Origin of the sequence: Pseudaquabacterium rugosum (genome assembly GCF_038066575.1) — a bacterium.
GTDB classification, from domain to species: domain Bacteria; phylum Pseudomonadota; class Gammaproteobacteria; order Burkholderiales; family Burkholderiaceae_C; genus Pseudaquabacterium; species Pseudaquabacterium rugosum.
The window spans coordinates 169,870-226,625 of the sequence record NZ_JBBUTF010000009.1 but is presented as its reverse complement, the minus strand read 5'-3'; the positions used below and the strand labels follow the sequence as shown (position 1 = coordinate 226,625).

The 56,756-nt window shown below is 73.4% G+C and carries 48 protein-coding genes (2 of these 48 only partly in view); 23 read left to right on the top strand and 25 right to left on the bottom strand.

Annotation, left to right across the window (positions count from 1 at the left end):
• Positions 1-1,154, top strand: the 3' portion of a protein-coding gene (locus tag AACH11_RS12260) for an FTR1 family iron permease (RefSeq protein WP_341374517.1). Its footprint begins 172 nt before the window's first position; 1,154 of the gene's 1,326 nt are visible here — the last part of the coding sequence; its start codon lies beyond the left edge, outside the window; the stop codon is at positions 1,152-1,154.
• Here the strand turns inward: AACH11_RS12260 and AACH11_RS12255 are convergent.
• The 3 genes from AACH11_RS12255 to AACH11_RS12245 form a co-directional block, all read right to left on the bottom strand.
• On the bottom strand, positions 1,114-3,033 hold the full coding sequence (locus tag AACH11_RS12255; RefSeq protein ID WP_341374516.1) for a TRAP transporter large permease subunit: 1,920 nt from the start codon (positions 3,031-3,033) through the stop codon (positions 1,114-1,116). The genes AACH11_RS12260 and AACH11_RS12255 overlap by 41 nt on opposite strands.
• A 67-nt stretch (positions 3,034-3,100) precedes the next feature.
• A complete protein-coding gene (locus AACH11_RS12250) occupies positions 3,101-4,114 on the bottom strand; it encodes a TRAP transporter substrate-binding protein (protein ID WP_341374515.1) in 1,014 nt (337 codons plus the stop codon).
• Positions 4,115-4,225: 111 nt separating this feature from the next.
• Positions 4,226-5,695, bottom strand: coding sequence for a mannitol dehydrogenase family protein (locus AACH11_RS12245; RefSeq protein WP_423228735.1), 1,470 nt, complete (start codon positions 5,693-5,695; stop codon positions 4,226-4,228).
• A 245-nt stretch (positions 5,696-5,940) separates the two neighbouring features.
• Between AACH11_RS12245 and AACH11_RS12240 the strand changes: the two genes are divergently transcribed.
• From AACH11_RS12240 to AACH11_RS12215, 6 genes are all read left to right on the top strand, one after another.
• Positions 5,941-6,669 carry a GntR family transcriptional regulator gene (locus AACH11_RS12240; protein ID WP_341374539.1) on the top strand — a complete coding sequence of 243 codons (729 nt, stop codon included), beginning with the start codon at positions 5,941-5,943 and terminating at the stop codon, positions 6,667-6,669.
• 16 nt (positions 6,670-6,685) lie between these two features.
• Entirely contained in the window at positions 6,686-7,894 is a 1,209-nt protein-coding gene (gene manD / locus AACH11_RS12235; protein ID WP_341374513.1) for a D-mannonate dehydratase ManD, read from the top strand.
• Between the two features lie 41 nt (positions 7,895-7,935).
• On the top strand, positions 7,936-8,970 hold the full coding sequence (locus AACH11_RS12230) for a Zn-dependent oxidoreductase (RefSeq protein ID WP_341374512.1): 1,035 nt from the start codon (positions 7,936-7,938) through the stop codon (positions 8,968-8,970).
• Between the two features lie 148 nt (positions 8,971-9,118).
• Positions 9,119-10,696 (top strand): methyl-accepting chemotaxis protein, encoded by a 1,578-nt coding sequence (locus tag AACH11_RS12225; RefSeq protein ID WP_341374511.1) that lies wholly within the window; start codon positions 9,119-9,121, stop codon positions 10,694-10,696.
• A gap of 431 nt (positions 10,697-11,127) precedes the next feature.
• The gene (locus AACH11_RS12220) at positions 11,128-12,906 is read left to right on the top strand and encodes a phage integrase family protein (protein WP_341374510.1); all 1,779 of its coding nucleotides are present in this window, start codon (positions 11,128-11,130) and stop codon (positions 12,904-12,906) included.
• Positions 12,907-13,149: 243 nt separating this feature from the next.
• Entirely contained in the window at positions 13,150-13,347 is a 198-nt protein-coding gene (locus tag AACH11_RS12215) for a hypothetical protein (protein WP_341374509.1), read from the top strand.
• 459 nt (positions 13,348-13,806) lie between these two features.
• On the opposite strand, the gene AACH11_RS12210 is transcribed toward AACH11_RS12215, so the two are convergent.
• The 3 genes from AACH11_RS12210 to AACH11_RS12200 form a co-directional block, all read right to left on the bottom strand.
• Positions 13,807-13,932, bottom strand: coding sequence for a hypothetical protein (locus AACH11_RS12210; RefSeq protein ID WP_341374508.1), 126 nt, complete (start codon positions 13,930-13,932; stop codon positions 13,807-13,809).
• Between the two features lie 829 nt (positions 13,933-14,761).
• Positions 14,762-16,078, bottom strand: a complete 1,317-nt coding sequence (locus tag AACH11_RS12205) for a ParB/RepB/Spo0J family partition protein (RefSeq protein ID WP_341374507.1) — start codon at positions 16,076-16,078, stop codon at positions 14,762-14,764.
• A complete protein-coding gene (locus tag AACH11_RS12200) occupies positions 16,075-17,346 on the bottom strand; it encodes an AAA family ATPase (RefSeq protein ID WP_341374506.1) in 1,272 nt (423 codons plus the stop codon). The genes AACH11_RS12205 and AACH11_RS12200 overlap by 4 nt, the downstream gene beginning before the upstream one ends.
• Before the next feature lie 774 nt (positions 17,347-18,120).
• Between AACH11_RS12200 and AACH11_RS12195 the strand changes: the two genes are divergently transcribed.
• The 3 genes from AACH11_RS12195 (at position 18,121) to AACH11_RS12185 (ending at position 23,492) form a co-directional block, all read left to right on the top strand.
• Entirely contained in the window at positions 18,121-19,638 is a 1,518-nt protein-coding gene (locus AACH11_RS12195) for a replication initiation protein (protein ID WP_341374505.1), read from the top strand.
• Between the two features lie 232 nt (positions 19,639-19,870).
• Positions 19,871-21,148 carry a diguanylate cyclase domain-containing protein gene (locus AACH11_RS12190; protein WP_341374504.1) on the top strand — a complete coding sequence of 426 codons (1,278 nt, stop codon included), beginning with the start codon at positions 19,871-19,873 and terminating at the stop codon, positions 21,146-21,148.
• Between the two features lie 133 nt (positions 21,149-21,281).
• Positions 21,282-23,492 carry a recombinase gene (locus AACH11_RS12185; protein ID WP_341374503.1) on the top strand — a complete coding sequence of 737 codons (2,211 nt, stop codon included), beginning with the start codon at positions 21,282-21,284 and terminating at the stop codon, positions 23,490-23,492.
• A 52-nt stretch (positions 23,493-23,544) separates the two neighbouring features.
• Here AACH11_RS12185 and AACH11_RS12180 read toward each other — a convergent pair whose 3' ends face one another.
• The 5 genes from AACH11_RS12180 to AACH11_RS12160 form a co-directional block, all read right to left on the bottom strand.
• Positions 23,545-23,775 (bottom strand): hypothetical protein, encoded by a 231-nt coding sequence (locus tag AACH11_RS12180; RefSeq protein ID WP_341374502.1) that lies wholly within the window; start codon positions 23,773-23,775, stop codon positions 23,545-23,547.
• A gap of 113 nt (positions 23,776-23,888) precedes the next feature.
• Positions 23,889-25,337 carry a CHASE3 domain-containing protein gene (locus tag AACH11_RS12175; protein WP_341374501.1) on the bottom strand — a complete coding sequence of 483 codons (1,449 nt, stop codon included), beginning with the start codon at positions 25,335-25,337 and terminating at the stop codon, positions 23,889-23,891.
• Positions 25,338-25,382: 45 nt separating this feature from the next.
• Complete coding sequence (locus AACH11_RS12170) at positions 25,383-25,799, bottom strand: response regulator (RefSeq protein WP_341374500.1); 417 nt, start codon at positions 25,797-25,799, stop codon at positions 25,383-25,385.
• 229 nt (positions 25,800-26,028) lie between these two features.
• Positions 26,029-26,355: a BON domain-containing protein gene (locus AACH11_RS12165; protein WP_341374499.1), complete on the bottom strand. Its 327-nt coding sequence runs from the start codon at positions 26,353-26,355 to the stop codon at positions 26,029-26,031.
• A 68-nt stretch (positions 26,356-26,423) separates the two neighbouring features.
• On the bottom strand, positions 26,424-27,011 hold the full coding sequence (locus AACH11_RS12160) for a ferritin-like domain-containing protein (protein WP_341374498.1): 588 nt from the start codon (positions 27,009-27,011) through the stop codon (positions 26,424-26,426).
• 322 nt (positions 27,012-27,333) lie between these two features.
• Between AACH11_RS12160 and AACH11_RS12155 the strand changes: the two genes are divergently transcribed.
• Entirely contained in the window at positions 27,334-28,569 is a 1,236-nt protein-coding gene (locus AACH11_RS12155) for a mechanosensitive ion channel family protein (protein ID WP_341374497.1), read from the top strand.
• Here AACH11_RS12155 and AACH11_RS12150 read toward each other — a convergent pair.
• On the bottom strand, positions 28,566-28,811 hold the full coding sequence (locus tag AACH11_RS12150; RefSeq protein WP_341374496.1) for a DUF2789 family protein: 246 nt from the start codon (positions 28,809-28,811) through the stop codon (positions 28,566-28,568). The two genes, AACH11_RS12155 and AACH11_RS12150, sit on opposite strands and share 4 nt — an antisense overlap.
• Positions 28,812-29,062: 251 nt before the next feature.
• On the opposite strand from AACH11_RS12150, the gene AACH11_RS12145 reads away from it, so the two are divergent.
• The gene (locus tag AACH11_RS12145; RefSeq protein ID WP_341374495.1) at positions 29,063-30,130 is read left to right on the top strand and encodes a GGDEF domain-containing protein; all 1,068 of its coding nucleotides are present in this window, start codon (positions 29,063-29,065) and stop codon (positions 30,128-30,130) included.
• A 32-nt stretch (positions 30,131-30,162) separates the two neighbouring features.
• Here AACH11_RS12145 and AACH11_RS12140 read toward each other — a convergent pair whose 3' ends face one another.
• Entirely contained in the window at positions 30,163-30,342 is a 180-nt protein-coding gene (locus AACH11_RS12140; RefSeq protein WP_341374494.1) for a CsbD family protein, read from the bottom strand.
• 437 nt (positions 30,343-30,779) lie between these two features.
• On the opposite strand from AACH11_RS12140, the gene AACH11_RS12135 reads away from it, so the two are divergent.
• The 3 genes from AACH11_RS12135 (at position 30,780) to AACH11_RS12125 (ending at position 33,060) form a co-directional block, all read left to right on the top strand.
• On the top strand, positions 30,780-31,553 hold the full coding sequence (locus AACH11_RS12135) for a phosphatase PAP2 family protein (RefSeq protein ID WP_341374493.1): 774 nt from the start codon (positions 30,780-30,782) through the stop codon (positions 31,551-31,553).
• Between the two features lie 94 nt (positions 31,554-31,647).
• Entirely contained in the window at positions 31,648-32,328 is a 681-nt protein-coding gene (locus AACH11_RS12130; protein WP_341374492.1) for an OmpA family protein, read from the top strand.
• A 153-nt stretch (positions 32,329-32,481) separates the two neighbouring features.
• The gene (locus tag AACH11_RS12125; protein WP_341374491.1) at positions 32,482-33,060 is read left to right on the top strand and encodes an outer membrane beta-barrel protein; all 579 of its coding nucleotides are present in this window, start codon (positions 32,482-32,484) and stop codon (positions 33,058-33,060) included.
• 148 nt (positions 33,061-33,208) lie between these two features.
• On the opposite strand, the gene AACH11_RS12120 is transcribed toward AACH11_RS12125, so the two are convergent.
• Positions 33,209-34,342: a zinc-binding metallopeptidase family protein gene (locus tag AACH11_RS12120; protein WP_341374490.1), complete on the bottom strand. Its 1,134-nt coding sequence runs from the start codon at positions 34,340-34,342 to the stop codon at positions 33,209-33,211.
• Positions 34,343-34,749: 407 nt separating this feature from the next.
• On the opposite strand from AACH11_RS12120, the gene AACH11_RS12115 reads away from it, so the two are divergent.
• From AACH11_RS12115 to AACH11_RS12100, 4 genes are all read left to right on the top strand, one after another.
• Positions 34,750-35,454 carry a hypothetical protein gene (locus tag AACH11_RS12115; RefSeq protein WP_341374489.1) on the top strand — a complete coding sequence of 235 codons (705 nt, stop codon included), beginning with the start codon at positions 34,750-34,752 and terminating at the stop codon, positions 35,452-35,454.
• A gap of 141 nt (positions 35,455-35,595) precedes the next feature.
• Complete coding sequence (locus AACH11_RS12110) at positions 35,596-38,874, top strand: hybrid sensor histidine kinase/response regulator (protein ID WP_341374488.1); 3,279 nt, start codon at positions 35,596-35,598, stop codon at positions 38,872-38,874.
• A gap of 10 nt (positions 38,875-38,884) precedes the next feature.
• Positions 38,885-39,766 carry a CheR family methyltransferase gene (locus tag AACH11_RS12105; RefSeq protein WP_341374487.1) on the top strand — a complete coding sequence of 294 codons (882 nt, stop codon included), beginning with the start codon at positions 38,885-38,887 and terminating at the stop codon, positions 39,764-39,766.
• A complete protein-coding gene (locus AACH11_RS12100; protein WP_341374486.1) occupies positions 39,763-40,935 on the top strand; it encodes an ATP-binding response regulator in 1,173 nt (390 codons plus the stop codon). Before AACH11_RS12105 ends, AACH11_RS12100 begins: the two co-directional genes overlap by 4 nt.
• 42 nt (positions 40,936-40,977) lie before the next feature.
• On the opposite strand, the gene AACH11_RS12095 is transcribed toward AACH11_RS12100, so the two are convergent.
• The 5 genes from AACH11_RS12095 to AACH11_RS12075 all read right to left on the bottom strand — a co-directional run bounded on the left by AACH11_RS12095 (position 40,978) and on the right by AACH11_RS12075 (position 43,698).
• Complete coding sequence (locus tag AACH11_RS12095; protein WP_341374485.1) at positions 40,978-41,724, bottom strand: PqiC family protein; 747 nt, start codon at positions 41,722-41,724, stop codon at positions 40,978-40,980.
• Positions 41,725-41,829: 105 nt separating this feature from the next.
• Positions 41,830-42,606 (bottom strand): hypothetical protein, encoded by a 777-nt coding sequence (locus AACH11_RS12090; protein ID WP_341374484.1) that lies wholly within the window; start codon positions 42,604-42,606, stop codon positions 41,830-41,832.
• The gene (locus AACH11_RS12085) at positions 42,603-42,989 is read right to left on the bottom strand and encodes a phage holin family protein (protein ID WP_341374483.1); all 387 of its coding nucleotides are present in this window, start codon (positions 42,987-42,989) and stop codon (positions 42,603-42,605) included. Before AACH11_RS12085 ends, AACH11_RS12090 begins: the two co-directional genes overlap by 4 nt.
• 74 nt (positions 42,990-43,063) lie before the next feature.
• The gene (locus tag AACH11_RS12080; protein ID WP_341374482.1) at positions 43,064-43,477 is read right to left on the bottom strand and encodes a hypothetical protein; all 414 of its coding nucleotides are present in this window, start codon (positions 43,475-43,477) and stop codon (positions 43,064-43,066) included.
• 56 nt (positions 43,478-43,533) lie between these two features.
• The gene (locus AACH11_RS12075; protein WP_341374481.1) at positions 43,534-43,698 is read right to left on the bottom strand and encodes a DUF1328 domain-containing protein; all 165 of its coding nucleotides are present in this window, start codon (positions 43,696-43,698) and stop codon (positions 43,534-43,536) included.
• 461 nt (positions 43,699-44,159) lie between these two features.
• Between AACH11_RS12075 and AACH11_RS12070 the strand changes: the two genes are divergently transcribed.
• A complete protein-coding gene (locus tag AACH11_RS12070) occupies positions 44,160-44,792 on the top strand; it encodes a response regulator (protein WP_341374480.1) in 633 nt (210 codons plus the stop codon).
• Here AACH11_RS12070 and AACH11_RS12065 read toward each other — a convergent pair.
• From AACH11_RS12065 to AACH11_RS12050, 4 genes are all read right to left on the bottom strand, one after another.
• Complete coding sequence (locus AACH11_RS12065; protein WP_341374479.1) at positions 44,755-46,899, bottom strand: AsmA family protein; 2,145 nt, start codon at positions 46,897-46,899, stop codon at positions 44,755-44,757. The genes AACH11_RS12070 and AACH11_RS12065 overlap by 38 nt on opposite strands.
• Before the next feature lie 2 nt (positions 46,900-46,901).
• A complete protein-coding gene (locus tag AACH11_RS12060; RefSeq protein ID WP_341374478.1) occupies positions 46,902-47,240 on the bottom strand; it encodes a BON domain-containing protein in 339 nt (112 codons plus the stop codon).
• A gap of 171 nt (positions 47,241-47,411) precedes the next feature.
• A complete protein-coding gene (locus AACH11_RS12055) occupies positions 47,412-48,899 on the bottom strand; it encodes a phospholipase D-like domain-containing protein (RefSeq protein WP_341374477.1) in 1,488 nt (495 codons plus the stop codon).
• A gap of 81 nt (positions 48,900-48,980) precedes the next feature.
• Positions 48,981-49,157, bottom strand: coding sequence for a DUF1328 family protein (locus AACH11_RS12050; protein ID WP_341374476.1), 177 nt, complete (start codon positions 49,155-49,157; stop codon positions 48,981-48,983).
• 310 nt (positions 49,158-49,467) lie between these two features.
• Here AACH11_RS12050 and AACH11_RS12045 point away from each other — a divergent pair, with 310 nt between their 5' ends.
• The 3 genes from AACH11_RS12045 to AACH11_RS12035 all read left to right on the top strand — a co-directional run bounded on the left by AACH11_RS12045 (position 49,468) and on the right by AACH11_RS12035 (position 53,434).
• Positions 49,468-50,619 carry a diacylglycerol/lipid kinase family protein gene (locus AACH11_RS12045; protein WP_341374475.1) on the top strand — a complete coding sequence of 384 codons (1,152 nt, stop codon included), beginning with the start codon at positions 49,468-49,470 and terminating at the stop codon, positions 50,617-50,619.
• Positions 50,616-51,698, top strand: coding sequence for a metallophosphoesterase family protein (locus tag AACH11_RS12040; protein WP_341374474.1), 1,083 nt, complete (start codon positions 50,616-50,618; stop codon positions 51,696-51,698). Before AACH11_RS12045 ends, AACH11_RS12040 begins: the two co-directional genes overlap by 4 nt.
• Before the next feature lie 371 nt (positions 51,699-52,069).
• Positions 52,070-53,434, top strand: a complete 1,365-nt coding sequence (locus tag AACH11_RS12035) for a sensor histidine kinase (protein ID WP_341374473.1) — start codon at positions 52,070-52,072, stop codon at positions 53,432-53,434.
• A 6-nt stretch (positions 53,435-53,440) separates the two neighbouring features.
• On the opposite strand, the gene AACH11_RS12030 is transcribed toward AACH11_RS12035, so the two are convergent.
• On the bottom strand, positions 53,441-54,448 hold the full coding sequence (locus tag AACH11_RS12030; RefSeq protein WP_341374472.1) for a YihY/virulence factor BrkB family protein: 1,008 nt from the start codon (positions 54,446-54,448) through the stop codon (positions 53,441-53,443).
• Positions 54,449-54,460: 12 nt separating this feature from the next.
• Positions 54,461-56,756 carry the 3' portion of an AI-2E family transporter gene (locus AACH11_RS12025; RefSeq protein WP_341374471.1) on the bottom strand. The gene runs 476 nt beyond the window's last position, so the window shows 2,296 of its 2,772 coding nt (coding positions 477-2,772); its start codon lies beyond the right edge, outside the window — the gene reads right to left on this strand; the stop codon is at positions 54,461-54,463.

Below are 56,756 nucleotides of genomic sequence, written 5' to 3'. Positions count from 1 at the left end.
GCGATGCGCTGGCCGCCGGCTACCGCGGCGCGGCGGGCGCCACACACCCGACGCCACACCCGACCGCCGACGCGACAGCCCCCATCCCGGCCCCGCTGGCCGAGGCCACGGCCAGCGGCTATTCCCGCCTGTACTTCGACATCTTCGAGGGCGAAGGGCTGGAGCTGAGCCTGGGCGGACGCGATCGCCGCCTGCTCGGGGCCATCGAACAGGGCTTCGCGCGCTGCATCCGCGCGGCCCTCGAGCGCCAGCCCGCCGCCGAGCTGCAGACCGTCTGGCGGGGCCTGCGCGACGATCTGCTGCGCGCCCGCGCCCCGCTGGCCAGCGCCCGGGCCCAGCAGGACCGCTCGGCCTTCTGGCCGGCACTGCTGATCGTGCTGCGGGAGGGGGCCGAGGCGCTGCTGGTGGTCACCGCCCTGGCCGCCTTCCTGAGGCGCAGCGGACAGCCGCACCGGTTGCCCTGGTTGTGGGGCGGTGTGGGCGCCGCGGTGGCGGCCAGTGCCGCGCTGGCCTGGGGTCTGGCCGGGGTGCTGGCCGCCGCCGGGCCATGGCGCGGCACGGCGCTCGGCCTGCTCGTCTGCCTGGCCGCGCTGATGCTGGGCCACATGGCCGCCTGGCTGGCCGCCCGGCGCAGCGCCGAGCGCTGGAACCAGACCCTGCGCGCCCACATGGCCGGCGCCCTCGACGGCACGCCCTGGCTGACGGCCGGCGTCGCCTTCATCGCCGTCTTCCGCGAAGGGGCGGAGACGCTGCTGTTCTTCCAGGCCCTGGCCGGATCGGCCCCCGGCCAGGGTCTGCCGCTGGCCGCCGGTGCCGGCGTGGCGGTGCTGGGCCTGATGCTGCTGTCGATCGGCCTGCAGCGGCTGGGCCTGCGACTGCCGCTGCACCTGTTCTTCAGCAGCACGGCAGTGCTGCTGCTGGGCCTGGCGCTGGTCTTCGCCGGTCAGGGCGCCTTGCTGATGCAACTGGCGGGCCGGCTGCCCCTGACCGACTGGCCCTGGGTGCCCGCCTGGCCCTGGCTGGGCCTGCACCCCAGCCGCGAGACGGTGCTGGCCCAGGCCGGCCTGCTGCTGCTGGTGCTCGCCGCCGTCTGGCGGGACCGCCGCGATCCACTCACAAGGCGACCGTCGACAACCACGGCACCGCCGCGATGACCACCACGCCGACCAGCAGCGCCGCGATGTAGGGCCAGATGGCGCCGATCACGTCATCGGGCTTGGCGTCGCCGATGCGACAGGCGATGTAGAAGCCCACGCCGATGGGCGGCATCATCAGGCCGACGTTCATCGCGGTGACGATGACCATCGAGTAGTGGATGTCGTTGATGCCCAGCTTCTTGGCGATCGGGAACATGATGGGCGCCAGCAGCAGCACCGCCGGCAGGCCTTCGAGCAGGCAGCCCAGGATCAGGAAGGCGACGATGGTCACGCCCATGAAGGCCACCCAGCCGCCGGGCAGCGTGGTCAGGAAGCCCGAGAGCTCCTGCACCACGCCGCTGCGGGTGATCGACCAGGCCATGGCCGCGGCCGTGCCCAGGATCAGCAGGATGGCGCCCGACAGCGCGGCGGTCTCGATCAGCATCGCCCACAGCCGCTTCCAGCCGATGCCGCCGTACAGCACCTGACCGACGACCAGCGCGTACAGCACGGCGATGGTCGACACCTCGGTGGCGGTGGCCACGCCGCCGCCCACCGCGCTGCGGATCAGGAAGGGCAACAGCAGGGCCGGTGCGGCCACCAGCAGCAGGCGGCCGACCACCGCCATCGGCGCGCGGCGGCTGCCGTCGCCCTGCTCGTGGCGGGCCTTGAAGCGGGCCAGCACCAGCAGCGCCAGCAGCAGCACCATGGCGATGACGAAGCCGCTCTGGAACAGGCCGGCGATCGACACCCCGGCCACCGAGCCCAGCACGATCAGCACGATGGACGGCGGCACGGTGTCGGCCATGGCCGCCCCGGTGGCCAGCAGCGCGATCATCTCCGGCGGCTTGTTGCCGCGGCGCTTCATCTCCGGGAACAGCGCCGGCGCCACGGTGGCCATGTCGCTGACCTTGGAGCCCGAGATGCCCGAGACGATGAACAGCGAGCCCAGCAGCACGTAGCTCATGCCGGCCTTCACGTGGCCGATCAGCGAGGCCAGGAAATCGACGATGGCCTTGCCCATGCCGGTGGCGTCCAGCACGCAGCCCAGCAGCACGAAGATCGGCACCGAGACCAGCACCAGATTGGCCATGCCCTCGTCCATGCGGCCGACCACCACCACCAGCGGCACGTCGGTGGACAGCCCCAGATAGCCGAGCACACCCAGGCCGAAGCAGAAGGCGATGGGCACGCCGGCGGCCAGGCACAGGCCGACGCCGCCGACCAGGAAGATCACCAGGTTGAGCAGGCCCAGCGTCATCAGCCAGGGCTTGAGCAGCAGGCCCGCCGCGGCCAGCGCGGCCATCAGCAGCAGCGCCGGCAGCAGGCGGCGCAGGCCGACGGTGCGCGCGGCATGGGCGGCCACCACCGCCAGCATCATCACCAGGCCGCTGAGGATGGCGGCCACGCGCACGGTGTTGGGCAGGCCCAGCGTCACGGTGGTGACGAACCACTCCTCGCGCGCCTGCTCCAGCGCCGGGCCGACCATCACGCCGAGGAAGCTCAGCACCGCCGCCAGCGCCAGCGCGTGCACCCGCGGCTGCCAGACCGGCGAGAGCTTCTCGACGAACAGCGTCAGCCGCAGGTGCTCGTTGCGGTGCATGGCCACGGCCGAGCCCAGCATGGCCAGCCAGATGAAGGCGATGGACACCACCTCGTCCACCCAGTCGATCGGCGCGTCCAGCACATAACGGCTGACCACGCCGGCCAGCAAGAGGCCGATGATGGCCACCATCAGCAGCGCGCAGACCGTCTCCAGCGGCCACATCAGGCGCTGCTGCAGGCGGGAGGCGACAGGCGCCGGGACAGCGGCCTGGGCGGCGGACTGCGGGGCATGGCCGGACAGGGATTCGGGCAGGCCCGGGGGCACGGCGCGGGGCGCGGCGGCGGAACTCATGGATGTCTTCCTGCGGATCGGTTCGGCGGCCCGCACGCGCACGACGCGCGGGCCGCGGGGCTCGGCTTCAGGCCAGGTCGCCGGCGTACTTCTCGAGCTTGTTCCAGACCTCCTCGCCGTACTTGCCCTTCCACTCGGCATAGAAGCCGGCACTGCGCAGCAGCGCGCGGAACGGTGCGGTGTCGGGGTGGACGAAGGTCAGGCCGGCCTTGGTCAGCGCGGCCTCGGCGTCCTTGTTCAGGCGGGCGATGTCCTCGCGCTGCTTCAGCGCGGCGGCGCCGAGGTGACGGGCCAGCGCGTCCTGCACCTCCTTGGGCAAGGACTGCAGCTTGCGCGCATTGCCGAAGATGAAGTGGCCGTCCCAGGTGTGGCCGGTCAGCGAGCAGGTCTTCTGCACCTCGTAGAGCTTGGCGCTCTGGATCAGGGCCAGCGGGTTCTCCTGGCCGTCGACGACCTTGGTCTGCAGCGCGGAATACAGCTCGCCGAAGGGAATGGCGGTCGGGGCGGCGCCCAGCGCCTTGAACATCGACAACCACATCGGGATGCCGGGCACGCGGATCTTGAAGCCCTTGAGATCGGCCGGGCTCTGCACCGGGCGGCCCGAGGTGGTGATGTTGCGGTAGCCGTTGTCCAGCACCTTGTCGAAGGCCTGCAGGCCGACCTTGGCCATCGCGGCGCGCACATGGGCGCCGAGCTCGCCGTCCATCGCGGCCCAGACGGTGGCGTAGTCCTTGAACGCGAAGGCCACGCCGTTGATGCCGGCGGTGGGCACCAGGGTCTGCAGATTGGTGCCGGCGGTCGACATCAGGTCGATGGCGCCCGAGCGGGTCTGCGAGATCATGTCCTGCTCGCTGCCGAGCTGGCTGGCGGGGTAGACCTGCAGATCGACGCGGCCGCCGGTCTCCTTCTTCAGCGCGTCCGCGGCTTCCTTGATGCGCAGGGCGCCGGGATGGTCGGCCGGAAAGGCGGTGCCGTACTTCAGCGTGACGGCCGCGCCCTGGGCTCGGACATTGAACAGCGGCAGCGCGCCGAGACCGGCGGCGGCGGACGTGGTGGCGAACTGGCGACGGGTCAGGCTCATGGTGGCTCCTGGGTTGGCCTCTGGGGGGCCGAGGGGGGATCGGTGGGGACGACCGTCGGCGGACGGCCGGCGGTGCGGAAAGTGGCGGGGTGGGGTGGGAAGCGGTGCGGCTCAGCCGGCCGGCGGCGAACCCGGTGCACCGGGCGCCTGCGGTGTCAGCAGCGCGCCCAGGCCGCCCGCGGCCAGCCGCTGCAGCGCGGCGGCCAGGCGCTGGCGCAGCCCGGCCGGCCAGTCGTCGGGGCCGAACACCGCGCCATGGGCCAGCGCGGCCGCGACTTGCGCCTCGGGCGTGGCGGCGGCGCGCAGCGCGGCCTGCAGCGGTGCGGCGCCGGGATCGGTGCGCTGCAGCGCCGCGCCGCGGGCATCGTGCGGGCAGACCAGGTAATGCAGCCAGGCCGCGAGCGCGGCCTCCAGCCGCGGCGCGGGGCGGCCGGCGGCCAGATGGTCGCGCAGCGCGCCCAGCCAGCGCACCGGCACCTTCTGCGTGCCGTCGCTGGCGATCTGGGCGGTGCGGTGCTGCAGCGCCGGGTTCTCGAAGCGGTGCAGCAGCGCGTCGCCATAGGCCGCGGCGTCGAAGCCGGCCGGCGCCTGCAGGCTGGTGCGCAGCTCCTCGTGCATCAGCGCGCGCACCCAGGGGCCCAGGCGCGCATCGGCCATCACGTCGGCCACCGTCGGCAGGCCGGCCAGCTGGCCGAGGTAGGCGATGGCCGAATGGCTGCCGTTGAGCATCCTCAGCTTGAGCGTCTGGTAGGGGCGCACGTCGGGCACCAGCAGGGCGCCGGCGCGCTCCCAGGCCGGACGGGGCGCGCGGAAGTCGTCCTCGATCACCCACTGGGTGTAGGGCTCGCAGACCAGGGCCGCCGCGTCGTCCAGGCCGATGGCCGCGGCGGCCTCGGCCCGCGTGGCCTCGGTGGCGGCCGGCACGATGCGGTCGACCATGCTGTCCGGGCAGGCGGCCAGCGCATCGATGTGGCGCGCCAGCGCCGGGTCCACCGCCTCGGCGTACTGCAGCAGCAGGCGGCGCAGCGTGCGGCCGTTGCCGGCCATGTTGTCGCAGCTCAGCAGGCTCAGCGGTGCATCGGGGCGGCGCAGGCGCAGGCCCTCGGCCAGCACGCCCAGCGTGCTGCGCGGCGTGCGCGGCTGGCGCAGGTCATGCGCGATGTCGGGATCGGTCTCGTCCAGCGTGCCGGTGGCCGGCTGCTGGCCGTAGCCCTTCTCGGTGACGGTCAGCGTGACGACGGTGATGGCCGGATCGCGCAGCGCATCGAGCACCGCCTGCGGCTGGCTGGGCGCATGCAGGGTGCGCGCGATGGCGCCGACGATGCGGCTGCGGCGCTGCTCACCATGGCGCTCGGTCACGCTGTAGAGGCCGTCCTGGGCCTGCAGCGCCTGCACCAGGGCCGGGTTGCGCAGCGCGACGGCGCAGATGCCCCAGCGGTGGTCGCCGCCGGCGATCACCGCCTCGGTGTAGAGCGCCTGGTGCGCGCGGTGGAAGGCGCCCAGGCCGAGGTGCAGGTGGCCGATGCGCAGATCCTGCGGCAGGGCGGCCGGGCGCTGCGCGGCAGCGGCGGCCTGCGCCAGCGTGGCGGTGCGAAGGCGGTCGGGGGTGGGAAGGCTCACCAGCGTCGGTCCGGGAGGTTGCAGGGCGGGCCGGCGGCCGACCGGGGCGCCCGGAATCGGGCGATCGGTGGCCTGCGGCGCTTATCTACCATGGCACCATGGCAGCGGACCGCACTCTAGCGGCCGATTTCCGCCCAATACCTAGAGAAAACCCGAGGCTTGCTGTCGAGTCTTGATCTATCTACCATGGCAGAACCGTGAAAACACTGGCCAAACCCATCGTCCAGCCGGATGCCGTGCTGAGTGCCGCCCTCGGCGGCTTCCAGCTCGATCCCGTGCTCTCCTACACCCAGCAGGTGCATGGCGCGCTGCGCGACGCCATCGTGCGCGGCCGCCTGCCGCCACGCACCGCGCTGTCCGAAGCCACCATCGCCACGCTGCTCGACGTCAGCCGCACCCCGGTGCGCGAGGCGCTGGTGCAGCTCGCCGACGAGCAGCTGGTGCACATCTACCGCAAGGTGGGCACCGTGGTGGCGCCGATCTCGCTGTCGCTGCTCGACGAGGGCCGCTTCGCCCGCAGCACGCTGGAATGCGCCAGCCATGTGCAGCTGGCGCAGACCATCACCCCGGCCCAGCTCGACGAGTTCGCGCAGATCGTCCAGCAGCAGCGCGACGCGGTGGCCCGCGGCGCGGTCGACGAGTTCTTCCGGCTCGACGAATGGATGCACCGCCGGCTGTTCGAGTTCGCCGGCCGCGCCCATGTCTGGCAGATGCTGCAGCCGATGAAGCGCCAGTTCGACCGCGTGCGCTGGCTGCTGCTCGACCAGGTGCACGACCACGCGCAGCTGGCCCTGGCCGAGCACGAACAGATCCTGGCCCAGATGGCCGCGCGCGACGTCGGCCGCCTGGGCGCCTCGGTGGCCGGCCACATCGACCGCGTCGGCCGCCACCTGCCCGAGGTGCGTGTGCGCGCACCCGACCATTTCACCGACTGAACCCGCGACCCGCCCCGTGAAGATCGAACGCCTGCAGACCCTCGTGACCTGTCCGGGTCGCAATTTCGTCACCGTCAAGATCACCACCGACCAGGGCGTCCACGGCCTGGGTGACGCCACGCTCAACGGCCGCGAGCTGGCCGTGGTGGCCTATCTGGAGGAGCACGTCTTCCCCTGCCTGGTCGGCAAGGACCCGCGCAACATCGAGGACATCTGGCAGTACCTCTACCGCGGGGCCTACTGGCGCCGCGGGCCGGTGACGATGACGGCCATCGCCGCCATCGACATGGCGCTGTGGGACATCCTGGGCAAGCTCGCCGGCATGCCGGTCTGGCGCCTGCTGGGCGGCAAGAGCCGCGCCGGCGTGATGGTCTACGGCCATGCCAACGGCCGCGACCATGCCGAGGCCGTCGAGGCCGTGCAGCAGCACCTGGAGCAGGGCTACAAGGCCATCCGCGTGCAGTCGGGCGTGCCGGGCATGGACAAGGTCTATGGCGTGGGCAAGACCCGCGGCTTCTACGAGCCGGCCCAGAAGGGCCTGCCGCCGGAGGAGGACTGGGACACCGCGCTCTACCTGCGCCACACGCCCGAGCTGTTCCGCAAGGTGCGCGAGGCCGTCGGCCCCGACGTCCACCTGCTGCACGACGCCCACCACCGGCTGACGCCGATCGAGGCCGCGCAGCTGTGCAAGTCGCTGGAGCCCTGGCGCCTGTTCTGGGTCGAGGACGCCACGCCGGCCGAGAACCAGGAGGCCTTCCGCCTGATCCGCCAGCACAGCACGACGCCGCTGGCCGTCGGCGAGATCTTCAACTCGATCTGGGACTGCAAGGACCTGATCCAGAACCAGCTGGTCGACTACATCCGCTCGACCATCGTGCATGCCGGCGGCATCACCCACCTGCGGCGCATCGCCGACTTCGCCGCGCTGCACCAGGTGCGCACCGGCTTCCACGGCGCGACCGACCTGTCGCCGGTGACGATGGCCGCGGCCGTCAACTTCGGGCTCTGGGTACCCAACTTCGGGATTCAGGAGCTGATGCCGCACAACGCGCTGACCGACGAGGTCTTCCCGCATGCCTACCGCTTCGAGGACGGCCATCTGGTGATGGACGAGGTGCCCGGCCTGGGCGTCGACATCGACGAGACCCTGGCCGCGAAGTACCCGTACGAACGCGCCTATCTGCCGGTGGCCCGCCTGCGCGACGGCACCCTGTGGAACTGGTGAGCGCCCCCGCCCTGCCCTTCAGCCCCCGACCGGACCCCGCCATGCTCAGCGTCGTCGTCTCCGAACCCCACCAGATCGCCGTGCGCGAGATGCCCCTGCCCGAGCCCGCCGCCGGCGAGGTGCGCGTGCGCGTGCGCTACGCGGGCATCTGCGGCTCGGACCTGCACATCTTCCACGGCCAGAACCCCTTCGTCGTCTACCCGCGCATCATCGGCCACGAGTTCGTCGGCCGCATCGAGAAGCTCGGCGCGGGCGTGGACCCGGCGCGCCTGGGCGAGCGGGTGACGGTCGATCCGGTGATCGCCTGCGGCCACTGCTATGCCTGCCGCGTCGGCCGCCACAACGTCTGCAACCAGCTGCGCGTGCTGGGCGTGCACCGCGACGGCGGCTTCAGCCAGTTCGTCTGCGCACCGGCGGCCAACGCCTACCGCATCCCCGACAGCCTGGGCGACGATGCGGCCTCGATCATCGAGCCCTTCGCCGTGGCCGCCAACGTCACCCACCGCACCGGCGTGCTGGCCGAGGACACGGCGCTGATCTATGGCGCCGGTCCGGTCGGCCTCAACGTGCTGCAGGTGCTCAAGAAGGTGTACGGCATCCGCGCCTTCATCACCGACTTCCTCGACGAGCGGCTGGCCCTGGCGCGCCAGTGCGGCGCGGGCGAGGACGAGGTCATCAACACCCGGCGCGAGCCGCTGGCCCAGGCCCTGGCCGCGCGCGGCCTGCAGGGCGGGCCGACGCTGATCTTCGACGCCGTCTGCCACCCGTCCATCCTGGAGGAGGCGGTGCGCCTGGCCGCGCCGGCCGCGCGCATCGGCATCCTGGGCTTCTCGGCCACGCCCTCGGCCATCCCGCAGCAGGAGCTGACGAAGAAGGAGCTGTCGCTGCACGCGTCGCGCCTGAACTGCGCGATGTTCCCGACGGTGCTGGACTGGATCGGACGCGGCCTGGTGGAGCCCGGGCGCATCATCACCCACACCCTCGACTTCCGCGACGTGGGCGATGCGCTGACGCTGGCCGAGAAGCATCCTCAGGAGAGCTGCAAGGTGCTGCTGGACTTCGGCCAGGACGGCTGATCCCGCGGCCATCCGGCACGTGAGGTGCCGGAACATCGGCCTCGGTCCTCAAGTCGACCGGCCGGACAGCCGAAGTCCGGCCACGGACGTGAGCTCACGTCCGTCGGGCGCGCCCTGCGCCCGTGTCGTCACTTGCCGTGCAGGACCGATGTCTACCCTTCCCTTGCGTTCCGGGCTGAGCCTGAGCCAGCGGCTGATCGCCGCCTTCGCCACCCTGCTGCTGATCCTGCTGGCGCTGACGGCGCTGGCCTGGCAGCGGCTCGACAGCATCGGCGGCCTGATGGCCGACATCACCGGCGTCGGCGCCCAGCGCAGCCAGGCGGTGCGCGAGATGGAGCGCAGCGCCCTGCGCTTCGGCACCGAGATGCTGAGCCTGGGCTCGGTGCCGCACGAGGAACTGGTGCCGCGGATGCAGGCGCTGCAGGCCCAGGCGGCGGCCTGGCAGGTGGCCATCGGCAAGGCCCGGCCACTGCTCGACGAGGCCGAGGCCCTCGCCCTGCTCAAGACCGGTGAGGAGGCCGCCAAGGCGACGGTGGCCGTGCTGGACGAGGCCCGCAAGCAGTCCGACGGCCGTGGCGAGGGCACGATCGCCTTCTGGCTGCGCACCACCGTCACCAACGACAACGCGAAGTGGGCCGGTTTGCACGCACGCTGGGCGGCATCGACGCTGCAGCTGTCGGCCTGGAACGAGGCCCGTGCCCAGACGCTGGTGCAGCGCGCGGGCTCGGTGGCCGCCTCGGCCGGCGGGGTGCTGCTGGGCGGCGCCGCGTTCGCGCTGGTGGTCGCGGGCCTGACGGGTTGGGCCATCACGCGCCAGATCCGCAGCGGGCTGGACGAGGCCTCGACGGCCGCGCGCCGGCTGGCCGAGCTCGATCTGAGCACCCCGCTGGCCAGCCGGCGCGGTGACGAGATCGGCGTCCTGCTGCAGACCCTGGAGACGCTGCGCGAGCGCCAGCACGAGCTGGCCGGCGGCGTGGTGCAGGCGGCGCAGACCATCCACCAGGCCAGCGCCGAGATCGCCCAGGGCAGCCAGGACATGAGCCACCGCACCGAGCAGGCGGCCGCCGCGCTGCAGCAGCTGACGCAGGACATGCGGACCCTGTCGGATTCGGTGAGCGGCACCAGCGGCTCGGCGGCCGAAGGCCATCGCCTGGCCGGCGAGGCCAACACGCTGGCCCAGCAGGGCGAGCAGACGGTGCAGCTGGCGGTGCAGACGATGACGGCCGTCGACGCGTCCTCGGGCCGCATCGGCGAGATCATCGGCCTGATCGACGGCATCGCCTTCCAGACCAACATCCTGGCGCTGAACGCGGCGGTGGAGGCCGCCCGCGCCGGCGAACAGGGCCGCGGCTTCGCGGTGGTGGCCGGCGAGGTGCGCGGCCTGGCCCGCCGCACCGCGGAGGCGGCACGCGAGGTCAAGCAGCTGATCGAGGCATCGCGCCAGACGGTGGCCGAGGGCTCGCAGCAGGTGCACCACGCCGGCACCTCGACCCAGCAGGTGCTGGCCTCGGTGCACGACGTGGCCCGCGTGATGGACACCATCTCGCACGGGGCGAGCGAGCAGCTGGGCCACATCGGCCATACCCGCGATGCGGTGGGCCAGCTCGACACCATGGTCCAGCACAACGCGGCGATGGCCGAGCAGACCGCCGCGGCCACCCAGGCCCTGACCGACCAGGCGCAACGCCTGAGCACGCTGGTCTCGCGCTTCAAGCTGACGGTCTGAGCGGGGCGGGGCGGGGCGGGGCGGCCCGGGCGGCACACGGGCCGCTGCGGGGCGTCGCCGTGAGGCGCCCTGTGGCCTGTGGCCGCACGCTGGACACGGCCGCCGGGCCCGTCGACGTGCGAACCCACGCGCTCCCCGTGTCCGACAAGTCCCCGCACCCGCCGCTTCCCGCCGCCCACCCGTATCCCGACGGCCATCTGAGTCGTCCATCGACCTGAAGGGTGCCTCACGAGGCCCGGCCGGGGCATTTTTCGGGTGTCACTTATCAAGGTATATGATTCGGCCCGACGAACCGCCCTGCCCCACGGCCTGGCGCGCGATTCGCCCGGCTGACAAGCACTTGCACCACGGTCAGGACAGGCCATCCGGCCCTGTGACCGCACGCTGGACACGGCCGCCGGGCCCATCGACGCGCAACCCCACGCGCCCCCGTGTCCGACGAGTCCCTGGCCCCACCACCCCCCCGCCGCACGCCCGCCTCCCGACGGCTGACGGCGCCGTCCAGCGCCAGGAACGCCCCCCGCGGGCTCAGCGCGGCACAGACCGCCTTCGTCCGCAGCTGGGCGGAAGGGCTGGATCTCGGCGCCGCCTGGCGCCGCTATCTGGCACCCGAAGGCCCGGTGGACGCACGGCAGGTGCGCAGCGAACTGCAGCGGCTGCTGGAGCAGCTGCGCACGGCCGCACGCGGCCTGGGCCGCCCGGACCTGGCCGTGCTGCTGCGCCGTGACCCGGACGCGATCGCCGAACGGGGCCCGGCCGTCCCCAGCCTGGAGACCTTCGCCGCCAGCCAGCCGCCCGACTTCTACAGCGAAGCCGAGCTGCAGGCCCTGTATGCCCAGATCCACGGCCGCCCGGACGCCCGCGATAGCGCCCGCCGCCGGCAGCGTCTGCGCGAGCGCCTGGTGGCCGCCGTGCAGACGCTGGAACGGGCCGCGCCGGCCCGCCCCCAGCCCACCGACAGCCCGCTGCGCTGGTTCGATGCCCCGCTCGCCGGGCGGTTGCTGGCCGCCGGTCTGAGCTCGCTGGCCGCGCTCCAGGCCTGGATCGGCCAACGCGGCCTGCACTGGCACCGGTCGCTGCAGCGCATCGGCCCCCGCACCGCCGCCCGCATCACCCACTGGTGGTGGACCCACCGCGACAGCCTGGGCGACCTGCCGCCCGAGGCCGGACTGACCCGTCAGGGGCCCCGCTCCGGCTCGCGCACGGACCGGACGCCGGGCAGCTCCGCCCCTGCACGCACCCCTCAGGCGCAGTGGATACAGGAAGACGGACCGGACGCCACCTGGATCGCCCGCTGGCTGCAGAACCACCAACCGGGCTCCCACACCTGGCGCGCCTATCGCCGAGAAGCCGAGCGCTGGCTGATGTGGGCACGGACCCAGCCTGCAGGCGGCCTGTCCGGCCTGACCGCAGCGGACTGCGCCCGCTATCTGGCCTTTCTGTCCGCCCCGCCGGCCGAGTGGACCGCCCCGCGCGGCACGCCCCGGTGGTCAGCCCACTGGCGCCCGCTGGAGGGCCCGCTCGGCCCCCGCTCGCTGCAGGCCGCCCAGGACATCCTGCGTGCCCTGTGCGCCTGGCTGCAGCGCGAAGGCCTGCGCACGGACAACCCCTGGGCCGACCTGGCCGCAGACGACGCGATCCCTGAGCGCGAAGCCCGGCCGACCGCGGCTGCCCGGCCACAAACCGGGCCGGATCCGATCGACCGCCCCACCCTGCTGGCCGACTGGGGCTGGGTCGAGGCCTGGATCGCGCAGCTGACAGAAGGAGAAGGCGCCGGGATGCAACGCCGGGCCGGACTGCTGCAGGCGGTGGCCACCACGGGACGCGGTCTTTCCACCGAGTCCGGCCTCCTCACGGCGAGGACCGAGACGGCCATGCCACCCCGGCCCGGGGCCGATCCTCGACCTCACACCGGCCTGCCCCACACCGGGGCCCCCAGCGGCCACCCGATCGGCGACGGCCCGTCGTGGCCGGGCACGGCCCGGTTGCGAGAGCTGCTGCGCGAGGCCTTCCAGGCCTGTGCCGACTGGGTTCGCCCACAGGATCCCGCTGCCGCACGGCGGCTGGCCCAGGCCGGTACCCGCTGGCTGCGCCGCGTCCATCTGCACCACCATCTGGCCATCGGCACCCCTCGCCAGCAGATCCAGCAGGCACAGGGCTGGCGGCATTGGCCCCGTGGCGCCCGTCGGCGTCAATGGGCGCTGGGCTGAGATCCAGCGGGCTGCAGGTGCAGGTGGGGCGGCCGTTGCATCGTCGTCGGGTCCTGCAGCGAGAGGTCCGGACGGTGGTGTTGGTGGGGTGCTTGTGGGGTGTTGAACGGTTCAACACCCCGCCACGGGAGATTCGCACGGCGTTGACGTGACTGCACGGCGGCTCGCAGTCGCTGGATCGGGTCGCGCGCGATCGGGGCCGCCCCTTGTGCGGACGGGCGACCGGATCGCTGGATCACGGTGGTGGACACCGGGGTCGCTCCGATGCGCCGGGGGCGTGAAGCCCAGGTCACGCTCGATCGTCCCGATCAATACCGAACCGCCGACCGCACCCCGCCGCGGCTCCTGCTCCTGCTCCTGCTCCTGCTCCTGCTCCTGCTCCTGCTCCTGCTCCTGCTCCTGCTCCTGCTCCTGCTCCTGCTCCTGACGGTAGACGGCTGAAAGCAAGGCGCCGAAGGCAGGTACAGGAGAGGAACTGGAGCGAGCTTCCTGGTGGTGGACGGGGACGGCTGGCGGTGGTTGACGGCGGGAGGCGATCAGTCCACGGGTCAGAACGCTGCAGATCCGGTGTGCCTCGGCACGGATCCAGGGGCTCCGGTACAACGCTGGCCAGTGAATTCTCTTGTCCAGACGACCTGCCGTTGCGAGGGGTGTTGAACCGTTCAACACCCTGGCAGAGCTGGAGGCGCCGTGGATGTGGTGCCAGCCGCGAGGCCCGGAATGGGCCCGGAGATTCGATCCAGGTCGAGGTGGATTCATGTCACGGTATCAGTGGGTGCGGGTGCAGGCAATGGCGATGGCGATGCCTTCAGCAGATCACCATCGTCCCAGCCAGGGCCGACGCTCTGCGCAGGTCTGCAGCACAGGGCTGGCACCTCCACCAGGGACCCCATTCCATGCTCAGCATTCCGCAGACACAGTTGCGGCCACCGCCACCGCCACCGCCACCGCCACCGCCACCGCCACCGCCACCGCCACCGCCACCGCCACCGCCACCGCCACCGCCACCGCCACCGCCACCGCCACCGCCACTGCTGCCGCTGCCGTTGCCGTTGCCGTTGCCGTTGCCGCCGACGGATCCGATCATCGGCGCACAGAATGCCCAACTGCCAGCAGACCCGTCGGGACAGGCCCTCGTCCGTGGCCCCTGCCCCGATCCGATCCACCCGCGACGTGACTTGACCGGACTGCCCGGATCCAATGGCGACCGAGCAGCTGTGGGATCCACGGAAGCCATTCGGTTCTGACACCTTCACAGACGGTCATCGGATCGAATCGCGTGTGGGCGACACACCCTCGTAGGCCTGGGCCTGGGACCCGCTGCCGCCCCATCGACCGACTTCCACACCTCCCGCGGGCCACGGCATCGCCAGACCGTCGACATCGCCCCACGACAACGGTGAGGGCTCAGCCGCGGGTAAGCGCATGGCGGGGGATGACGCCCACACCGGTCGCGACCGCGAAGCGCAATGGCCGACCATCGGCCGCGCGGGTGTTGAACCGTTCAACACCCCTCTGGCGGATCGTCCGAATCCTGACCCGACCCCGGGGCACCGGACACGATGCCGGTCTGCACGACCGGTCCGTGCACTTCGGAGGTGGTCCGTCCACGCAGCACGGCACGGCGCCGGGCTCAGACCTCCGCCCCGCCCGATGGCAATGATCCCTTCCCCCTCCAGGATCACCGACGAATGAAAAAGGGGAGCGTCGGACCATCCGATCGCTCCCCTGTGTCGTCGCCGTGATGCGCGCGACCTGCACGCTGATGGATGCCTGATGCCAGAGGCCGGATACCGAATCCCGACCCGCGGCCATGACGGGGCGCGATGCACGTCGCGCCCCCGGATCCGAACGCTCAGCGGTTGGCGCCGAGCGCGCCCTGCAACCACTCGATCAGCGCCTGCTCGCGTTCAGCGGTCAGGACACCCGCATCGAAGCGCAGCATCGCACGACCGCTTTCGTCGTGACCGAGCACCGCACCCCGGCCGGCCTTGCCGATGCGGATCTCGGGACGCGGCGCGCTGCGCACCGTGGCCAGCCCGCCCTGGTGCAACAGACCGTCGAGCACCTGACGTGCGGTCAGGGCGCCCTTCTGTGCCGACAGCTGCTTGGCCCGGGCGACCAGGCCTTCAGGATCACGCTGCAGCACGTCGCCCAGCGGCTGGGCCCAGCGGAACTGGACATCCAGCGGCGAGGGGAAGGCCGCGATGACGGCATCCGGCAGACGCGACAGCGCCAGGCTCTTGGAGACCAGCGCCAGATCGACACCGATGGCCTCGGCCAGCTTGCGCTGCGACGGGTACAGGCCGCTGTCGAGCGCGCGGCGGTACATCATCCCCTGCTCCCAGGCGCTCAGGTTCTTGCGGGCGCGGTTCTCGCGCTCCATCGCCTCGAACAGACCGCGATCGTCGACCTCGGAGATGATCGCCTGGACCGACAGCCCGAGATCCAGGCAGGCGCGGTGGCGCCGGTGGCCGTAGACCAGCTCGTAGTCGGCGTCGGCCGTGCCGGCGGGCAGGGCCCGCACGCAGATCGGCTGCACGTTGCCGCCGTTGGCGGCGATGTCGCTGCGCAGCTCCTCGAAGGCCTTGTCGGCCAGGCCATCGGCGTGGCGGTTGGCCCAGCGCGACGGACGGATGCGCCGCGGGTCGATGGCACGCACCGGCTGGGCGCCATCGAACTGGCGCAGCTTCTGCCGCAGGTCCTCGGCTTCCTTGACCGCGGCCGACTGCGAGGCCATGAACAAGGCCATCGATCCCGGCGCGGTCTTCGGACGCCCTTCGCCCAGCATCGCGCCGGCCTTCGTCCCGCCGGGCCCCAGCGCACCGGCCGACGCGGCCACCGCGGCGCCAGCGGCCGCGTCGGCCGATCCGGTGGCCGGCCCGCCCGCCGGCGACAGCGGGGCGCCGAGGCCGGGCGTGACACTGTCGGCCAGGCGGCCGGTGCTCACCGCAGCGTCGATCCCGCTGACGGCGGCGGCCCCGGCGAGGACCGCCGCCGCCACGCCGGTCGGCGCCACGGGCGCCGCCGCGGCGCCGCCCACCATCCCGGCACCCCGTGCGGCGCCGAGCCCGGTGCGGGCTGCGCCGGCCGGGCCTCCGGCGCTGTCGGTGCCGCGGGCCAGCGGCGGCAACTGGATCAGGCTCGCCTTGGCAGCCAGCTTCTTGCTCATCGACGTGCCTCCTTGGCCTTGTCAGCCGCCTTGCCCGGGCCTGCCGCCAGGCCTGTTGAACCGTTCAACACCACCCCCCCGGTCTGGCGCGCCCAGACGGCACGCACCGAGCCCTCGATCTGTCCGATGAAGCTGTCGTAGGCATCTCGGGCCCGCTTGAAGGTGCGGGCATTGCCGTCGTAGCGCGAGACGTCGTAGATGGTGCCGAACTCGGCGCTGGCCACCCCGGTGACCGCGGTCTTCGGGATCTCGACCGGCAGCACCTTCTCCGCATAGGTCTGGCCGATCCACTGGCGGATCACGGCGCTGGCCGCATCCGCGCTGTCCACCCGGGCGAGCAGGATGTGGATGAAGTCGAATTCCTTGTCGAGCCCGCGCTTGGTCAGCAGTTCACCGGCCAGATCGGAGAACAGGCTCCAGAACTGCGAGGCCGACGCGAAATCGAGGGCATTGGGCGGCAGCGGCATGATGATGCCGTCCGAGGCCATGAAGGCATTGATCGTCGTGTAGGACAGCGCCGGTGGCGTGTCGATGACGATCACGTCGTACTCGTCGCGCACGTCGTCGATGCCCAGGTCCAGCACGCGCCAGAACTCGAAGCCGGGCTCCTGCGTCTGGCGTGCCGGCAGCGCGAATTCGGCGCCGAACAGCACTGGCGCCGCCGCCACCAGATCGATGCCGTCCCAGTAGGTCGGGCGGATCGCGTAGCGGATCGAGGTCTCGCTGCCCATGGCCAGCGGCAGGATGGTGTCCTCTTCGCCGACCTCGGTGTCGGGCAGGATGCCGAACAGCGTGGTCAGCGAGCCCTGAGGATCGGTGTCGATCACCAGCACGCGGTGGCCCAGCAGCGACAGGCCCTGGGCCAGCGTCACCGCCGAGGTCGTCTTGGAGACGCCGCCCTTGAAGTTGCCGATGGAGATCGTGACGGCCTCGGCGCCAGCCGGCCGCAGGCGGTCCCGCCGGTACTCGCGGACCCATTGCCGGGTCTCCTGCAGGGTGAACTCGCGGCGGCTGCCGGCGGCATTCAGGCGGCCGGCCGGCAGATCGCCCTTGCTCAGACGGTGCGAAACCGAGCCTTTCTCGACGCCCAGCAGCGCGGCCAGCTGGCTCAGGCTGAAGCTGGGGGCGGATTTGCGCTGGGTCGGGGCCAGCATCGCCGATCGGATCTGCTCCATCATCGCCACGGCACGTTCGGCCTGGTCCGCGATGTCGGCCAGACTGATCCGCCGGGGCTGGGGCAGGGCGGTGGGGTTCATCTTGGTGTCCATGCCGGGATGTTAACGGCAGCCTTGACGAAAAACGCCAACCTGAGCGGTTTTCAGTCAAGGGCGCGAAGCGCTGGGGGTTGGGGTGAAAGTCTCAGGTCCGCGGGTTCAAGGAGTCTGAGTTCTTCAATCCCTTAAATACCTTTAAGCGCCGGATTCTTAAATGATGACAATGACTTGCCGTGTGGATGGTGAGTGGATGCGGGATCTCCCGGAGCTTGCGCAGGAAGGGACCGGAGCGCACACGGTAGCCAGTGGAGAACTTTCAGGAACGCAGATGAGGGGATGCGGGGGTTGTGGCCCTCCTGGAGGGGGCCACAGGTGAGGGTTTTCGGGAAGATCCGCCCCGAGGCCCGGTGATGGAGCCCGGGCAGGGGGGTGAACCGGCAAAAATGCGGGTGCATCCCCCCGTTTCCCGCTCGAAATGGGCTGTGGCAGCCCACCAGACCGGTGACCACCCCCCGGAACCGGCCTTCCCTGTGCCCCCATGGGGTGTCCGGGCGGTCGGATGTCACACCGGGAAGGCCGTCCGCGCCCCGTCGGGGGGGCTCCGGCCCGGTCATTCCTGAAAGTTCTCCGCTCTCACGGACCGGGTGGAGAACTTTCGGGAGGAGCCGCCGGACCCTGGATCCCGAAAGTTCTCCGCTGACCGACCGGCTGCGGACCCCGCTGGCCGGCGATCGGGGCCCAAAGGTGAGAAGAAACGGGAACGCAGGGGCCTGCGCCTTGACGCTTCCAAGGTGAGAGCGCGACTCACCGATGGCTTAACATGCTTCGATGGCGCGCAAGCTCTCACGTAATGCGGCGTCGTCGGTGGCCGACGACGTCGTCTCTCCTGTCCTGTCTCCGGTGCTGCCGGTGGCCGAAGCCGCGCCCGACGAGCGTCACCCGCTGCGCAAGGCCGTCAACACCCTGGCCATCGTCCCGAAGTCCGCCCGCATCACCACGCTCGGCCGCAAGAGCTACAACGTGCTGCTCTATCAGGCGCAGGAGCAGGGGCTGGAGAAGGACGTGTTCCGCGCGCCGCTGGATTCGGTGGTCAAGGGCCTGGAGTTCGACAGCAACGACCACGCCCTGATCAAGAAGCACCTGCGCGCGATGGTCTCGACCACCGTCGAATGGCAGTCGCCGACCACCGGCGAGGGCGCGAGCTGGAACGTCAGCGGCCTGCTGGCCCATGCCAAGCTCAGCAAGGAGCGCGGCCAGGTCTGGGTCGAGTGGTCGTATGCGGTCAACCTCAAGCAGGAACTGCTGGAGCCCACCGTCTTCGCCCGCCTGCGGCTGGAGGTCATCAGCCAGCTGCGCAGCCACCCGGCGGTGGTGCTCTACGAGATCTGCACCCGCTACCGCGATGTCGGCCGCACCGCGCGCCAGCCCTGGCGCTGGTGGCATCCGGTGCTCACCGGCAATCCGCCGTCCGAGCGCACGGCCAAGCTCGAATACCGCATCTTCAAGCGCGACACGCTCAAGCCGGCGATCGCCGAGGTCACGGCCATCACCGATCTGGACATCGAGCTGATCGAGCACAAGCAGGGCCGCAGCGTCGACGAGATCCAGTTCCGCATCGGCGCCAAGAAGCAGGCCTACGTGGCGCCCTCGCGCTCGGCGCAGCCGGTGGACATGGCGCTGGTGGCCCGCGGCCAGCAGCTGGGCGTGCCCGAGGAATCGATGGAGCCGCTGCTGCAGGAGCACGGCGATGACGCGATGCGCCGCGCGCTCGACACGCTGGAGCGCCGCCTGACCACCGCCTTCCCCGAGCCGCTGCGCGATCCGCTGCGCTATCTGCGCGCGCTGCTGGTCTCCGAGTCCGAGCGCCAGGCCCGCGCCAGCGAGAGTGCCGCCGAGGCGGCGCAGGCCGCGGCCGAGGCCCAGGCCCGTGCGGCGGCATCCGTCGGCCATCCGGCCGGCCCGAGCGGGAGCTATGCCGCGGCGGCCGGTGCGGCCGATCCGCTGGCCCAGGCCGTGCTGCGCGAGGCCACGGCCCGCCGCCGCGCCCGCTGGCAGCAGGAGTGGACGCGCCGCGCGCACGAGCGCTGCGCGGCCGCGATCGAGGCCTTGTCCTCCGACGCCCAGCGGGACCTGGAGCAGAGCCTGCTCGACGCGCTGCAGGGCCGCGCCGCCCATCCGTCCATCATCAAGCGCCTGGGTACCAGCGGCTGGCAGCACCCGATGGTGCGCCACGAGATGCTGCGCTTCTTCGGTGACGCCAGCTACGGCGAGGGCTGGGACCGGCCGAGCGCCGAGCAGCTGCTGGAGATCGCCGCCGAGATCGGCGAGGACGAGCCGGTGGCCTGACGGGGCGCCCCGACCGGCGCCGTGTCGGACGATTCCGACAGCCGTAGCCCGGTCCGGCCGACAGCGGCGCCGTGTCGCGCCCGGCACCATGGGGGACAGACGTCGCATCCTGGCGCGGCGGCGGGGGGCCTGCGGCCCATCCGCGCCGCGACCGGACGTGACCGTGGTGCGGATCCTGAGCGGCAAGGGTCCGTGGCACGCCACCGCCGCCCCGCCGACAAGGACGCCCGCCATGGGTCAGCTCGACACCAGCAGTGCACGCCTGAGCGGTCTGCTCGCCGACGCCGGCCCCGTGCCGCGCCTGTCGGTGCTGCTGATCGACAACGACCGCATCCGCGCCGAGGTGCTGTTGCGCCAGCTCGGGCCGATGGCCCGTTTCCGGCTGGCCTGCAGCGTCGGCGAGGCCGCGGCCGCCGATGCCCAGGAGCCCGCCGACCTGATCCTGGTCAGCGACGATCTGCCGCAGGCCTCGCTGCGGGCCTTCACCACGCTGTGGCGACGGGCCTCGGTGCATCCGGCCACGCCGGTGGTCGGCGTGGGCACCGGCACCAATCTGCTCGACGAGGTGTTCGCCCACCGCTGCGGGGTGCTGGCCTGGCTGCCGCGCGATGCGGGGGCGGATCTGCTGCGCGCCCGGCTGGCCATGATGCTGTCCTTGCTGCAGCGCCCGGGCGTGCCGTCCCGTCGCGATCCGGCCCCGCCGATCCAGGCGCCGTCCGTGGTGCCGCCGCAGGTCCGGCTCGTGCGGTCCGGGCCGGTGGCGCCTGCATTCCCGCCCGCATCCCCACCTGCGGCCCCACCTGCGGCCCCACCTGCGGCCCCACCTGTGGCCCCGCCGGCCGAGCGCCTGGCGGCCGCCACGCCCGGTGAGCCGGTCGATCCGCTGCCCTCCGACGCCCTGATCGGCCAGTTGCACCTTGAAGTGGCCCGGGCCCGCCGCGTGCAGCGGCCGATGGCCCTGCTGTGGGTGCGTGTCGACCATCTGGACCGCCATGCCGCGCAGCAGGGCACCGACGGTGCCCGCCATTGCCTGGACGCGCTGGCCGGACAACTGCGTGGCATCGCCCGCCGGGCCACGGACCTGCTGCTGCGCCACGGTGACGATGGCCACGTGCTGCTGCTGTCCGAGACCAGCGAGGCCGGCGCACGCGCGATGGCCCGCCGCATCGTGGCGGAGGCCGCGGGCGGGCTGATCCCGCGCCGGCCGCCGACCGCCCGGCCGCTGACGGTCAGCGTGGGCGTGGCCTGCTGGCAGCCGTCCGGGCCGGCCGATGACCGGGGCCTGGCGCTGTTGACCACGGCCACGCTGGCGCTGCGCCAGGCCCAGCGCCAGGGCCGCAACTGCAGCCGCGTGCTGGCCGTGCCCGGGCGGGCCGATGCCGCGCTGGAGCCGCAGGCACCGGTGCCGGTGCCGTCCGCAGCCCGGGCCGGCATCGCCGATGCCGGATGGCCGGTCCTGCCCGTCCTCGCGCCCCATCCCGCGCCGCTGCCGGGCGCCGCCCGGGTCTGAGCGCCGCCTGGCCGCCGCCCGCCGCGGCCCCTGCCCCCCGGTTCTCCACGCTGCGCGTGCCGTGTCGCACCGCAGGTGGCCAGGCCGTCCTGCCCTGGCGGCCGGACGGCACCTCATTTCTGGAGAGTTCTGCATGACGACACGAGACACCTGGAACCTGGCCGGACTGGTCGAGACCGCCCGGCCCGATGCGCCGCTGGCCGACTGCAACGTCTGGCTGCTGCAGCTGTGGCGCTGGCTGACCCATGGCGGTCCCCAGCGCGGTGAGCGCGGCACCCCGTATCCGGTGCTGCGCCTGCGCCATCTGCTGAACCTGCTGGACCGCCAGCCCGAGCTGCGCGAGCGCGTGGTGCGCCTGCTGCACCGGGTGTGGACCGACAACGACACGGCCGCGCTGTTCGCCGAACCGGGCTTCTCCGCCCACCGCGGCCTGGGCGCCGAACTGATGAGCCGCCTGCGCCTGCGCCTGCTGCCGCAGACACCCGAGACGCGGGACGCGGCCGTGCTCTACACCATGATGGTCGGCATGGAAGGCCAGCCGGGCTGGATGGCCGAGATGGACGACGTGCTGCTGGTGCGGCTGCAGCAGCTGTTCAGCCAGACGGCAGGCCTGGCGCAGGCGGCCCTGGTCGCCCCGACGATCGAGGATGTGCTGCCGCTGAGCGTGAACGATGGCCAGGCGCCACGCCGCGGCGAGGGCCGGCGGGGGGCGATGGCCGGGGCCGCCGGGGCCCGCACGCCGGCCGGTGCGGGCGCGCTCTGGCAGGCACCGATGCTGCAGGCGCTGTCCTGGCTGGCCGCGTCGATCCGGGCCGGCGCGATGAGCAGCGAGCTGCGTCTGCGCATGGCGCCGCTCGATGCGGGTGACGATCCCTTCGACCAGCTGCAGCGCGCGGTGCAGGACCATGTGGACGCGATGCGGTGCGCCCAGGCCCTGACCCAGACGCAGGCGCAGGCCGCCGGGCCGGCACGTGATCTGCCGGACGCGCCGGATGCGCGTCAGGCCGTGCTACCGCAGGCCAACTACCTGCGGGCCGTGCTGCAGCGGTGCCATGACCGTGCCGACACGGTGCGGGGGTCGCTCGGCGCACGCGGCGTCTCCGCCGGCCTGCTGTTCGACCTCGACCAGCTGCAGGCCCGCCTGGCCCGGCTGGAGTCCGTGCTCAACCTGCTGCTGGCGCAGCACCCGGCGCGTGAGTTCGTCGTGCTGCTGGACCAGCTCGGCCATGCCGTGCGCGAGCGACGTGGCCTGCGCAGCCTGCTGGCACAGCACCATGCGCTGCTCGCCCGCCGCATGGCCGAGCGCCATGCCCTCATCGGCGAGCACTATCTGGCGCGTGACCGGGCCGAGTACCAGGCGCTGATGCGTCAGGCCGCCGGTGGCGGGCTGGTGATCGCCGGCACCACCTTCGCCAAGTTCGGCCTGATGGCGCTGGGCATGAGTCCGTTCTGGGGTGGCGTGGCCGCGGGCCTGAACTATGCCCTCAGTTTTCTCGTCATCTTCCTGCTGCACTGGACCGTGGCGACCAAGCAGCCGGCGATGACCGCGCCCGCGCTGGCCGCCAGCCTGGGCCGGGTGCAGGCCGGCCGGGGCGAGGCCCGGGCCCAGGCGCAGGAGACCTTCGTGGACGAGATCGCCTTGCTGGTGCGCTCCCAGATGGCCGGCGTGATCGGCAATCTGGGCATGGTCATTCCGGTGGTGCTGGTGGTGCAGGCGCTGGCCTGGTGGGTGATGGGGCGGCCGTTGATCGACGAGGCCCATGCGCACGGTGTGCTGCACAGCCTGTCGCTGCTGGGCCCGACGCCCCTGTACGCGGCCTTCACCGGGGTGCTGCTGTTCGGCGGCGCGCTGGCCGCGGGCTGGGTGGAGAACGCCTTCAACTACCACCGGCTCGACAGCGCGCTGGCCCGTCACCCGGGCATCGTCGCGCGGCTCGGCAGTGCGCGGGCCCAGCGGTGGTCGGTCTGGTGGCGGCGCAACATCAACAACGTGGTCTCCAATCTGGTACTGGGTCTGATGCTGGGCCTGGTTCCGGTGCTGCTGAGCTTCTTCACGCTGCCGATCGAAGTGCGCCACGTCACGCTGTCGACCGGCCAGCTGGCCGCGGCCGTGGGCACGCTGGGCACCGCGGCGCTGGCGCAGCCGGCCTTCTGGTGGTGTGTGGCGGGCATCGTCGTCACGGGGGCCCTGAATCTGGTCGTCAGCTTCTCGCTGGCGCTGTGGATGGCCCTGCGGGCGCGGGGCATCGCCGTGCGCGAGAAGGACAGCCTGCGCCGCAGCCTGTGGCAGCGCCTGCGCCGGTCGCCCTCGACCTTCCTGTGGCCGCCCAGGCCGCTGTCCTGACGGGTCCGGCGCGGCCGGCTTCAGGCCGCCGTCGCCGCCGCCGTGCTCGTCGTCACGGGCGTGCGGGCAGCAGCGCCAGATCCTGACTGTGGGCGTTGAGCGGGAAGGCCAGCGTCATCAGATCGGCCGCCGGACCGGTCGACGACGGGGTGGCCGCCGCGACGGCGATGGCCGGCGCGGGATGCGGCGCCGGGCCGGGCTGCCAGGGCACCGCCAGCACGGCGGCGATGCAGACGGCGGCATAGACGGCGGTCGAATCGGCTGCGGGCAGGGCAGGGCGCATCGGGCTTCTCCTGATTCCGGTGGGGCTCATCGCATGACGTCCACTGTAGGAGGCCGATCACGGCCATCGTGCGGGCCGCCCGCGCATGCGGCTGTCGGACGATTCCGGCAGGCTCAGGCGTGGGGCGGTGCGCCCACCGGGCCATCTCCACCGGCCGCGCCGTCGTCGGGTGGCCCGGCCGGGTCCTGCGCACCGGCGTCGGTCTGCTGCGGCAGTCGGGCCGTCATCGTCGTGCCTGCCCCCGGCCGGCTGTCGATGTGCAGCGTGCCGCGCTCGGCCGCCACTCGGTAGCGCATGCCCAGCAGGCCGTGCGTGGCCCGTGGCAGCCGCGAGGGGTCGAAGCCGCAACCATCGTCGCGGATGCACACCTCGGCCTGCTCGCCATCGGCGCGCACCGACACCCGCACCGACCGGGCCTGCGCATGCTTGGCGATGTTGTTCAGCGATTCCTGCACCATGCGGTAGACCGTCAGCTCCGCACCGCGGCCCAGGCGCACCGGCGAGAAGTCCAGCGTCACCGGCAGGGCCATGCGTGCCGCGGCCTCGCTGCAGCAGATCTCGAGTGCGGGCTGCAGGCCGAGGTTCTCCAGCGTGCTGGGGCGCAGGTCCTCGATGATGCGGCGCTTGAGCGCGATGCCCGCGTTCAGCTGTTCGATCAGGTGGTTGAGCCGCGGCAGCAGCTGCGGCGCCTGCTGCTGCAGACCCGGCCGGATGCGCGCCACATCCAGCTTGGCCGCGGTCAGCAGTGCGCCGAGTTCGTCGTGCAGGTCGCGGGCGATGCGGGCGCGCTCGTCCTCGCGTGTGGTCTCCAGGTGGCGGGCCAGTTCGGTCAGCTCGGCGGTGCGGTCCACCACCTGGGTCTCCAGCGAATCCCGCTCCTGCTGCAGCTGTTGCTGCTGGGCCTCGCGCGCCAGGTCATAGCGCCGCGCCACGCGCAGGAACAGGGCCAGCGCCAGCAGGCTGGCCAGCACCAGGGCGGCCACGCCGGCACGGCCGAAGACGAAGGTGCGCTGGATGCCGTCCAGGCGTTCCCGGATGTGCAGGTTGAGCGACTGCAGCAGCGCGTCGGCGGCCTGCCGCGCCGCATCCATCTGGTCGCGACCGATGCCGGTCATCACCAGCTCGCGCGCACGCGCCGGCTCGCCACTGTCGTGCAGGCGCAGCACCTCGCGCGTCTCGGCCACGCGGGCCGCGGCGCAGTCGACCAGGGCCTGCCACTGGGGCAGCGCCTCTTCCAGATCGCCGGCCACCAGCCAGTCGCGCAGCGACCGTTCGTGCACCGGCAGGGCGGCCACGGCGGCCTCGTAGGGCAGCAGATAGTCGCGGTGCCCGGTCAGCAGGTAACCGCGCTGGCTGCTTTCCAGCGTGCTCAGCAGCTGCAGCACCTGCAGGGTCTCGATGCGGGCCCGGCCGACCTCGACCGTGTCCTCCAGCCGCACGCTGGACGAGCGGAATGCCCATTCACTGAAGCCGAGGGCGGCCACGGCCAGGCCGATGGACAGCGGCAGCGCCAGTGCGCTGCGCCGGAAGCGGTCGGACAGGAGATCGAGTCGGCGCAGCATGAGGCGGTCTTGGGGCCGTCGACCGGACGGGCCGTGGCGGGCGGTTCAGTGCGCGGGACGCTCGTCGTCCTGCAGGCGTTCGCAGTAGGCCAGCAGTTCCTCCAGCTCCGAGGACTTGTCGAAGACCGCGTCGGCCCCCAGCGCCGTGCAGCGGCGGCGCATGTCCAGCGTGGCGTAGTTGCTCAGCACGATCAGGCGCGGCTGCTGCATGCCCCGCGGCGCGTGGCGCAGCACCTCCAGACCGGAGCCGCTGCGCAGGAACAGGTCGACGACGGCGACATCGGCCTCGCCCGGATGGTTGCGCAGCCACTGCAGGGCGGCGCTCTCGTCCTCGGCATGGCCGACGACGCGGGCCCCCAGCAGTTCCTCCAGCGTGGCCTGCAGGTTCTGGCGGATGAGGGCGCTGTCCTCGATCAGGAAGCAGCGCAGCGGACGCTCGCGCCCGCTCATCGGGGGTTGCACCGCTTCAGGGGCGGGCGATCGGTCGGGGGCTGGAAACGGGCTGTGCGCGGCATGTCGAACAGGCCCGTCCCGCTGCGGCAGGCCCATGCTGCGGATTATGCGCAGCTCATCCGGGCAGGGTGTCGGAACGTGATGGGCCAGCATGTCAGCGCATTCCTACGGCCCGGGCGGTCGGTGCGCCGGGCCTGCTGTCGAGCGCGAGGGTCTCGCGGGGGGTGTCCGGCGGCGATCAGCTGCGGACCACGATCTCGTTGCGCACGGTCTTCACGCCCTTGACCTGGCGCGCGATCGATTCCGCCGAGCTGCGCTCGTCCGAGGACTTGGCGAAGCCCGAGAGCATGACTTCACCGTTGAGGGTCTCGACCTTGACCGAGGTCGCGTCCACGCTCTTGGCCTCGATGTAGCGCGCCTTGATGGCGCTGGTGATGGCCACGTCGTCGACGTACTCGCCGATGCTGGACTGGCCGCGGCTGACGGCGCAGCCCGGCAGGACGGTGAGCGCGGCCACGGCGGTGACGACGGCGGCCAGGGTGCGGGAGGCGGTGCGGGTGATCATGATGAATGCTCCGGTGGGACAGGTGTGCAGGATGGGCGGGTGAAGGCGGGGAGGTGAGGCGCAGGAGCTCAGTGCTCCAGCAGATCCTTCATCTCGTCGGCATGCTCTTCCTCGTCGGCCAGGATCTGTTCGAGCAGGCGGCGGGTGGTCGGATCCTTGTCGCCGATGAGCCCGATCATCTGGCGGTAGCTCTCGACGGCCACGCGTTCGGCGACCAGGTTGGCGCGCACCATGGCCTGGAGGTCGGCCGAGTCGTCGTAGTCGGCATGGCTGCGCTCGACCAGCGTGGACGGACAGAAGTCGGGCTCTCCGCCCAGTTGCACGATGCGTTCGGCCAGACGGTCGGCATGGCCGGCTTCCTCTCCGGCGTGCACCATGAACTCGTCGGCGATGGCCGGCGAGGCCAGACCGTGCGCGGTGAAGTGGTGGCGCTTGTAGCGCAGCACGCACACCAGCTCGGTGGCCAGCGCGCCGTTGAGCAGCCGCACGATGTCGTCACGCCAGGGGCCGAAGCCGGGCGTCACGGCCCCGTCGTCCAGCTGCTCGCGGGCCCGGGCCCGGGCCAGGGCCGCTTCATCGAGCGTCAGCGACGGTGCGGCAGCGTCCTCGTCAGGTGCCGGTGAGCGCTTGCGGGCAGGGGCGGTCTTGGTCAGCATCGGGTGTCCTCGGCGAAGTGGATGGGACCTGCGCGGGGCCGGGTGTCGGCGGGTTGCCGGGTCTGTGCGGGTCTGTGTGCGGTGACCGCTCTCGCGGCGCGGCAGGCATGGAATGCACTGTAGGCAGCGTGCCGGCCGCGGACCGTCGGATCGTCGCGCTGCAGGCTGTAGGACGACGCCGGAGCGCCTCGCGCGATGCGGCCGCACACGGTGCCGCGCGCGGTGCTTCGGGCGATGACGGCGCGGTCCTACAGGCCCTTCGGACCGGCCTGACAGACCGCCTGCATCCCGCACCGCACCATCGGCGCCAAAGGAGCACACGATGGACTGGACGATGAACGATCTGCCGCAATGGCTGCGCACCCAGGGGCCCACCTGGGCCTGGGCCTGGGGTTCCGGCCTGGGGGCCGGTGTCTTGCTGGCGCTGGCCCTGCGTGTCGTGCGACAGCAGGTCCTGGGCCGTCTGCAACGGCGCTCGGCGCACGGCCCGACGGTGCTCCACGACGTGGCGCTGGCGGCCGTGCGCGCCACCCGTGGCTGGGCGCTGACGCTGGGTGCGGCGGCCGTCGGTCTGCGCCTGGTGGCGGCCCAGGGCGCCTTGCCCGAGCGTCTGGCCGCGCAGGTCGATCCGGCGCTGCTCGTCGTCGTGGTGCTGCAGATCGGGCTCTGGCTGCAGGCCGGCCTGTCGGCCTGGCTGCAGCAGCGCCAGGCGGCCCGCGCGGCGCAGGATGACGTGCGGCTGCAGTCGCACATCGCCATCGTGGAGTTCGTCGCCCGCATCCTGATGTGGTCGTTGCTGCTGTTGCTGCTGCTGGACAACCTGGGCTTCAACATCACCGCGCTGGTGGCCTCGCTGGGCATCGGCGGCATCGCGGTGGCCCTGGCGGTGCAGAACATCCTGGGCGACCTGTTCGCCTCGCTGTCGATCGCCATCGACAAGCCCTTTCTGGTCGGCGATGCCATCCAGGTCGACGGCCTGAGCGGCACGGTGCGCCAGGTGGGCCTGAAGACCACCCGCATCCAGGCCACCAGCGGCGAGGAGCTGGTGATGTCCAACGCCGATCTGCTCAAGAGCCGCATCCGCAACTTCAAGCGCATGGACGAGCGGCGGGTGTCGTTCCGCTTCGGCGTCACCTACGACACGCCGGCCGACGTGCTGGCCGGCATCCCGGCCATCGTCCGGCGGCTGGTGGAGACGGCCGGCAAGGCCCGCTTCGACCGCTGCCATCTGGTCGAGCTGGGGGCCAGCAGCCTGGACTTCGAGGTGGTCTACCACGTGACCACGCCGTCCTACATGGACTACATGGATCTGCAGCAGACCCTCAACCTGGGCCTGCTGCGCGAGCTGCCGCCCTTGGGCGCGGCCTTCGCGTTTCCCACCCAGACGCTGAACGTGGCCGGTCCGCCGGCAGCGGCGCGGACGCTCACGACCACCCTGGCCACCGGCTCGGCGCCGACGGTGGCGCCGCCGGCCGGTCCTGCGGCCGGTCCTGCGGCCGGTGCCGGTGGCGGGCGGCCGACGGTCGAGCCGCCGCGCCCGCGGGTGGCCGCGGCCTAGGCCCGGCCGGAGCGTCGCAGCTGGACGCTCAAGGTGTCGATCAGGATGGTCCAGTCGCTGTCCTCGGCCTGCGACTGCTGGAGGAACTCGGCCTGTGCGGCCGACCAGAACGGGGCGGCCGCCAGGCGCTGGCCGGGTGGCAGGGGCCGGTGGGCCTCGATGAAGCGCTGTCGCTCCTGAGGGCTGCTGGACAGGCCGAGCTGATCGAACAGCTCGCGCATCGTGTGGTGGTGGGGATGCATGCGGGAACCTCCGTGGCAAGGCCAGCCGGATCGCGGCTGGATACCCGTCATCGTGCGGTGCATGACGGCGCGGGCCTGTCGTCCGCCGGCGCGCTCGTCCGTAGGCGGGGACCGACACGGCGTGTCTTCCGACAGACAGCAGCGCAACGCTCTGGCAGCCTGCCTGGACGCGCTCATCGACGATGGACGCCGTGCCGCGTGCCGCACGCCCTGTGCGCGCTCCCCTTCCTTCCTGCCGATCGGGTCCGACGATGCTCCAGTCCGCTTCGCCTCCGCTGGCCCTGCCCGTGCTGCCGCGGGTCACGCTCACGGGGGCCACCGGCACCCCGGTGGGCGCCGGGGTGGACGACCCTGGCCTGTCCGGCGCTGCGGGTGACGGCGTGGCGGCGCGGCGTCTGGCCCGGGTGCGCCGGCTGCTCGACGGCCTGGCCGACGTGGTGGTGCGCCACTGGCCCCGCCAGGTCATGGCCTGCGCGCAGACCGACCTGCTGCTGCACCTGGTCGATCCGCGCCAATGCGCCCGTGCGGCGAAGCACGTGCAGGACTGCCGGGCCGCGCTGGGCGAGGCGGCACCGCCGCAGATCGCCCTGCTGACCCAGCCGGACGGCCACGGCGCCACCGAGACCGCGCTGCTGCATGCGGGCTGCTGCGCGGCGCTGGCGCTGGATGCCTGTGATGCGGTGCTGCGGGCCCGGCTGGCCGCGCTGCTGCGCCTGGGCGGCCAGGCGGTGCGCTGGCGGGACGACGCCCGGACGGATGCGCTGACGGGGCTGGCCAACCGGCGCCTGTTCGATCTGACCCTGCAGCGCGAGTGCCAGCGCGCCTGTCGCCAGCAGCGGCCCTTGTCGCTGCTGCTGGTCGATGTCGACCATTTCAAGCGTTACAACGACAGTCACGGCCACGCGGCGGGGGATGCCTGCCTGCGCGAGATCGCGCGGGTCATCGGCCGGCTGGCCCAGCGGCCCACCGACTGCGCGGCCCGCCACGGGGGCGAGGAGTTCGCGCTGCTGCTGGCCGATACCGGTGCCGACGGCGCCTGGGTGGTCGCCCATCGGCTGCTGCGCGGCATCCGTGGCCTGCGCCTGGCCCACGGGGCACCGGGGGCGGGAGACCGCGTCAGTGTGTCGGTCGGGGTGGCCACGCTGGCCGATGCGCTGCAGCCGGTGGGGCCGGTCGCGCTGATGGAGGCCGCGGACGCCGCGCTGTACGCGGCCAAGCACCAGGGCCGTGACCGGGTCTGCCACGGCCCGGGGCCGGGCAGCCGGATCGGCGCGATGCCTCCGCTGCACGGCCTGATGCGCTGGGCCGGGTCGAACTGAGTCGAAACGAGGGGCCCGGCCCGGTGCCAGGCTCAGTCCTTGGCCTTGTTCACGGCGTCCTTGACGTCGCCGACCGCCTTCTGCACGCGGCCCTCGATCTGCTTCTTCACGCCTTCGCTGATCTGCGTGGGGCTGTCGATCAGCTCGCCGGCCTTCTGCTGGACCTTGCCGGCAACCTGCTTCAGCTCGCCCTTGATCTGGTCGGAGTTCATGGTCTGTCCTTTGACGTGAGCGGCGTGCGCCGCGGAGGGTGATGCCCGACACCGGCCGGCGAGCCGGACATCGGCCGCCGGTCGGGTCGGTCAGCGCATCTTGCGGTGGACGCGTCGATCCCGCGACAGGACAACGCAGCGGCATGGCGTGGGATGCGGCCTACAGGGGCTGCGCATCACCGGGCGGCGCCTCACAATGGAATCCATCGGCTGCGGCGCGGCCTCGTCCGCGCCCCTCGCTCGCCGCCTCCGCCCTCGATCCTGCCTCGATCCTGTCGTCGCTCTTCTCGTCGCTCCTCCAGCTTTTTCCCCTCATGTCCTTCGGCCGGTCTTCTGATCTTTCCCGCGTGCGGTCCCGCGCGTTCCGCGGTGTGGCGCGGTCCTGCGGTCCGCGGCGGATCGTTCCGCCCCGGCGCCGCGTCTGGCCGGCGCTGGCGGTGCTGTGGGCCGCCTGGTCGACGCTGGTTCTGGTCGGGCTGGCGCTGCGTCTGGCGGCGGCCGGCACCGGCGCGGATCCGCTGCCGCCGGGCCCCGGGCCGGCATCGGGCCCGGTGGCCGGGCCCTGGCTGTCGGCTCTGGCCACGATCGCCACCGGCATCGGCACGGCGATCGCCACAGGCATCGAACAGGGCGATGCGCGCTTCGCCCAGGCCCTGCAGGACAGCGTGCTGCTGCAGCCAGGGCCGCGCCACGCCCTGGCCATCGTCTCGCGTGCGGGGGACGGCCCGGTGATGACGCTGGTGTGCTGCGCCGCGGCCGTGCTGCTGTGGCGCATCGGCGCGCGGGGCTGGGCCTGGCGCCTGCCGCTGGCCGCGGCGGTGCATGGCGGGCTGATCCGCCTGTGCAAGGCCTGGGTGGACCGTCCACGGCCGGCCCATCAGGACGATGGTTGGGTCCTGGTCTCGGGCGCCAGCTTCCCGAGTGGGCACGCGGCCGGCGGGCTGTTCCTGTACGGTCTGTTCGCGCTGCTGACGGTGAGCCTGGCCGGCCGGGACCAGGGCCCGGAGGCGGCCACCGGACGCGGCCGTCTGCGTCCATGGCGCCGCAGCGTGGCCATCGCGTGGCTGGTGCTGGGGCTGTCCACGGGCCTGACGCGCCCGCTGCTGCAGCTGCACCATCCGAGTGACGTGGTGGCCGGCTGGCTGCTGGCCCTCGGCATGCTGGCCCTGGTCTGGTTGATGCGTCCGGTGGCCCGCTGTCCTACAGCCTGACGCGGGCTGTGACGATGGGCAGGCGCGCCGCTGCCGCGCAACATGAGGTCATCCGCCGCGGCAGGTCCTGTCGCATCACCTCATGGAGTCCGTCATGTCCGAGACCCTCGTTTCCTGCCGCCGAGAAGCCACCGCCACCACCTCTGCCACCGCCCCTGCCGCCCTCCGCGGCCGCACCGGCCTCGCGCACCGATCCTGGCGTGGCGCTGCGCTGGCCCTGTCCGCCGCCGCCCTGCTGACGACCGGTGCCGCACGGGCCCAGAGCCCGACGCCTGAAGCCCACGGCGTCCATGCCGAGCCGCCCGCCGTCGTGCAACAGGATCTGGCCTTGCTGGACAGCCTGATCGACGGCCGGCCGATGCGCATCGACGCGCAACCGGATCCGGCCATCCCGATCGTCGGGCCCGATCCGACGCCGCGGGCCTATGGCGTGACGCTGTCGGCCTCGCTGATCTTCCCGCACGGCAGCGATGAGCTGAGCGCCAGCATGCTGGCCCAGGTCGAGGATGCCGTCTACCTGATGCAGCAGCCCGACATGGCCGACTGGACCGTGCAGGTCGTCGGCCATGCCGACAGCACCGGTGCGGCGGCCCACAACGATGCGCTCTCCCTGCGCCGTGCCGAGGCGGCGCGGGCCTACATGGTGGCCCGCGGCATCCCGGCCGAACGCATCGTGGTGGTGGCCGGCGGTCAACGGGCCGACGATCCCGGGCTGCGCCCGTCGATCAGCCAGGCGCTGAACCGTCGCGTCGACCTGATCGTCCATCCGCGCTGAGGCGACGCGTCGCCTCATGTTCAGCGTCAGGACTGTCCTACGGGCGAAGGCGATCCATCCCACCTCCGGGAAGACCGGTCGTCCTACCCGCTGGAATCAGGCCCCGGCGCAGACTTCATCCCACCGAAACCCGTTGTCTTGAAAGGCACTTCGATGAACACCACGACCTTCTCCTCGCGTTCGCTGCGTGTCCTGCTGGCCGGCCTGGGCCTGGCGGGGGCCCTGGGCACGGCCCAGGCCTACGATGGCGTGAACGGCCGCTACTGGGGTCTGAGCTACGGCGGATCCGGTCTGTCCACCTCCCGTGATCCGGCCTTCCCCAACGACGCGTCGGGCCACGCACTGCAACTGCAGTTCGGCCAGAACGTCGACCGCCACTTCGCCACCGAGCTGGGCATCGGCCGCCTGGGCCAGTTCCAGCGCGGCGGCGGCGACACCACCGTGGATGGCCTGAGCTGGTCGGCCGTCGGCAAGCTGCCCTTCGACCGCATCACGCCCTACGTCAAGCTGGGCGCGGTCCTGGCCACCAGCAAGGCCGACACCTCGGCGCTGTCCACCCTGCCGTCGGGCCGCGAGACAGGACTGGGCCTGAGCGGCGGCGTCGGCGTCGCCTTCGACCTGGGCGAGCGCTCGCAGATCGTCGTCAGCTACGACCGCTACATGGTGCCGGTCGAGGGCCATGGCCGCGAGTCCCTCAACACCCGCACCATCGGCTGGCGCACCACCTACTGATCGCAACCACGGACCTGCGGGTCGCCGCAGCGGCGATCCGTCCCCCCGGCTCCTGTGCATCCAGCCCTGTCCTGGTGTCCCCGGCTGGCTGCTTGACGGGCGTGATGCAGCGGCATCACGCCCGCTTTTTCGTGGGCGACCGGCCTGCTCACCACGGCTCGGACCGAGGGGCGCCGCGGTCCACCAGCGCATGCACCACGCTGAGCTTCTCCAGCACGGTATCGGACAGCGTGAACGGGTAGGGATCGCGCAGGCCCACCGAGCGGTCCAGCGCGTTGACCAGGCGGGCCAGCGGCATCCAGCGTTCGACCAGCAGGGCCTGGAAATCCGGGCTGCCGGCGCCGCGCGGGGCGTCCGGCGCCTCGTCGGGCCGGCGGCGGAAATCGCGCTCGGTGCCGGCGTCGTCCATGCGCAGACCCCAGTGTCCGGCGGTCTCCAGGGTGTCCCGGATGAGCAGGTAGTGCGCGCAGGTCTCGGCCCAGTCCTCCCAGGGGTGGCTGGCGGCATAGGGGCTGATGTGGCGTCCGGCCCAGTCGGCAGGGGCGCCGTGGGTGTGGTGGTGCTGCAGGGCCTGGGCGTAGTCGTCGCGCTCGTCGCCGAAGTGGTGGCGGATCACGGCGGTGGCGTGGGCATCGGGTGCCAGGTCGCGCCATTGCAGCCAGTGGCTGAGCTCGTGGCGCAGATGGCCCTGCAGCGTGCGCCACGGTTCATCGAAGGCGACGCGGCGCCGCTCACGTTCGACGTCATCGGTCTCGGCGATGTTCAGCGTCACCAGGCCGTCGGCATGGCCGGTGAGCACCGCCTGCTGCGGTGTGCCGGCCAGCAGGTGGAAGCACAGCGGCGGGGCCGCGACGCGGCTGTCCGCGGTGGCCGGGCCGTCCCACGGCGAGCGTCCGAGCTGCTCCAGCGTGCGCAGCACACGGCGCTTGGCGCGCTCGATCCGGGCCCAGCGCCTGTCGTGGCCGTCGATGCGCTGGTCGGGCGCCAGGCCGGTCAGGCGACAGCTCAGGCAGCGGCCGGCGGGGTCGCCGTCCTGGTCGCGGGGCGCGATCAGCCAGTTGCAGGCCGGTGCGGCGCTGCGGTGGGCGCAGGGCCGCAGGCCGTCAGGCCCGTCCGGGGGCAGGGCGCTGCCGGCCCCGGGCCGTGCGGCGGGGTCGGCACACGGCTCGCCGCTCACCATCCGGTCGCGCCGCGGGTCGTAGCCGATGCTGCGCCCGCAGGCCAGGCAGTTCAGGTTGTGGAAGTGCAGCGTGGCGCCGCACAGGCAGGTCCAGGTTCTCATGGCGGTGCCGGGAGCTCGTCGGAGTGGAAGGGGTGGGTGACGCGGGGCGGGCCGTCCCGGTCCGCGCTGATCAGACTGCAGCGCCGGCCGGCCGGCTGTCGGCGATGCCCGCGTGGGCCTGTCGGACGGGCGCGCGCAGGCGCTGCGCTGTAGGGCTGGTCCGACAGGCAGGCCCGCCCCGGGCTGACAGGCCCGCGGCACCGCCTGCGCACAAGATGCGCGATCCGCGCGCTGGCCGGGGTCGACTTCGGCATCGGTCTCGACCTCGGTCTCGGCGCCGGCATCGACATCGCAGGCGGCGGTGGTAGGCTCGTCCGCCCCTGGGCCGACGGGCGTGCCCGCCGCCCCTGTGTTCGCCCGTCTGCATGCGCCTCGCCCCGTCGTCTCCACCCCCGCAGGACCTGACCATGAGCCCATCCGCCACCCGCAGCAGCGACGACGACCGGTGGCGCGCCTGGGCGGCCGACGGCGTGCGCCACCGCATCCTGCTGCGCGTGCTGCCGATCCAGCGCCATGACGTGCTGGGGCCGCTGTCGGTGCTGCGCATGGGGCTGGCCGTGCTCAAGCGGCGGGCTGCCGATGCGGCCAGCGATGCGGCGGATCTGCAGCGTCGCATCGGCGAGGCCGATGTGCAGGTGGGGGAGGCCGTGCGCATGGTCGCGGCCCTGCGGCAGTGGGATGCGGCGTCGGCCCGTCCGCAGGCCTGGGCCGAGCTGGCCGCGCAGGCGCTGCGGCTGGTGCAGACGGCGGCCTCGATGGGCGGTCACCGCGTCGAGCCACTGGAGGCCGCCGATCCGGGCCCTGGCCTGCGCCTGGACGAGGTCGAGGCGGCGCGGCTGCCCTATCTGCTGCTGGGGCTGTTGATGCATCTGCAGGACACGGCGCCCGGCCCCCGGCTGTGGCGGCCGCGTCTGCTGGCCGACGGCCTGCAGCTGGGGCTGGAGCCGCTGGCCGGCGCGGGCGGTGGCGACGGTGCGGCCCTGCCGGCGCTGCCGTCGGCGCAGATGATCGACGCCCAGGCCCTGGATCTGCTGCTGGTCGACAGCGGCTGGGTGCTGGCGCGGACGGACCGCGGCGCGCTGACCGAGGTGCGGCTGCAGCGGCCGGGCTGAGCCAGCCGGCCGGCCGGCTCGCGCCGTCGTCCTACAGGGATGTCGGTGCCTTCCTACAGGAGCGGGCGCCGAGGGCCTCGCAGAATGGGTCGTGAACCGAGCCTGCCCTGCCACCCTCCGCCCACCGGCCTGACGTCCTGCATGAGTGTCCTGACACCCGCATCGCTGGCCTATCCCCGTGACCGTTGGGTGCAGGGCGGCGTGCTGGCCACGCTGGGCCTGCTGCTGGTCGTCGACGTGATGACGCCGCTGGGCGTGGCCGTCTGGGCGCTCTACGTGGCGCCGCTGGTCGCCACGTTGTGGCAGCGCCGGATCGGCTTCGTCTGGCTGACGGTGCTGCTGTCGGCGCTGCTGATCGCCCTCGGCTATCTGTGGGGGCCGGTGCGCGCCGCGGCCATGGCCGAGCTGGCCCAGCTCAACCGTCTGCTGGGCGTGCTGCTGTTCGTCGGCCTGGGCGTCGTCGTCACCCAGGTGCTGCGCCAGCGCGATGTGCTGGCCCGCGAGCTCTGGCTGCAGGAGACCGAGGCCCGGCTCGCGCCGCTGGCGGCCGACAACCCCGGTGCGCTGCAGCTGCTGGAGCGGGTGCTGCAGACGCTGGCGCTGCGGCTCGATGCGCTGGCGGCCGCCAGCTATGTCGGGCAGGCCGATGGCTGGGCGCTGGCGGCCAGCCACGGGGCCGAGCGGGCGCAGCTGGCGCCCCACGTGCATGCCGGCGACGGCCTGCTGGGCCAGTGCGCGGAGGATGGCCGGATGCGCCTGATCAGCCCCGCACCCGAAGGCCACCTGAGCCTGCGCAGCGCACTCGGCCGCAGCCGCAGCCCGCATCTGCTGCTGCTGCCCTTGCGCGAGGGCGGGCACACCATCGGTCTGCTGGAGCTGGCCATCGTGCGGCCGCAGCTGCACCGCCCGACCGTCGAGCGCCTGGCCGCGCGCCTGGATGCCCTGCTGGGCCCCGCACTCGGCGCAGCGCGGGTGCGCGAGGAGCGCCAGCGCCTGCTGGAGGAAACCCAGCGCCAGACCGAGGAACTGAGGTGCCAGCAGGAGGCCCTGCGCCGCAGCAACGACGAGCTGGCCGCACAGGGCGATGCGCTGCGCCTGTCACAGGCCGAGCTGGAGCAGCAGCAGGCCGAGCTGGAGCGCGTGCACGGTGAGCTGGCCGCCCATGCGGCGCGGCTGGAGCAGCGCCAGATCGAGCTCATGGCCCAACGCACCGCCTTGCGCGAGCAGGCGCGTGCGCTGGCCACGGCCAGCCGCTACAAGTCGGAGTTCCTGGCCAACATGTCGCATGAGCTGCGCACGCCGCTCAACAGCTCGCTGATCCTCTCGCGTCTGCTGATCGATGACCGACACGGCCGGCTGGGCGACGAGGAACGGCGTTGGGCCCAGGCCATCCACGAGGCCAACAACGACCTGCTGCTGCTGATCAACGACATCCTGGACCTGTCGCGGATCGAGGCCGGTCATGCCGATCTGCAGGCCGAGGCGGTGTCGCTGGCACCGCTGCTGGAGCGCCTGCGCGGGCAGTTCCAGCCGCAGGCCGAGCAGCGCGGCCTGCGCCTGCTGATCGATGTCGAGGACGAGGCGCCGGCGGCCGTCGTCAGCGACGGCCTGCGCCTGCAGCAGGTGCTCCGCAACCTGCTGGCCAATGCGCTGAAGTTCACGGCGCGCGGTCAGGTCCGCTTGCGGGTGGCCGCCGGCCCGGCGGGCGGGGTGTGCTTCGACGTCATCGACACCGGCATGGGCATCGCCCCCGAGCAGCAGCAGCTGATCTTCGAGGCCTTCCGCCAGGCCGACGGCAGCACCAGCCGGGAGTTCGGCGGCACCGGCCTGGGGCTGACCATCTCGCGCGAGCTGGTGCAGCGCCTGGGCGGCCAGCTGACGCTGGTCAGCGTGCCCGGCCACGGCAGCACGTTCAGCGTCCGCCTGCCGGCGGTGATGCCCGAGCCGGCGGCGGCGGCCGCTGCGCCTTCTCCTCATCCACCCCAGCCGACCGCGCCCCCGTCCGCGATGCCGGTCGCACCGGGCCCGGCCCGTGCGATGGCGCTGCCGCGGCCATCGCACGACGATCCGGCGACCGACCTGGACGCTGACCTGAGCGGCCCGTGGTCACCGCATCGGCCGGCCGCCCCTGACGGCGCCGATGCGTCGGCCGGTACCGACATCGGCTGGCCCGGCCCCGGCCGTGATGCCAGCCGCCAGGGCGCACAGCCCCTGCGCGGCGGGCCGCAGGGCGCGCCCGCGGTGCTGGTGGTCGAGGACGACGCGGCCTTCGCCCTCGGCCTGGCCGCCCTGATCGAGGACGAGGGCCTGGGCTGGACGCTGTGCGGCACCGGCGAGTCGGCGCTGCGCGAGGTGGCGCAGGCCGCGCCGGTGGGCGTGCTGCTGGATCTGGGGCTGCCCGACATCTCCGGGCTGTCGGTGCTGGAGCGGCTCAAGCGCGATCTGCGCACCCGCCATCTGCCGGTGCACATCCTGTCGGCCGCGCCGCGTCAGCCGCAGGCCGGCGCGATGGGGGCGGTCGGCCACCTGGTCAAGCCCGCCGGACGTGAGGCCCTGGTGCAGGCGCTGCGCGAGATGCGGGCCCGTGCCGCGCCCGCTCCCCGTCAGGTGCTGGTGGTCGAGGACGACCCCGGCCTGCGGCGCACCATCGAGCTGCTGCTGGAGGCCCCCGGCGTGGAGGTGCGCTCGGTCGCCCGTGTCGACCAGGCGCTGCAGGCCGTGCGTGTGCGGGTGCCCGACTGCATCGTCACCGATCTGAACCTGCCCGATGCCAGCGGCTTCGAGCTGCTGGAGCGGCTCGCCGCCCAGGCGCGTGCCGAGGACGCCCAGGCCGTGCCGCCGCCGGTCATCGTCTACACCGGCCGCGCGCTGTCGCGCGACGACGAGGCCCGGCTGCGCCGCCATTCGCACAGCATCATCGTCAAGGGGGCGCGCTCGCCCGAGCGGCTGCTCGACGAGGTCACGCTGTTCCTGCACCGCGACGAATCGCAGCTGCCCGATGCCCAGCGGCAGCTGCTGCAGCAGGCGCGCCGGCGCGATGCGGTGCTCGACGGGCGTCGGGTGCTGCTGGTCGAGGACGACGTGCGCAACATCTTCGCGATGACCAGCGTGCTGGAGCCGCTGGGCGTGGTGCTGGACGTGGCACGCGATGGCCGCCAGGCCTTGCAGCGCCTGGCGGTGGACCCGCTGCCCGACCTGGTGCTGATGGACCTGATGATGCCGGAGATGGACGGCCTGAGCGCGATGCGCGCGATCCGCCAGCGCCCCGGCATGGAGCGCCTGCCGCTGATCGCGCTGACGGCCAAGGCGATGGCCGACGACCGGGCCCAGGCGCTGGAGGCCGGCGCCAACGACTACCTGTCCAAGCCGGTGGATGTCGAGCGGCTGATCTCGCTGTGCCGTGTCTGGCTGTCGAACTGAGGCGCAGACGATGGTGTCCGGCCCTCCTTCCGGCCTCGACGCCGACGCCGGCCACACCGAAGCCGCGGCCCTCGATCGCCTGATCCACCTGCTGCTGCAGCACCGTCATGTCGACTTCCGCGGTTATGCGCGGGGCTCGCTGCTGCGGCGGGCACGGCAGGCCTGCCTCGCGCTGGACTGCGCCGATCTGGACGCGCTGTGCCAGGACCTGCTGCGGGTGCCGGGCACCTTCGAGCGCCTGATGCCGGTGATGACGGTGCAGGTGAGCGACCTGTTCCGCGATCCGGCCTACTACCGCGCCCTGCGCCGCGAGCTGCTGCCCTGGCTGGCCACCTTCCCGTCGGCCAAGCTGTGGGTGGCGGGCTGTGGCCATGGCGAGGAGGTGTGGTCGCTGGCCATCCTGTTGCGGGAGGCCGGCCTGCTCGACCGCACGCTGATCTATGCCACCGACATCTGCGGCTCGGCGCTGGAGCGGGCTCAGGCGCGCCGTTATCCGCTGGAGCGGCTGCCGCACTACACCGGCCAGTACCACGCCGCCGGTGGCACGGCGGCCCTCAGCGCCCACTACGCCATCGTCGGCGAGGCGCTGGAGTTCGATGCCGCGCTGGCCGGCAGCGTGGTGTTCGCCGAGCACAGCCTGGCCACCGACGCGGTGTTCTCGGAGGTGCAGGCCGTCTCCTGCCGCAACGTCATGATCTATTTCGACCGGCCGCTGCAGGACCGTGCGACGGGCCTGTTCGCCGATGCGCTGGTGCATGGCGGCTTTCTCGGCCTCGGCCACCGCGAGAGCCTGCGCTTCGGCCGCCACGAAGGCCGTTTCCGCGTTCTGGCCGATCCCGATCCCGCGGCGCGCTTGTACCGCCGCGCCTGCAGCCTGGAGTCCTGCGCATGAATTCGCTGTCCTCGCCATCGGTCCGCACCCCGTCGTCGAGCGGCCCGGCACTGCCGGATGCCCTGGCCCTGAGCCTGCCGCGGCCGCGCGTGCTGCTGGTCGACGATCTGGCGCAGAACCGGCTCGCGCTGCGGGCCCTGCTCGACCCGCTGGACGTGGAGGTGCTGGAGGCCGGCAGCGGTGAGCAGGCGCTGGAGCTGCTGCTGGCGCACGAGGACGTGGCGCTGGCGCTGCTGGACGTGCAGATGCCGCAGATCGACGGTTTCTCGCTGGCCGAGCTGATGCGCGGGGCGCAGCGCACCCGCCACATCCCGATCATGTTCCTGACCGCCGGCTCCGACCAGGACCGGCGCAGCTTCCGTGGCTACGAGGCGGGCGCGGTGGACTTCCTGTTCAAGCCGCTGGATCCGCAGGTGCTGCGCTCGAAGGTGCAGGTGTTCCTGGCGCTGGACCGGCAGCGGCGCGAGCTGGCCCAGCGCATGCTGCAGCTGCAGCGCATGAGCCGTCTCAACGGCCTGATGCTGTCGACGCTGACGCATGACCTGAAGGCCCCGATCGCCGCCCTGTCGATGAATGCCGAACTGCTGCAGCGCATGGCCGAGGTGCCGGCGGCCCAGCGGGCCGGCGCGCGCATCAAGTCGGCCGCCGGCCTGCTGGCCCGCCAGCTGGACCATCTGGTGGCCCTGTCCCACCTGCCCGAGCCGGGCATCGCCCTGAGCCCGGAGCGCCTGGCGCTGGACACGCTGCTGGAGGCCCGGCTGCAGGCGCTGCATGCGCGCGGCGGTCTGGCGGGCGGCTGGCAGATCGAGCGCAGTGGTGATCTGGCGCTGGAGGCCGACCGCGCCCGCCTGGAGGCGGCCCTGGACGCGCTGCTGCTGCCCGCGGCCGCGCTGGCCGACGAGCAGCCGCTGCTCCTCATGCTCGACGGCAGCGGCCGGCGCAGCCTCGGCCTGACGCTGCTGGTCGACGGCCTGCCCGGCGAGACCGCGCGCGAGCATCTGTTCGGCAGCGGGGTGGCCGTCGATGGCCTGGCCCTGCCCCAGCTCGGCGTGGGGCTGCAGGCGGTCGAACGCCTGGTGCGCAGCCTGGGGGGCTCGCTGGTCGGCCGCTGCCATCCCCGTGAGGGCACGCGCTTCGAGCTGCTGCTGCCGCGCAGCTTCAACGACTGAGGCGCCGCCGCGCGTCGTCGCCGCGCCGCCCGGTTCGAGGGCTCAAACCCCGGCCGTTCCCAGGTCCGGGCAGCCGCGTGCCCGGGTGGCGGCCACGGCCCAGGCCAGGCGGTCGATGGCGGCGCGATGGGCCAGCACGACGGCCTCGGGGGTCGGCGCGCTGACGGGCACCTGCAGCGCGCGGCTGCATTCGATGATCGTGCCCTCGTTGCTCGGGCCCAGGCGCCAGCGCGCGCTCAGGCGCAGGCTGCGGCGGTCGGGCGCGGTGTCCATCTCCAGCACCTGGATCTGCAGCGGCAGGCGGCGCCCGCTGCCGGCCACGGGCAAGGCCGCGCTGTCGACGCGACCGGGGCCACGCAGGTCCTGCAGATCGGCCAGCAACAGCCGTTCGACCGCGGCGCGCAGCGGCTCGGCCCAACGGTCGTTCTGCGGCACCGGCCACTGGCCCTGGGGGCGCGGCAGCAGCAGGCGTTCGTCGTCCAGATGGGCGGGCCAGCCCAGGGGCCGCTGCAGACGCCAGGCCGGGCGGGCCAGCGGGTCGTCCTCGGCCTGCGGCAGGCTGGGCAAGGGCTGGACGGCCTGGGGTGGCAGGCGGTAGAGCCGTGCATCGTGGCGGTCGTGGGCCGGGCCGGCGGTGCTGCAGCCGGCCAGCCACAGCGTGCCGGTGACGGTGGCCGTCACGGTGGCGGCCTGCCACGCGTGCGTGCGGGCGCGCCGGATGTGCCGGGCATGCTGGGTGCCGGGGCACGCCGGTCGGGTGGCGGCGGAAGGGCGATCGGTACGGATCATGGCGTGTGCGGCCCGACGTCGGGCAGCGACGATGTTCGCAGGTTTCGGTGACGGTGCCGCGACCCGGGCGGACGGCCTGCGCGCACCGCGTCCGGTGCTGCGGTCTCAGCCATGGCGGGGCGCTGTCGGGCCCGTGCGGCCGGCCGGGTCGACACCGCCGGCGAGGGGGGCGGCTTTGGTGTCGGCGTTGGCGTTGGTGTCGGTGTCGGTGTCGGTGTCGGTCTGCCGTGCCTGCATCTGCGGGCGGCCATCGCCGCGGGCGTCGTCGGCCGGCGGCCCGGAGGACAGGACGGCGGCCGCCACCTGGCGGGCCAGGCCGCTGCCGACGGCGGTCAGCACCCAGCCCTGCAGGCCGTTCAACGGTGCCAGGCGCTGGCCCAGCTCCTGCAGCGCCCAGTGTCCGGCCTGGCGCGGGGCCGCGGCCAGATGCGGGGCCAGGACCGGCCATTGCCAGGGGCGGGCGGCCACCACGGCCGCGCCCAGGCCGGCCGACAGCGCGACGGCCACCCACGGATGCTGGCGCACGGCCGGTGCCAGCGTGTCGTGCAGGGTGTCGGCGGCGGGCCGCCACGGGTGGTGGCGCCACAGGTGCCGCAGGCTGTCGCTCACCACGGACGTCAGGGCCGAGCGGCGCAGCTGCGCGCGCAGCCAGCGCCACCAGGCGGCCGGCTTCAGCGCGGCACGGCCCTGCGGACGGGCGGCGGCCGGCTCGGGCAGCAGCACGGCCACCAGCTGCAGCCGGCTGGCGTGCAGGCGCAGCAGGGCCGCGCGCATGGCGTCGTCGTAGTGGCGCTGGGGGTCGATGCCGGGCAGGCCGGCACACCAGAGGGGGCGGGGCGGTGTAGAGGCCTCGAGCGGCTGGCCGGTCCGAGGCGGGCTCATGGCTGGCGTTCCAGTTGCCGCAGCAAGGCCAGATCGGCCTGCCACTGCGCCCGCACCGTCGGCAGCCAACGCCCGGGCATCGGGCGGCGGGCCACCCAGGCGCACAGCACGGCGGCCAGCGCCGGCACGGCCGGCACCAGCCACAGGGCGGCCGGCAGCGGCATCTGCTGCAGCGGGATGGTGGCGGCCAGCAGCACCGCCATGCCCGCCAGGCCGACGGCCGTGCCGCCCAGCAGCACGGCCGCCGCCAGGCAGGCCAGACGGCGGCCCACGCCGCGCACATTGCCGGCCGTCTCCGCACGCGCCAGCTCGGCATAGGCGCCGGCATGCTCCACCAGCTTGCCGGGCTCGGAGGCCAACAGTCGGAACAAGGGGTGGATCATGGTCGGTGTCGGCAGGCGGGCGGGTCAGGGCTCAGCGGGTGGGCATCGCTTGCGGCGGGGTGGCGGGGAGGGCCTCAGGGCTTCGATCCCCGCGAGCGGCCCAGCCAGGAGATGACGGCCGCCAGCGTGGCACCGGCCGCGGCGGCGATCAGCACCGACTTCATCGGCTCGTCGCGGATGTAGCCGCGCGTCTGCTCGCCGGCCTGGCTGGCGCGCTCGCGCACCGCCGCCTGGGTGTCGCGGGCCTTGTCCATGCCGCGCTTGATCAGCTCGTCGACCTGGCTGGCGGCGCGGGCCAGGTTGTCGGGCACGTTCCTGCGCAGGTCGCCCACCTGGGACTTCAGGCTGTCCAGCGCATCGTCGGCCGCGCCCTTGGCGGCATCGATCGCGCCCTCGGCCTTGGCCGCCATGTTGGCGGCCATGCGGTCGGCCTTCGGCGCCATGCCGTCGACGGTCTCGGCGATGGTGCGGGGATGGATCTCGTTCATGTCAGGCTCCTGAGGCTGGGGGTTGGGAGAAAATGACGACGCGGGCGCCACGGACATCAGGTCTTCTTGATCAGGCTCACCACGAAGCTGACCACGGCCATGACCAGGAAGACCAGGAAGAGGATCTTGGCGATGCCGGCGGCACCGGCGGCGATGCCGCCGAAGCCGAACAGCGCGGCGATCAGCGCGATGACGAAGAAGATGACGGCGTAATGCAGCATGGCGGGCTCCGGAGGTGGTGTGTCGGACGACCCGGGAGACCCGGCCGTCGGGCTGTCGCGGTGCACGGCGGGTGTCGTCTCGCGATGGAATCCACTGTAGGCCGCGGCACTGGACGACGGGGCCGGTGGACGGCGCACGGCCTTGTCGGCCGTGCGCGGCGTGCGCCGTCGGTCCTGTCCTACAGGGAGGTGCCGCGGCGGGCCCCTTCGGGCCGGACGGGCCGGGGCGTGCGGTCATGCGGGGCGGCGCAGGCCGGTTTCGTTTGTAGGAATGGTCCTGCATGCCCGGCGGGCCAGCCGGTGTTCCGGACCGTCCGACCGAGGAGGCGCCGGTGGTCGGTGGGGCCTGGCCGGGCCGGATCGGCGGCGCGCGGCCGGCCGCACGCCCGCCGGGCGGCCGCGGGTCTGCCTACACTGGCACGATAACGCCTCGTCCAACAGCCCATCCCAGGAGTCCCGCCATGATCCGCATCGCCATCGTCGACGACCACAGCATCGTGCGGGCCGGTCTGCGTCAGTACCTGTCGGAGCAGGTCGACTTCCGCGTGACCGGCGAGGCGGCCAACGGCCGTGAGGCGCTGGATCTGGTGCGCGCCGGCGACCTGGACGTGATGATCATGGACCTGTCGATGCCCGACCAGAGCGGGGTGGATGCCCTGGCCGCCATCCGGGCGCGCGAGCCCGATCTGCCCATCCTCATCCTCAGCGGCTTTCCCGAATCGCACTACGCGACCCATCTCCTCAAGCAGGGCGCCAGCGGCTACCTGAACAAGGAGTGCGATCCGGAGGAGATCGTGCGTGCCGTGCGCACCATCTACCGCGGTCGCAAGTACATCACGCCGGCCGTGGCCGAGCTGCTGGCCGACGGCCTCGGGGGCAGCGCGGAGAAGCTGCCGCACGAGCTGCTGTCCGAGCGCGAGTTCCAGGTCTTCCTGCGCCTGGCCAAGGGCGAGACGATCACCGCGATGGCCGACAGCATGAACCTCAGCGTCAAGACGGTCTCCACCTACCGCACGCGGGTGATGGAGAAGATGCACCTGTCGACCAACAGCGATCTCACCTACTACGCGCTGAAGAACGGCCTGATCCAGTGAGGCCGCGGCCGGCGCCGCCCGTCGGCGAGGCCCGCTCGCAGTCGGTCGGCAACGGCGGTGCGGCCGCGGGCAGGTCGATCAGCGGCAGCAGGGCGGCCACCGGCGCCACGGCCACCGCCGCCGCCGCGGCCGCCAGCAGGCGGGCGGCCACGGGGCCGCGCTCGATGTGCACCGTCGGCGCACTGAAGGGCCCGCGCACGTGGATCGGGCTGCGCAGCGCCAGCGGGCTGGCATCGTGGGGCCGTGCGACGAGGGTCAGCGCCAGGGACTCGTCCTTCAGGCTGCCGCGGCCGGTCAGCTGCAGCCGGGTGTCGCGGGTCTCGATCAGCAGCGGCGCGGGCGTGAACACGCCGTCGCGCACCGTCAGGCGGGCGATGCCGCAGCGCACGTCCAGCATCCGGTCGGGCCGGAACAGCGCCACGCCCAGGCCTTGTGCCAGATCCAGGCCCGCGGCCTCGACCGCCAGGTGGGCGATCTGCCCGTCGCGCCAGGCCAGCGTCGCCTGACCGTCCGCCGCACCCAGTACGGTGGCCACCGAATGGCCGCGTCCGTTCAGGGTCAGGCCGGCGTCCAGGCGTCCGCTGGCCCACGGCGGGCCGTCGGCGCGCTGCAGCGGGCGGATCCACTGCGCCAGCTGCAGGCCCTGCAAGGTCAGCCGGGCGTGCCAGGCCGGGCTGTCGCCGCGGCCGTCCAGGCCCAGCTCACCCTGCAGGCGTCCCTCGGCGGCCCGGGCGTCGATGTCGCGCAGGGCCAGCACACCGGCCGTCAGGCTCAGCCGGCCGCGCAGCGGCTGGATCTGCCGCAGGCGCGGTGTGCCGGTGTCCAGCGTGCGCACGTCCAGACGCACATCGGCATCCATCCGGCGCAGGGCGGGGATGTCGAGCCGGCGCCCGGGCAGCAGGCGGCGGCCGGTGGGCGCGGCGGCCGGCTCCGCTCCTGCCGTCGCCCGCGGGTCCTGCTCGGGCCGCGGCGGTGCACGGCCGATGGCCGGGCCCAGGTCGGCCAGCAGCAAACGCTCGGCCTGCACGGTGCCGCTCAGCCGGGGGCGCTGCGGTGTCGCGGTGCCGCCGGCCTGCTCGAACAGCAGATCGGCCGCGAGCCGGCTCTGTCCGATCCGTGCCTCGCGCACCACGGTGTGCCAGCGGGTGCCGGCGCGGTCCAGATCGCCGTCCAGACGCACGGCGCCGGTGGTCGGCAGCACCACGCCCAGCGGCTGCCCGATGGCCGCCAGCGAGCTGCCCTCGACACGGTAGCGGCCTTGCAGGCCGAGCACGGCCGGGCCGCCCAGCACGCGGCCGTCGAAGTCCAGCCGGGCCCGGCCGGTGCGCGCGTCCAGCTGCAGGCTCACCGGCTGGCCCTGCTGCGCCGTGTCCCACCAGGGGCGTGTGCTGCCGGTGCGCAGCGTCATCGCCAGCGCCTGGCCCTGGTAGCGCCCGGCCAGATCGGCGTGCAGCTCGCCGGCCGCCTGCAGGCCGAAGTGTCCGCGCAGGCCGAGGGCCAGCAGCGCATCGTCGACGGTGAGGGTGCCGTCGCCCACCGCCAGGCGCCTGACCTGCACACCCGCCACCGGCGCCGGCCGGGCCGGGGCATCGGCGGCGTGTTCGGGGCCGAGCTGCCAGTTGGCTTCGGCCCCGGCTTCAGAGCCATCTCCGGATCGGACCGCGGGCCGCACGCGACGCCTGAGGTCGAGCGTCAGGCCACCGGCCTCGACCTGCTCCAGCACCAGCGCCCGGCCCGGCCGCCAGGCGAGCAGGTCTCGCCAGTGCGCCCGCACCACCAGGTCCCGCGCCTCGACCAGCGGGCCGCTGTCGGCGGGCGCCCAGCCGGCGTTGGCGATGCTCAGGCGCCGGGCCTGCAGGCGGATGCCGCGCCACAGGTGCAGGGCCACGTCGGGCCGGCCGTCGAAGCCCGTGGCCTGAGCGGGATCGCTCAGGCGGATCTCGCGCTGCAGGGCGGATGACAGCGCCCGTTCGGCCGGTGCGGCCAGCCAGGGCCAGCCGGCGTGTTCGCTCCAGACCACGGCGCCCGCCAGCAGCAGCAGCGCGACGCCGCCCACCCGGGCCACCGCACGCCCACGGCGAGGGCGGGGCGGGTGATCGGCCGCCATCGTCAGCTGCGCACGACGATGTCGTTGCGCACGGTCTTGACGCCATTGACGCCGCGGGCGATGCGTTCAGCCTCCAGGCGCTCCTCGCCGTTCTTGGCGAAGCCGGTCAGCATGACCTCGCCGTTGAGGGTCTCGACCTTGATCGCCACCGCATCGACCTTCTTGTCGGCGACGAAGCGGGACTTGATCTGGGTGCTGATGGTCGCGTCGTCGACGTACTGGCCGACGCTGGACTGGCCGCGAGAGACCGCGCAGCCGGGCAGCACCACCAGCGCCGACACGGCCATGACGGCGGCGATCAGGGGACGGGACACGGCGTGCGACAGGGCGGTGGGACGCATGGAAGACTCTCCTCAGGATGGATGCATGACGGGGGGCTGGTCGGCGGCCCCTGTCTCCAGGGGATCACCACGATCGACTCTAGGCCCGTGCCGCGGGCCGGCGGGTCGGCCGCCTCTGTTCCGACGTGTAGGACAGGCACCCGTGGGGCGGTGTGCGCGGGCCGTGCACCGTCACCACCAACGCTCGAACTGCACGGCCAGCCACTGCCGCAGGCGCTGTCCGAGCGGACGCTGGCGCCAGGCCTCGACGGTGATCTCCTGCGAGCGCTGCCGGTCGGCCTCGAACATGCGGGTCATCGCATCGCCGAAGTCCTGGCCCAGCACCACCGCGTTGACCTCCTGGTTGGCGGTGAAGCTGCGCCAGTCCATGTTGCTGGAGCCGACGGTGGAGACGACGCCGTCGATCACCGCGGTCTTGGCGTGCAGCACGGCCGACTGCAGCTCGTGGATGCGCACGCCGGCGTCCAGCAGCGTGTCGTAGTGGTGGCGCCCAGCGGCCAGCACGGGCGGGAAATCGCTGTGCGACGGCAGGATCAGTTGCACGTCCACGCCGCGGCGGGCGGCGTCGCTCAGCGCCTCGACCATCTCGCGGCCCGGCGCGAAGTAGGCCATCGTCAGGTGCACGCTGCGGCGCGCGGTGTCGATGGCCAGCAGCAGCAGGTCATGGATCGGGTTCTCGCCGTCGGCCGGACGGGCCGGCACGATGCGCAGCACATCGTCGCCGGCGTTGTCCGCGGGAGCCGGCGCCGGCGCATCGGTGCCGGCTGCGGCCAGCGGCGCCGTGATGGCGCCGCCCGGTGCCTCGTCCTGGCAGCGCTGCTGCTGCCAGGTCTCGCGCACCAGGCGGCCCAGCACGCGGGCGGCCGGCCCTTCGATGCGGATCTGGGTGTCGCGCCAGCCGGCCTCCTCGACGCTCAGGCGCCGCGTGCGGCCGAAGGAGCCGGACGCGTAGACGCCGCTGATGTTGATGCCCCCGGTGAAGGCCACGCGGTCATCGACGACGAGGATCTTGCGATGGTCCCGCTCGGTGATGTCGCCGTAGCGGCCCCGCCGCAGCGGGTTCAGCGGGTTGAACATGCAGGTGGCCACGCCGGCCGCGTGCAGGCCCTCGAAATAGGCCTCGTCGGTGCCGAAGGAGCCCACGGCGTCGTAGATCACCCGCACCGTCACGCCGTGCGCGCGCTTGCGCTGCAGCAGCGCGGCCAGGCGCTGGGCCAGCGCGCCATCCTCGATGATGTAGCTCTCCAGCCACACGCTGTGGCGTGCCGATGCGATGGCCTGCTCCATCGCGGCGAAGGCCGCGGGGCCGTCGATCAGCAGGCGGGCCTGGTTGCCGGCGATCAGCTGCAGGCCGTCGCGGGCGTCCAGCGCCGCCATCGCCGCCAGATGGCGGTTGAGCAGCGAGGCATCGCCTTCGCGGCCCAGGCGTTCGATCAGGGCCTGGCGGCGCGGGCGGGTCAGCGGCCCGCGGGCGTCATGGGCCCGCAGCCCCGCGGCCAGCGCGGCCGGCGCCGGCCGGGCGTCGCTGCCGGGCACCGGCAGCACGGCGCGGGGTGTGCCCGGCAGTGCCGCGCAGGCCGTCAGCCAGGGCAGCACGACCGGCAGGGCCAGCCACAGCCATGCCGCGCCCGTGCGTGGCCTCGGTCGGTCGATTCGCATCCAGGTGGCGGGCTGAGGGCTGGAGGATGGCGGGGGTTCAGGTCGTGGCCATGGCCTGCAATGGCCCGACGTGGCCGTGCATCAGCGGCGCAAGGCCTTCCAGCCGGCCACGGCCAGGCCCACCATCAGCACCAGGCCGATGACGGCCAGGACCAGCAGCACCTTGGCCACCGTGGCCGATCCGGCCGCCAGACCGCTGAGCCCCAGGCCGCCGAAGACCAGCGACAGGATGGCGAAGACGATGGCCCACTTGATCATGGTGCGGTACTCCTCGGGGGTGACGGCAGGCGGTGACGGGGGGATGCGGGATGGGGCCGTCCTGCGACGGCGCGGCCCATCCTCGCGCCGGCATCACGCACCGGATGTCGGTGATGGACGCCTCCGGTTGTAGGAAGCCGGCCTGTAGGACGGTTCCTTCAACAGGCCGAGCCGCCGGACGATGGCCGCGGAGGCCGAGGCCGTGGAAGATCGACGTCAGGCATGTCCATCGCCCGTGGTCTGTCCCTGCTTCCCTGTCTCCCCGTCTCCCTGTCTCCTCGTTTCGCGTGCCTTGCCGGAGCCGTCGTCCATGTCCACCGCCCGCTGCGTTCCACGCGTCGCCGTCCTGCGCACGGCCGGTCCACCGCAGGCCGATGACCGGCCCGCGCCGGTCCTGTCCGGTGCCGGTGCCGGTGAGCGCAGCGGCCCTGCCGCGGGCGTGCCGGCGCCGGCGCCGGCACTGGTCTCGCGCCTGGACGCGCACACGCCGCTGCACGTGGTGGCCAATGCGGGCTCCGGATCGCAGGGGCTGCAGGAGGTCGAGCGCCTGCGCGCCCACCCGCTGTGCAGCAGCCATGTCCTGCGGTTGCATCCCTTGCAGCCGGGGGCCGATGTCGAGGGCGTGGTGCGGCAGGCCGCATGGTGCGCGCGTGCCGATGGCGGCGTGCTCTTGGCCCTCGGCGGCGATGGCACGGCCAACGCCGTGGCCCAGCGCGCGGTGGCCGAGGGCCTGGCCTTCGGCCTGCTGCCCCGCGGCACGTTCAATTTCTTCGCCCGTGACCAGGGCCTGTCCCAGGACCCGGAGCAGGCCATGGCCGCGCTGCTGCAGGCGCTGCGCGAGGGCGCGGTGCGCCGCCTGCCGGTGGCCGAGGTCAACGGCCGCGTGTTCCTGGTCAATGCCAGCGTCGGCCTCTATCCCCGTCTGCTGGCCGAGCGCGAGCGGGTCACGCGGCGCTGGGGCCGGCATCGTCTGGTGGCGCTCGCCGCGGCGGTGGCCACGTTGATGCGGCCCGGCCGCCTGCGCCATCACCGGCTGCGCCTGCATCTGGCCGATGGCCGCCAGACCCGGCAGGAGGTGGCGGTGTCGACCTTCTTCGTCGGCGCCAGCGGCCTGCAGTTCAGCCAGCTCGGCCTGCCCGGGGCCGAGGCGCTGGACCGTGGGCATCTCGGCGTGGTGACGCTGGCCGCGCAATCGCGCTGGGAGACGGTGCGCCTGCTGGGCCGCGCGCTGCTGCGGCAGCTGGATGCCGATCCGGCCGTGCAGACCCGCGTGTGCGAGGCGGTCGAGCTCGACGAGGTCGGCAGCAGCCGGCGGCCCATCGTCGTGGCCTTCGACGGGGAGCGGCAGCTGATGACGCTGCCCTTGCGCTTCGGCCTCGCCGCCCGGCCGCTGTACCTGATCGCCGCGCCCGTCGTGCCTGGCGATCCGCCACGCCCCGACACCGCGGCGCCTTCCGCGTGAGCGAGCCGCTGCGCCTGCTGCAGTTCTCGGACCTGCACATCGGGGCGGAGGAGCCGCGCGCCGTCGAGGCGCTGCAGGCCCTGGTGCGTGAGCTGCGCCCGGACGTTCTGCTGTGCACCGGTGATCTCACCCAGCGGGCGCGGCCCGGGCAGTTCGGCCGGGTCGCCCTGCTGTTGCAGGGGCTGCAGGCGCCGGTGCGCGTGCTGCTGCCCGGCAACCACGATCTGCCGCCGCTGTGGCAGCCCTGGCACCGCTGGAGGGGTGGCCGTGGCCGCTGGCAGGCGCTGTTGCGCGCACTGGCCGCCCGCCCGCACGAGACGCCTCATCCGGCCGGTCCGGCGCCGTCGGGCCGCTGGATCGACGCGGCTCCCGGGGGCCCCGTCGGCGCCTCATCGATGACGTTGGGTTCCGTGGCGGGTCCCTGGCAGGCGCCGGCCGCGGCCGGCGTGCTGGCGCTGCACATCCGCCTGCCGGGCCGCCCCGCGCTGCAGCTGTGTGCGGTCGACACCTGCCGTGCGTGGCTGCAGGCCCGCGGCGCGGTCAGCGGTGCCCAGCGGCGCATGGTGACGCGTGTCCTGCAGGCGACGCCGGCCGCCTGGCGCCTGGTGGCCACCCACCATCCGCTGCAGCCGGGCGCTCTGGCGCCGGCCGATGACCGCGCGCTGTGCGCCGAAGCGGCCTGGACCGCCTGGGCGGCCGCAGGCGCGGATCTGGTGCTCTCCGGCCACAGCCATGTCAGTGCGGTGGTCGGGCTGACGGAGCCGGACCGGGAGCCGGACCCGGGCCTGGCGTCGGCGTCGGCGGGGGCGGGGGCGGGAGCGGCGGCGGCGGCGGCGGCGGGTGTGCCGCCGGTGCCGGCCGGCGTGGCCCGCCAGGTGCTGTGTGCCAGCGCCACGTCCTGGCGGCGCCGGGCCGGCGTGCCCAACAGCGTGCTGCTGCTCAGCCTGGGCGCGGCCGATGCGCCGACGGGCGGCCCTTCGGCCGGGCGTACCGCCCGCTGGCAGCGCTGGGTCTGGACCCCGGCGCGCCCCGATTTCGTGGCCGGGCCGGTCCAGGTGCTGCCGCCCGTTCCGGGCTGAAGCCGGGTGTGGCATGCCGTATCGCCTTTCTTCGTCGCGCCGGTTCCTGCCGGGCCACCCGAGGCCCACCCGATGGCCAGCGCCGGACATCCCGCGGGCCGGCCGCACGGCGTGGGCGGGCCACGCGCTGGGCAGACCGGCGCGCCGTCCGCCACGCCGCGGGGCGCAGAATCCCGTGCGCAGGCCTGCGCTGTCCGTGTGCCGGATGGCGAGCCGATGCCGCCGCTGCTGCTGCTGCTGCTGCCGCCGCCGCGTGCCGGTGCTCACCCCCGGCGTCACGGCGGGCATCGACCGGCCCGTCCCCCAGGCCGTCTCCTTGGCCGTATCCTCGTCCGCGGTCCTTGTCCGACCCTGTAGCCCGACCCGTCCGCATGGCCCTCCGTCCTGAACCATCGCCGAACCTGCCGGCACCCGCGTCCGGGCCTGCGCCCGCGTCCGCGTCCGCGCCCGAGGCGCACGCCGGTCCCCCGGCCGACGCGCTGCGCCCCAGCGGTCCGCAGTCGCCCTGGCCGTGGTCGGACGCGGCGCTCGACGCCGTGGTGGCCGATGCACGACGGCTGGCTGCCACCGAGGCCAGCGGCCTGCTGCGGCCCGGGCCGGACGACGCGCTCGATCACGCGGTGGCGACCGCGCGCGAGCTGCTGGGGGCCACGGTCAGCTTCCTCGGGGTGGTCGGGCCGGACGGCGATGTCTACCCGTCGATGTCAGGGCCCGTGCCCGAGCCGCTGGCCTCGCAGCGCCAGCTGCGCTCGCGCACCTTCTGCCACCACGTGCTGGCGGCCGGGCGCACGCTGGCCATCGACGACACCCGGGCCGGCCCGCCCTGGTGCGATGTGCCCACCGTGCACAGCCTGGGCGTGCGGGCCTACCTGGGCGCGCCGCTGCGCCTGCACGGCCACATCGTCGGCACGCTGTGCGGGGTCGATGTCCGGCCGCGGGTCTGGAGCCCGCGGGACGTGGCCACGCTGGAGGCGCTGGCCCAGTCGCTGGCGCGCGAGTTGCAGCTGCGCGGCGCGCTGGCCCAGGCCGATGCCGCCGTGCGGGCCCGCACCGAGGCCCGGGCCGAGCGCGACCGCCTGGTCGCCAGCCTGGTGCACGATCTGGCCACGCCGGTGATGGCGCTGCAGATCGAGATCAGCCTGCTGCGCCGCGCGCTGGATCCGGCACGCCAGCCCAGCGTCGACCGCCTGCAGGCCGCGCTCGACGCGCTCAAGCACCTCAAGAGCCAGCTGCGCGAGGGGGTGGACCTGCAGTCACCGGTGGCCCGCCAGGCCCTGCGCCCGCCGATGCCGGTGGGCAGCCTGCTGGCCCAGCTGAGCGGCATGATGACGCCGCTGGCGCACAGCCAGGGCATCGTGCTGGCCGTCGACGTGAGGGTGCGCGCGCCGGTGGCCGTCGATCTCGGGCCGATGCTGCGGGTGCTGACCAACCTGGTGGGCAATGCGCTGAAGTTCAGCCCCGCCGGCTCGACCATCCGCGTGGCCGGGCTGGCGCCGGAGGCCGGCTGGGTCGGCATCGAGGTGGCCGATGAAGGCTGCGGCATGTCGCCCGACGAGGTCGCGCGCTGCCTGGAGCGCGGCTACATCGGCGAGGCCAGCCGGCGCCGCGGCGATGGCAGTGGCCTGGGCCTGGCCATCGTGCGCGAGATCGTCGAGCAGCACGGCGGCACGGTGACGGTGCGCAGCACCGAGGGCCGCGGCAGCGTGTTCACGGTGCGGCTGCCGCTGGCCGAGTGAGGCCGCTCATCGCCCGGCCCGGCCCGGGCGCGCCAGGTCCGCGTCCGCTCCCGTGCCCGTGTCGACTCCGATGCCGATCCCGACCCCGACATCGCCCGGCCGTGCCGGCAGCCGGGTGTGCCGGTGCGAGCCATGGCGGTAGGCCCAGACCCAGGTGAACTCCGCGCCCAGCAGGAAGATCTGCGCCGACCAGTACACCCACACCAGCACGGCCACCAGCGTGCCCGCCGCACCGAAGCCGGAGGCCACGCCGGCCAGCTCGATGTAGCGGCCGATGCCCAGCTTGCCCAGCTGCATCAGCGTGGCGGTGACCAGCGCGCCGATCCAGACGTCCGACCAGGCGACCCGCCGCCGTGGCAGTCCCTTGTAGATCATCGCTACCAGCGCGACCATCAGCCCGAAGCCGATGGCGTGGTTGACGACGCCGGCCCAGGCCAGCGTGTCGCCCAGGCCCGCAAGGCGGGGTCCCCAACCGACCTGCAGCGCGGCCAGCGCCGCGTCGGCCATCAGCGAGACGATCAGCAGGAAGCCCAGGCCCAGCAGCAGGCCGAGCGACCACAGCCGCACGCGCAGCCACTGCCACCAGCCGGCCGCACGCGATGGCGGCGCGCGCCAGATCACGTCCAGCGCGCCCTGCAGCTCGGCCAGCACGGTGGTGGCGCCGATGCACACGGCCAGCAGGCCCAGCCCCGAGGCCAGCAGGCCGTGGCCCGGCCGGCCCACGCTGTCCAGCAGGGCCTGCACCGCCCGTGCGCCCTCGGCGCCCAGCACCCCCGACAGTTGCGCGGCCACGGCGCCGCGCGCCGCATCCGGGCCCCAGATCGTGCCGGCCACCGACAGCACGACCAGCAGCAGCGGCGCCAGCGAGAACAGCGTGTAGTAGGCGATGGCGGCCCCCATGCTGGCGGCCCGGTCGTCCAGCCAGGCCTGCACGGTGTCGCCCAGCAGGCGGCCCAGGCTGCGCCAGCTCAGGGCGGCGTTGCGGGCGGCGGCGGGGGCGTCGAGCGCGGGCATGACCGGGGCGGCTCAGCCCGAGGCGACGCAGGCCGGGAAGGGCGGTGCCGGCGGGGCCACGGGCGGCGTGGCCGCTGCGCACGGGCCTTGGATGGCCGGTGGGGCGGTGGGTGCGGCGGCGGGCTTCGTGGCGGGCGTGGCGGGTGCGGCAGGCGTGGTGGGCGCGGCAGGTGCGGCAGGTGCGGCAGGCGTCGCTGCCGCTTCCGGGGGGAGGCCGATCCCCGCGAGGCTCACCGCCTGCAGGCGCGTCAGCTGTCCCATCAGTTCGTCGGCCAGGGACTGCAGCAGCGCCCGTTCTGCCTCGCGCAGGGTGCGTGGCCGCGGATCGCTCAGCCACAACACCCCGACCGGGGGCGCTTCGGCGGTGGGCCGCAGCGGCACGGCGGTGCAGCTGCGCGGCGCCCGTGCCAGGCCGGCGGCCAGGGCCGCGTGGCGGGCGTCACGGGCCACGTCGTCGATGTGCACCGGCGCGCGCAGCGTGCGCACCGTTTCGGCCACGTCGCGGGCCAGTGCATCGGCGGCGGCCGGCGGGGTGGCGGGCTCCGGCGGGGTGCCGTCACGCGGCTCGGGCTCGATGCGGCCCAGGACGTCGTCCTGGTCGGCCGCGCACAGCAGGCGGCCGTCATCGGCCCACAGCAGCACGGCGCTGTGGGCGACATCGAACAGGTCGGCGCTGCGTTGGGCCGTCAGTGCCAGCAGCGGGCGCAGGGCCGTGTCCAGCAGGGTGGCCGTGGCGGGGGGGCCGCCGGCATCGGCGGGGGCGTCGTGGCCGGGCGGCGCGGCGGCCGGCGTGTCCGGCTCCGCCCGCGGGTTCAGGGAGCCCATGGCGTGCACCTGCAGCACGGCCTCGTCCAGCGTCCTCACCACGACATCCGCGCCCAGCGTGCGGGCCGTCGGTGCGGCCGGATCGTCGGGGTCATCGGGCTCGTTCGCGGGGGGCATGCCGGCCGGCCAGGGGCGGCTGAAGGCCGCCACCGGCGTCGGGCCGGGCCGGCCTTCAACCGGTCCTGGCCGGTCGTCGGCATCCCAGCACGCCAGGATGATGCGCAGCTGGGGCCAGCGGCGCCGCAGCCGCCGGCACACGTAGCGGGCATGGGTGGTGCTGTCGCGGTCGACATAGCCCAGCACCACCAGCCGCACCCGGGCCAGCGGGGCCTGCTCCAGCCGCGCGGCCAGCAGCGCCGACGGGGGCAGGGCGCGTGCGGTCACCCCCTGCAGCGCCAGCGCATGGGCGCACATGCGCGCGGCCAGTGCATCGGCCTGCCAGCGTCCGCCGATGCACACCACGTCGGCCTCGGCCGGGTGGGGCGGCGGGCCGTCGGCCCGCATGCCGGGGCCCGGGGCGGGGCTGTCCTCGGCCAGTTCGTCGAGCATCTGCGCCACGCCCTGGAGCAGGCGGTGGCGTTGCTCGGCGCCGCTGGCCTGATGGGCCGCCGCGGCGGCCAGGCGCAGCACCGGCATGCCGGTGCTGCCGTAGAAGGCCTGCGGCCCTTGCTGGCGGGCCTGCTCGATGGCCAGCTGCGTGGCCTCCTCGACGTCGCCGGCCAGCAGGCGCTGGTACAGCCGGGTGGCCGGGTCGAAGGCCGGCGTGCTGCCCAGCAGCAGGTCCAGCCACTGCAGGCCCGGGATGTGGCGGCCGATGACGACGATCAGCACCGTCACCGGCGTGGCCAGCACCAGCCCGACCGGGCCCCACAGCCCGGTCCAGAACGCGGCCGAGACCAGCAGCGCGGTCGGCGACAGCCCGGTGCTGCTGCCGTAGAGCCAGGGCTCGATGGCGTTGTTGATCAGCACTTCGAGCGTCAGCACCAGCAGGGCCGCCGACAGCAGCAGCTGCCAGCCCGGGTCGATGGCGAAGGCCAGCAGCAGCGGTCCGACGCTGGCCACCAGTGGCCCGATGTAGGGCACGAAGCGCAGCACGCCGCCGAGGGCGCCCCACAGCAGCGCGCCGGGCACGCCGATCAGGGCCAGGCCGCTGGCCAGCGCCAGGCCGTAGCCGCTGTTGACCAGCACCTGCATCGTCAGGTAGCGGGAGACGCGGTCGGAGGCCTCCTTCAGCGCGGCCGTGCTGCGGTGCAGATCACCGCCGAACAGGCGCAGCGCACGGTCGCGCAGGTCGTTGCGGTCCAGCAGGATGAACAGCAGGAACAGCAGCACCAGCCCGGCCGAGGCGGCTGGCGCCAGCACCGGCTCGATCAGCGTGCCCAGCGCCTGCAGCACCGATGGCCGGCTGGGGGCGATCTCGACCCGCAGGGCCTGGCGCTCCGGGGCCGCACCGGCATGGGCCACCAGCGCCCGCCGCGTGGCG

Bases quoted from the DNA above. Each gene is read 5' to 3' on its own strand.
- AACH11_RS12255 (WP_341374516.1), bottom strand. From the start codon at position 3,033: ATGAGTTCCGCCGCCGCGCCCCGCGCCGTGCCCCCGGGCCTGCCCGAA.
- AACH11_RS12250 (WP_341374515.1), bottom strand. From the start codon at position 4,114: ATGAGCCTGACCCGTCGCCAGTTCGCCACCACGTCCGCCGCCGCCGGT.
- AACH11_RS12230 (WP_341374512.1), top strand. From the start codon at position 7,936: ATGCTCAGCGTCGTCGTCTCCGAACCCCACCAGATCGCCGTGCGCGAG.
- AACH11_RS12225 (WP_341374511.1), top strand. From the start codon at position 9,119: ATGTCTACCCTTCCCTTGCGTTCCGGGCTGAGCCTGAGCCAGCGGCTG.
- AACH11_RS12205 (WP_341374507.1), bottom strand. From the start codon at position 16,078: ATGAGCAAGAAGCTGGCTGCCAAGGCGAGCCTGATCCAGTTGCCGCCG.
- AACH11_RS12200 (WP_341374506.1), bottom strand. From the start codon at position 17,346: ATGGACACCAAGATGAACCCCACCGCCCTGCCCCAGCCCCGGCGGATC.
- AACH11_RS12195 (WP_341374505.1), top strand. From the start codon at position 18,121: ATGGCGCGCAAGCTCTCACGTAATGCGGCGTCGTCGGTGGCCGACGAC.
- AACH11_RS12190 (WP_341374504.1), top strand. From the start codon at position 19,871: ATGGGTCAGCTCGACACCAGCAGTGCACGCCTGAGCGGTCTGCTCGCC.
- AACH11_RS12185 (WP_341374503.1), top strand. From the start codon at position 21,282: ATGACGACACGAGACACCTGGAACCTGGCCGGACTGGTCGAGACCGCC.
- AACH11_RS12180 (WP_341374502.1), bottom strand. From the start codon at position 23,775: ATGCGCCCTGCCCTGCCCGCAGCCGATTCGACCGCCGTCTATGCCGCC.
- AACH11_RS12175 (WP_341374501.1), bottom strand. From the start codon at position 25,337: ATGCTGCGCCGACTCGATCTCCTGTCCGACCGCTTCCGGCGCAGCGCA.
- AACH11_RS12165 (WP_341374499.1), bottom strand. From the start codon at position 26,355: ATGATCACCCGCACCGCCTCCCGCACCCTGGCCGCCGTCGTCACCGCC.
- AACH11_RS12160 (WP_341374498.1), bottom strand. From the start codon at position 27,011: ATGCTGACCAAGACCGCCCCTGCCCGCAAGCGCTCACCGGCACCTGAC.
- AACH11_RS12155 (WP_341374497.1), top strand. From the start codon at position 27,334: ATGGACTGGACGATGAACGATCTGCCGCAATGGCTGCGCACCCAGGGG.
- AACH11_RS12150 (WP_341374496.1), bottom strand. From the start codon at position 28,811: ATGCATCCCCACCACCACACGATGCGCGAGCTGTTCGATCAGCTCGGC.
- AACH11_RS12145 (WP_341374495.1), top strand. From the start codon at position 29,063: ATGCTCCAGTCCGCTTCGCCTCCGCTGGCCCTGCCCGTGCTGCCGCGG.
- AACH11_RS12140 (WP_341374494.1), bottom strand. From the start codon at position 30,342: ATGAACTCCGACCAGATCAAGGGCGAGCTGAAGCAGGTTGCCGGCAAG.
- AACH11_RS12130 (WP_341374492.1), top strand. From the start codon at position 31,648: ATGTCCGAGACCCTCGTTTCCTGCCGCCGAGAAGCCACCGCCACCACC.
- AACH11_RS12125 (WP_341374491.1), top strand. From the start codon at position 32,482: ATGAACACCACGACCTTCTCCTCGCGTTCGCTGCGTGTCCTGCTGGCC.
- AACH11_RS12120 (WP_341374490.1), bottom strand. From the start codon at position 34,342: ATGAGAACCTGGACCTGCCTGTGCGGCGCCACGCTGCACTTCCACAAC.
- AACH11_RS12115 (WP_341374489.1), top strand. From the start codon at position 34,750: ATGAGCCCATCCGCCACCCGCAGCAGCGACGACGACCGGTGGCGCGCC.
- AACH11_RS12110 (WP_341374488.1), top strand. From the start codon at position 35,596: ATGAGTGTCCTGACACCCGCATCGCTGGCCTATCCCCGTGACCGTTGG.
- AACH11_RS12105 (WP_341374487.1), top strand. From the start codon at position 38,885: ATGGTGTCCGGCCCTCCTTCCGGCCTCGACGCCGACGCCGGCCACACC.
- AACH11_RS12100 (WP_341374486.1), top strand. From the start codon at position 39,763: ATGAATTCGCTGTCCTCGCCATCGGTCCGCACCCCGTCGTCGAGCGGC.
- AACH11_RS12095 (WP_341374485.1), bottom strand. From the start codon at position 41,724: ATGATCCGTACCGATCGCCCTTCCGCCGCCACCCGACCGGCGTGCCCC.
- AACH11_RS12090 (WP_341374484.1), bottom strand. From the start codon at position 42,606: ATGAGCCCGCCTCGGACCGGCCAGCCGCTCGAGGCCTCTACACCGCCC.
- AACH11_RS12085 (WP_341374483.1), bottom strand. From the start codon at position 42,989: ATGATCCACCCCTTGTTCCGACTGTTGGCCTCCGAGCCCGGCAAGCTG.
- AACH11_RS12080 (WP_341374482.1), bottom strand. From the start codon at position 43,477: ATGAACGAGATCCATCCCCGCACCATCGCCGAGACCGTCGACGGCATG.
- AACH11_RS12075 (WP_341374481.1), bottom strand. From the start codon at position 43,698: ATGCTGCATTACGCCGTCATCTTCTTCGTCATCGCGCTGATCGCCGCG.
- AACH11_RS12070 (WP_341374480.1), top strand. From the start codon at position 44,160: ATGATCCGCATCGCCATCGTCGACGACCACAGCATCGTGCGGGCCGGT.
- AACH11_RS12065 (WP_341374479.1), bottom strand. From the start codon at position 46,899: ATGGCGGCCGATCACCCGCCCCGCCCTCGCCGTGGGCGTGCGGTGGCC.
- AACH11_RS12060 (WP_341374478.1), bottom strand. From the start codon at position 47,240: ATGCGTCCCACCGCCCTGTCGCACGCCGTGTCCCGTCCCCTGATCGCC.
- AACH11_RS12055 (WP_341374477.1), bottom strand. From the start codon at position 48,899: ATGCGAATCGACCGACCGAGGCCACGCACGGGCGCGGCATGGCTGTGG.
- AACH11_RS12050 (WP_341374476.1), bottom strand. From the start codon at position 49,157: ATGATCAAGTGGGCCATCGTCTTCGCCATCCTGTCGCTGGTCTTCGGC.
- AACH11_RS12045 (WP_341374475.1), top strand. From the start codon at position 49,468: ATGTCCACCGCCCGCTGCGTTCCACGCGTCGCCGTCCTGCGCACGGCC.
- AACH11_RS12035 (WP_341374473.1), top strand. From the start codon at position 52,070: ATGGCCCTCCGTCCTGAACCATCGCCGAACCTGCCGGCACCCGCGTCC.
- AACH11_RS12030 (WP_341374472.1), bottom strand. From the start codon at position 54,448: ATGCCCGCGCTCGACGCCCCCGCCGCCGCCCGCAACGCCGCCCTGAGC.